At 67.6% G+C, this 57,393-nt stretch carries 46 protein-coding genes and 3 pseudogenes (1 of these 49 only partly in view); 33 read left to right on the forward strand and 16 right to left on the reverse strand.

What is annotated here, in order from left to right; all coding sequences use genetic code 11:
• Positions 1-100: 100 nt before the first annotated feature.
• Positions 101-1,408, reverse strand: a complete 1,308-nt coding sequence (lplT, locus tag PL79_RS18305; RefSeq protein ID WP_044847948.1) for a lysophospholipid transporter LplT — start codon at positions 1,406-1,408, stop codon at positions 101-103.
• Between the two features lie 218 nt (positions 1,409-1,626).
• Between lplT and alr the strand changes: the two genes are divergently transcribed.
• From alr to PL79_RS18320, 3 genes are all read left to right on the forward strand, one after another.
• The gene (alr, locus tag PL79_RS18310; RefSeq protein WP_044847947.1) at positions 1,627-2,697 is read left to right on the forward strand and encodes an alanine racemase; all 1,071 of its coding nucleotides are present in this window, start codon (positions 1,627-1,629) and stop codon (positions 2,695-2,697) included.
• A gap of 11 nt (positions 2,698-2,708) precedes the next feature.
• Positions 2,709-4,085, forward strand: coding sequence for a DNA repair protein RadA (gene radA, locus PL79_RS18315; RefSeq protein WP_044847946.1), 1,377 nt, complete (start codon positions 2,709-2,711; stop codon positions 4,083-4,085).
• 149 nt (positions 4,086-4,234) lie between these two features.
• Positions 4,235-4,501: a DUF2866 domain-containing protein gene (locus PL79_RS18320; RefSeq protein ID WP_044847945.1), complete on the forward strand. Its 267-nt coding sequence runs from the start codon at positions 4,235-4,237 to the stop codon at positions 4,499-4,501.
• A gap of 203 nt (positions 4,502-4,704) precedes the next feature.
• Here PL79_RS18320 and PL79_RS18325 read toward each other — a convergent pair.
• Positions 4,705-6,637 (reverse strand): annotated as a pseudogene (locus PL79_RS18325) (ATP-binding cassette domain-containing protein).
• 136 nt (positions 6,638-6,773) lie between these two features.
• Here PL79_RS18325 and PL79_RS18330 point away from each other — a divergent pair.
• Positions 6,774-7,253 (forward strand): glutathione peroxidase, encoded by a 480-nt coding sequence (locus tag PL79_RS18330; RefSeq protein WP_044847943.1) that lies wholly within the window; start codon positions 6,774-6,776, stop codon positions 7,251-7,253.
• A 106-nt stretch (positions 7,254-7,359) separates the two neighbouring features.
• Here PL79_RS18330 and cls read toward each other — a convergent pair whose 3' ends face one another.
• The 6 genes from cls to dapC form a co-directional block, all read right to left on the reverse strand.
• Positions 7,360-8,799 (reverse strand): cardiolipin synthase, encoded by a 1,440-nt coding sequence (gene cls, locus PL79_RS18335; RefSeq protein ID WP_044847942.1) that lies wholly within the window; start codon positions 8,797-8,799, stop codon positions 7,360-7,362.
• A gap of 113 nt (positions 8,800-8,912) precedes the next feature.
• On the reverse strand, positions 8,913-9,821 hold the full coding sequence (prmB, locus tag PL79_RS18340) for a 50S ribosomal protein L3 N(5)-glutamine methyltransferase (RefSeq protein WP_044847941.1): 909 nt from the start codon (positions 9,819-9,821) through the stop codon (positions 8,913-8,915).
• A gap of 11 nt (positions 9,822-9,832) precedes the next feature.
• On the reverse strand, positions 9,833-10,972 hold the full coding sequence (dapE, locus tag PL79_RS18345; protein WP_044847940.1) for a succinyl-diaminopimelate desuccinylase: 1,140 nt from the start codon (positions 10,970-10,972) through the stop codon (positions 9,833-9,835).
• Positions 10,973-11,060: 88 nt separating this feature from the next.
• Entirely contained in the window at positions 11,061-11,429 is a 369-nt protein-coding gene (locus tag PL79_RS18350; RefSeq protein WP_044847939.1) for an ArsC family reductase, read from the reverse strand.
• A complete protein-coding gene (gene dapD / locus PL79_RS18355; protein WP_006478479.1) occupies positions 11,429-12,256 on the reverse strand; it encodes a 2,3,4,5-tetrahydropyridine-2,6-dicarboxylate N-succinyltransferase in 828 nt (275 codons plus the stop codon). Before dapD ends, PL79_RS18350 begins: the two co-directional genes overlap by 1 nt.
• Before the next feature lie 45 nt (positions 12,257-12,301).
• Positions 12,302-13,534: a succinyldiaminopimelate transaminase gene (gene dapC, locus PL79_RS18360; protein ID WP_044847938.1), complete on the reverse strand. Its 1,233-nt coding sequence runs from the start codon at positions 13,532-13,534 to the stop codon at positions 12,302-12,304.
• 167 nt (positions 13,535-13,701) lie between these two features.
• Between dapC and PL79_RS18365 the strand changes: the two genes are divergently transcribed.
• From PL79_RS18365 to def, 5 genes and pseudogenes are all read left to right on the forward strand, one after another.
• Complete coding sequence (locus PL79_RS18365) at positions 13,702-14,643, forward strand: DMT family transporter (RefSeq protein WP_044847937.1); 942 nt, start codon at positions 13,702-13,704, stop codon at positions 14,641-14,643.
• A gap of 141 nt (positions 14,644-14,784) precedes the next feature.
• Complete coding sequence (gene smc, locus PL79_RS18370; protein WP_044847936.1) at positions 14,785-18,297, forward strand: chromosome segregation protein SMC; 3,513 nt, start codon at positions 14,785-14,787, stop codon at positions 18,295-18,297.
• Between the two features lie 85 nt (positions 18,298-18,382).
• A pseudogene (locus tag PL79_RS18375) lies at positions 18,383-19,677 on the forward strand (cell division protein ZipA C-terminal FtsZ-binding domain-containing protein).
• A 175-nt stretch (positions 19,678-19,852) separates the two neighbouring features.
• A complete protein-coding gene (gene ligA, locus PL79_RS18380) occupies positions 19,853-21,928 on the forward strand; it encodes an NAD-dependent DNA ligase LigA (protein WP_044847934.1) in 2,076 nt (691 codons plus the stop codon).
• Positions 21,925-22,458: a peptide deformylase gene (def, locus tag PL79_RS18385; protein WP_044847933.1), complete on the forward strand. Its 534-nt coding sequence runs from the start codon at positions 21,925-21,927 to the stop codon at positions 22,456-22,458. The genes ligA and def overlap by 4 nt, the downstream gene beginning before the upstream one ends.
• Before the next feature lie 111 nt (positions 22,459-22,569).
• Here the strand turns inward: def and PL79_RS18390 are convergent.
• From PL79_RS18390 to map, 3 genes and pseudogenes are all read right to left on the reverse strand, one after another.
• A pseudogene (locus PL79_RS18390) lies at positions 22,570-24,567 on the reverse strand (hypothetical protein); the annotation flags it as partial.
• A gap of 16 nt (positions 24,568-24,583) precedes the next feature.
• Positions 24,584-27,160: a [protein-PII] uridylyltransferase gene (locus PL79_RS18395; RefSeq protein WP_044843776.1), complete on the reverse strand. Its 2,577-nt coding sequence runs from the start codon at positions 27,158-27,160 to the stop codon at positions 24,584-24,586.
• A 54-nt stretch (positions 27,161-27,214) separates the two neighbouring features.
• Positions 27,215-28,030: a type I methionyl aminopeptidase gene (map, locus tag PL79_RS18400; protein ID WP_021159103.1), complete on the reverse strand. Its 816-nt coding sequence runs from the start codon at positions 28,028-28,030 to the stop codon at positions 27,215-27,217.
• Positions 28,031-28,398: 368 nt separating this feature from the next.
• On the opposite strand from map, the gene rpsB reads away from it, so the two are divergent.
• From rpsB to PL79_RS18485, 16 genes are all read left to right on the forward strand, one after another.
• Complete coding sequence (gene rpsB, locus PL79_RS18410) at positions 28,399-29,139, forward strand: 30S ribosomal protein S2 (protein WP_006483818.1); 741 nt, start codon at positions 28,399-28,401, stop codon at positions 29,137-29,139.
• Positions 29,140-29,301: 162 nt separating this feature from the next.
• Positions 29,302-30,183 carry a translation elongation factor Ts gene (tsf, locus tag PL79_RS18415; protein WP_044843775.1) on the forward strand — a complete coding sequence of 294 codons (882 nt, stop codon included), beginning with the start codon at positions 29,302-29,304 and terminating at the stop codon, positions 30,181-30,183.
• A gap of 154 nt (positions 30,184-30,337) precedes the next feature.
• Positions 30,338-31,051, forward strand: coding sequence for a UMP kinase (pyrH, locus tag PL79_RS18420; protein WP_011885142.1), 714 nt, complete (start codon positions 30,338-30,340; stop codon positions 31,049-31,051).
• Between the two features lie 102 nt (positions 31,052-31,153).
• A complete protein-coding gene (frr, locus tag PL79_RS18425; RefSeq protein ID WP_006752152.1) occupies positions 31,154-31,714 on the forward strand; it encodes a ribosome recycling factor in 561 nt (186 codons plus the stop codon).
• Positions 31,715-31,761: 47 nt separating this feature from the next.
• Positions 31,762-32,544: a polyprenyl diphosphate synthase gene (gene uppS, locus PL79_RS18430; protein ID WP_044843774.1), complete on the forward strand. Its 783-nt coding sequence runs from the start codon at positions 31,762-31,764 to the stop codon at positions 32,542-32,544.
• The gene (locus PL79_RS18435) at positions 32,538-33,359 is read left to right on the forward strand and encodes a phosphatidate cytidylyltransferase (protein WP_044843773.1); all 822 of its coding nucleotides are present in this window, start codon (positions 32,538-32,540) and stop codon (positions 33,357-33,359) included. Before uppS ends, PL79_RS18435 begins: the two co-directional genes overlap by 7 nt.
• 15 nt (positions 33,360-33,374) lie before the next feature.
• On the forward strand, positions 33,375-34,571 hold the full coding sequence (locus tag PL79_RS18440; protein WP_044843772.1) for a 1-deoxy-D-xylulose-5-phosphate reductoisomerase: 1,197 nt from the start codon (positions 33,375-33,377) through the stop codon (positions 34,569-34,571).
• An 11-nt stretch (positions 34,572-34,582) separates the two neighbouring features.
• Positions 34,583-35,956 (forward strand): RIP metalloprotease RseP, encoded by a 1,374-nt coding sequence (gene rseP, locus PL79_RS18445; protein ID WP_044843771.1) that lies wholly within the window; start codon positions 34,583-34,585, stop codon positions 35,954-35,956.
• A 64-nt stretch (positions 35,957-36,020) separates the two neighbouring features.
• Entirely contained in the window at positions 36,021-38,327 is a 2,307-nt protein-coding gene (bamA, locus tag PL79_RS18450) for an outer membrane protein assembly factor BamA (RefSeq protein ID WP_044843770.1), read from the forward strand.
• Between the two features lie 64 nt (positions 38,328-38,391).
• Positions 38,392-38,889, forward strand: coding sequence for an OmpH family outer membrane protein (locus PL79_RS18455; protein ID WP_040144479.1), 498 nt, complete (start codon positions 38,392-38,394; stop codon positions 38,887-38,889).
• Positions 38,890-38,905: 16 nt separating this feature from the next.
• Complete coding sequence (gene lpxD / locus PL79_RS18460; protein ID WP_044843769.1) at positions 38,906-39,985, forward strand: UDP-3-O-(3-hydroxymyristoyl)glucosamine N-acyltransferase; 1,080 nt, start codon at positions 38,906-38,908, stop codon at positions 39,983-39,985.
• 130 nt (positions 39,986-40,115) lie between these two features.
• Entirely contained in the window at positions 40,116-40,583 is a 468-nt protein-coding gene (gene fabZ, locus PL79_RS18465) for a 3-hydroxyacyl-ACP dehydratase FabZ (protein ID WP_006402657.1), read from the forward strand.
• Between the two features lie 67 nt (positions 40,584-40,650).
• Complete coding sequence (gene lpxA, locus PL79_RS18470; RefSeq protein ID WP_044843768.1) at positions 40,651-41,439, forward strand: acyl-ACP--UDP-N-acetylglucosamine O-acyltransferase; 789 nt, start codon at positions 40,651-40,653, stop codon at positions 41,437-41,439.
• 3 nt (positions 41,440-41,442) lie between these two features.
• The gene (lpxB, locus tag PL79_RS18475) at positions 41,443-42,612 is read left to right on the forward strand and encodes a lipid-A-disaccharide synthase (protein ID WP_044843767.1); all 1,170 of its coding nucleotides are present in this window, start codon (positions 41,443-41,445) and stop codon (positions 42,610-42,612) included.
• Positions 42,609-43,253: a ribonuclease HII gene (rnhB, locus tag PL79_RS18480; RefSeq protein ID WP_044843766.1), complete on the forward strand. Its 645-nt coding sequence runs from the start codon at positions 42,609-42,611 to the stop codon at positions 43,251-43,253. The genes lpxB and rnhB overlap by 4 nt, the downstream gene beginning before the upstream one ends.
• The gene (locus PL79_RS18485) at positions 43,250-44,032 is read left to right on the forward strand and encodes a TrmH family RNA methyltransferase (RefSeq protein WP_044843765.1); all 783 of its coding nucleotides are present in this window, start codon (positions 43,250-43,252) and stop codon (positions 44,030-44,032) included. The genes rnhB and PL79_RS18485 overlap by 4 nt, the downstream gene beginning before the upstream one ends.
• Before the next feature lie 121 nt (positions 44,033-44,153).
• Here the strand turns inward: PL79_RS18485 and ppsR are convergent, their stop codons facing one another.
• Positions 44,154-44,969 (reverse strand): posphoenolpyruvate synthetase regulatory kinase/phosphorylase PpsR, encoded by an 816-nt coding sequence (gene ppsR / locus PL79_RS18490; RefSeq protein WP_044843764.1) that lies wholly within the window; start codon positions 44,967-44,969, stop codon positions 44,154-44,156.
• 374 nt (positions 44,970-45,343) lie between these two features.
• On the opposite strand from ppsR, the gene ppsA reads away from it, so the two are divergent.
• The 3 genes from ppsA (at position 45,344) to PL79_RS18505 (ending at position 49,357) form a co-directional block, all read left to right on the forward strand.
• Positions 45,344-47,743, forward strand: coding sequence for a phosphoenolpyruvate synthase (ppsA, locus tag PL79_RS18495; protein ID WP_044843763.1), 2,400 nt, complete (start codon positions 45,344-45,346; stop codon positions 47,741-47,743).
• Between the two features lie 210 nt (positions 47,744-47,953).
• On the forward strand, positions 47,954-48,388 hold the full coding sequence (locus PL79_RS18500) for an NfeD family protein (RefSeq protein WP_044843762.1): 435 nt from the start codon (positions 47,954-47,956) through the stop codon (positions 48,386-48,388).
• A gap of 33 nt (positions 48,389-48,421) precedes the next feature.
• Entirely contained in the window at positions 48,422-49,357 is a 936-nt protein-coding gene (locus PL79_RS18505; protein ID WP_044843761.1) for an SPFH domain-containing protein, read from the forward strand.
• Between the two features lie 314 nt (positions 49,358-49,671).
• On the opposite strand, the gene smpB is transcribed toward PL79_RS18505, so the two are convergent.
• On the reverse strand, positions 49,672-50,118 hold the full coding sequence (gene smpB, locus PL79_RS18510; protein ID WP_044843760.1) for an SsrA-binding protein SmpB: 447 nt from the start codon (positions 50,116-50,118) through the stop codon (positions 49,672-49,674).
• A 98-nt stretch (positions 50,119-50,216) separates the two neighbouring features.
• On the opposite strand from smpB, the gene PL79_RS18515 reads away from it, so the two are divergent.
• On the forward strand, positions 50,217-50,654 hold the full coding sequence (locus tag PL79_RS18515) for a type II toxin-antitoxin system RatA family toxin (protein WP_044843759.1): 438 nt from the start codon (positions 50,217-50,219) through the stop codon (positions 50,652-50,654).
• A gap of 4 nt (positions 50,655-50,658) precedes the next feature.
• Positions 50,659-50,982 carry an RnfH family protein gene (locus PL79_RS18520; protein ID WP_044843758.1) on the forward strand — a complete coding sequence of 108 codons (324 nt, stop codon included), beginning with the start codon at positions 50,659-50,661 and terminating at the stop codon, positions 50,980-50,982.
• Between the two features lie 63 nt (positions 50,983-51,045).
• On the opposite strand, the gene PL79_RS18525 is transcribed toward PL79_RS18520, so the two are convergent.
• From PL79_RS18525 to PL79_RS18535, 3 genes are all read right to left on the reverse strand, one after another.
• Positions 51,046-52,029, reverse strand: a complete 984-nt coding sequence (locus PL79_RS18525) for a DMT family transporter (protein WP_044843757.1) — start codon at positions 52,027-52,029, stop codon at positions 51,046-51,048.
• 181 nt (positions 52,030-52,210) lie between these two features.
• Positions 52,211-52,894: a Vgb family protein gene (locus PL79_RS18530; RefSeq protein WP_044843756.1), complete on the reverse strand. Its 684-nt coding sequence runs from the start codon at positions 52,892-52,894 to the stop codon at positions 52,211-52,213.
• A 30-nt stretch (positions 52,895-52,924) separates the two neighbouring features.
• Positions 52,925-54,145 (reverse strand): DNA-binding protein, encoded by a 1,221-nt coding sequence (locus PL79_RS18535; RefSeq protein ID WP_044843755.1) that lies wholly within the window; start codon positions 54,143-54,145, stop codon positions 52,925-52,927.
• A gap of 113 nt (positions 54,146-54,258) precedes the next feature.
• Between PL79_RS18535 and PL79_RS18540 the strand changes: the two genes are divergently transcribed.
• From PL79_RS18540 to guaB, 3 genes are all read left to right on the forward strand, one after another.
• The gene (locus PL79_RS18540) at positions 54,259-55,023 is read left to right on the forward strand and encodes a DUF899 domain-containing protein (RefSeq protein ID WP_044843754.1); all 765 of its coding nucleotides are present in this window, start codon (positions 54,259-54,261) and stop codon (positions 55,021-55,023) included.
• A 30-nt stretch (positions 55,024-55,053) separates the two neighbouring features.
• Entirely contained in the window at positions 55,054-55,881 is an 828-nt protein-coding gene (locus PL79_RS18545) for a copper chaperone (protein ID WP_044843753.1), read from the forward strand.
• 276 nt (positions 55,882-56,157) lie between these two features.
• A protein-coding gene (gene guaB / locus PL79_RS18550) for an IMP dehydrogenase (protein ID WP_044843752.1) crosses the window boundary here: on the forward strand, positions 56,158-57,393 show its 5' portion. 225 nt of this gene lie beyond the right edge of the window; only the first 1,236 of its 1,461 coding nucleotides appear in the window; the start codon lies at positions 56,158-56,160; its stop codon lies beyond the right edge, outside the window.

A 57,393-nucleotide genomic window follows, 5' to 3' on the forward strand; every position in this document is an offset into this window, starting at 1 on the left:
GGAGCCGGCGATCGTCAGGACGTTGGGTATCGGGTGCGTCATGATGGCAAGGCGCCGGTTCGAAGACCGGCGCCGACGGACGGAAACAGGAAGTGTAGCGTCAGTGCCGCGATTCGCCGATCAGCGCGACCGAGTCGAACTGACGCTGGTTCGCCTGGTGGCGGCGCATCACGAGCCACATCGTCAGGCACACGAACGTGCCGAACAGCACGATCACGACGCCGACCGGCACGTCGAGCCAGACCAGCACCGCGTACAGGCACAGCATCACGAGCACCGACAGGTTCTCGTTGAAGTTCTGCACCGCGATCGAATGGCCGGCCGACAGCAGCACGTGGCCGCGATGCTGCAGCAGCGCGTTCATCGGAACCACGAAGTAGCCGGACAGCGCGCCGACGCAGATCAGGAAGATGTACGCGACGATCAGGTACACGGGCAGGCGCAGGTGGCCGAAATGCACGGCCCAGTGCGCCGGGAACAGGTCGCGCGTGTAGAACGCCATCAGCATGACCGCGATACCCATGATGATGCCGACCGGCAGCACGCTGAGCGACTTCTTCAGCGGGATCCGCGCGGCGGCGGCGATCGCACCGCCCGCGACGCCGACCGCGACCACCGCCTGCAGGATCGCGCCTTCGGACAGCGACATGTTGAGCGACACTTCGGCCCACTTCAGCACGATGAACTGCAGCGTCGCGCCCGCGCCCCAGAACAGCGTCGTGACCGCGAGCGAGATCTGGCCGAGCTTGTCGCGCCAGAGCACCATGAAGCAGTCGGCGAAGTCGGTGAGGAGCTTGACCGGGCCGCGCTCCTGCTTCGGGTAGCGCGCGCCGGTATCGGGGATCCGCAGATTGAAGATGGCGGCGATCACGTAGATCGCCATGATGATCACCATCGCCGCTTCGGCGGGCGTGGCGATCCAGGCTGGCGTGTGCGCGATCACGTGCGACGCGATGTGCGGGCTGATCAGCGCGCCGCCGAGCACGGTGCCGAGGATGATCGAGCTGACGGTCGTGCCTTCGATCCAGCCGTTCGCGGCGACGAGCCGGTCGGCCGGCAGCAGCTCGGTCAGAATGCCGTACTTCGCGGGCGAGTAGGCCGCGGCGCCGAACCCGACGATGCCGTATGCGATCAGCGGATGGGCGCCGAGCAGCATGATCAGGCAGCCGACCACCTTGATCGAATTGGTGATGAACATCACGCGCCCCTTCGGACGCGAATCGGCGAACGCACCGACATAGGCCGCCAGCACCACATACGACAACACGAAGAACAGCTTGAGCAGCGGTGTCATCCAGTTGGGGGCGTGGAGGTCTTTCAGCAGGGCGATGGCGGCGATGAGAAGCGCATTGTCGGCCAGCGACGAGAAAAACTGCGCGGCCATGATGGTGTAAAAACCTTTTTTCATCTGATGCGATGCTTTCGTCGCTGCGGCAGGGCCGCGTAGGCCGCCTGGTATGCGATCGGCTTATTCCGTTCGAAATGGGTTGTGCGCACGGCTTTATAACACGAAAATACGGCAATTCGGACTAGCAAGATTCCCCGATCGTTCCGCAAATTGTCGGCTTCGGTGCTCAAAAGGCGCGGTAAGCTGATGATTCGCAAGCGTCTTTACGTAAATTTCCCATGCCGCGCCCGATCTCCGCCACCATCCACACCGCCGCCCTCGCGAACAATCTCTCCGTCGTCCGCCGCTTTGCCGGCCCGTCCAAGGTCTGGGCGGTCGTCAAGGCCAACGCGTACGGCCACGGTCTCGCGCGCGTGTTTCCCGGCCTGCGCGGCACCGACGGCTTCGGCCTGCTCGACCTCGACGAGGCCGTGAAGCTGCGCGAGCTCGGCTGGGCCGGCCCCATCCTGCTGCTCGAAGGGTTCTTCCGGTCGACCGACATCGACGTGATCGACCGCTACAGCCTCACGACCACCGTCCACAACGACGAGCAGATGCGGATGCTCGAGACGGCGCGGCTGTCGAAGCCCGTCAACGTGCAGCTCAAGATGAACAGCGGGATGAACCGGCTCGGCTACGTGCCGGAGAAGTACCGCGCCGCGTGGGAGCGCGCCCGTGCGTGCCCCGGCATCGGCCAGATCACGTTGATGACCCATTTTTCGGACGCCGACAACGAGCGCGGCGTCGCCGAGCAGCTCGCGACGTTCGAGCGCGGCGCGGCAAGCATCGCGGGCGCGCGCAGCCTCGCGAATTCGGCGGCCGTGCTGTGGCATCCGGATACGCACTTCGACTGGGTGCGGCCGGGGATCGTGCTGTACGGCGCATCGCCGTCGGGGCTGTCGTCCGACATCGCCGACACGGGCCTGAAGCCCGCGATGACGCTCGCCTCCGAGCTGATCGCCGTGCAGACGATCGCGAAGGGGCAGGCGATCGGCTATGGCTCGACATTCTCCGCGCAAGCGCAGATGCGCATCGGCGTCGTCGCGTGCGGCTATGCGGACGGCTATCCGCGCGTCGCACCCGAAGGCACGCCCGTGATCGTCGACGGCATCCGCACGCGGATCGTCGGCCGCGTGTCGATGGACATGATCACCGTCGACCTGACGCCGTGCCCGCAGGCCGGCGTCGGCGCGCGGGTCGAGCTGTGGGGCAACGCGCTGCCGATCGACGACGTCGCGCGCCATTGCGGGACCATCGGCTATGAACTGATGTGCGCGGTCGCCGCCCGCGTACCGGTGCGCGCGGAATAAGGGCAGCACGCGTGGCCAAACAGAAAACCGTCTACGTCTGCAGCGAGTGCGGCGGACAAACCCCGAAGTGGCAGGGGCAATGCCCGTCGTGCCAGGCCTGGAACACGCTCGTCGAATCGGTCGCCGAGTCGCCGGCCGCCCATCGCTTCCAGTCGCTCGCGAAACGCGCGCCCGTGCAGCGCCTCGTCGACATCGAAGCGGCCGACGTGCCGCGCTTCTCCACCGGCATCGGCGAATTCGATCGCGTGCTGGGCGGCGGGCTGGTCCCGGGCGGCGTCGTGCTGATCGGCGGCGATCCCGGCATCGGCAAGTCGACGCTGTTGCTGCAGTCGCTCGCGGACATCGCGAGCGAGCGGCGCGCACTCTATATCAGCGGCGAGGAATCGGCCGCGCAGATCGCGTTGCGCGCGCAACGGCTCGCACTGCTCGACGGCGGCGCGCCGGCGGCCGAGCTGAAGCTGCTCGCCGAGATCCAGCTCGAGAAGATCCAGGCAGCGATCGACGCGGAACGGCCGGACGTCGCCGTCATCGACTCGATCCAGACCGTCTATTCCGAAGCGCTGACATCGGCGCCCGGCTCGGTCGCGCAGGTGCGCGAGTGCGCGGCGCAGCTCACGCGCATCGCGAAGCAGTCCGGCACCGCGATCATCATGGTCGGGCACGTGACGAAGGAGGGCAACCTCGCGGGCCCGCGCGTGCTCGAGCACATCGTCGACACGGTGCTGTACTTCGAGGGCGACACCCATTCGTCGTTCCGGCTCGTGCGCGCGTTCAAGAACCGCTTCGGCGCGGTCAACGAGCTCGGCGTGTTCGCGATGACCGAGCGCGGGCTGCGCGGCGTCGCGAACCCGTCCGCGCTGTTCCTGTCGCAGCACGAGCAGGTCGTGCCGGGTTCCTGCGTGCTCGTCACGCAGGAGGGCACGCGCCCGCTGCTCGTCGAGATCCAGGCGCTCGTCGATACGGCCCACGTGCCGAACCCGCGCCGGCTCGCGGTCGGCCTCGAGCAGAACCGGCTCGCGATGCTGCTCGCGGTGCTGCACCGGCACGCGGGCATCGCGTGTTTCGACCAGGACGTGTTCCTGAACGCGGTGGGCGGCGTGAAGATCACCGAGCCGGCCGCCGACCTCGCGGTGCTGCTCGCGATCCATTCGTCGATGCGCAACAAGGCGCTGCCGAAGGGCCTGATCGTGTTCGGCGAAGTGGGGCTGGCAGGCGAGATCCGGCCGTCCCCGCGCGGCCAGGAACGCCTGCGCGAGGCGGCGAAGCTCGGTTTCACCGCCGCGCTGATCCCGAAGGCGAATGCACCGAAACAGCCGATCGAAGGACTGAACGTGATGGCCGTCGAGCGGATCGAGCAGGCGATCGACCGTGTGCGCGATCTCGAATAGCCGTGGCGGGCCAGCGCCGGCGTGCGCTGGCCCGCGGTGATCTGTCGCGTAATTGACTGTAATGAATATGTAGGCTGATGTAACCCGCCGGACATCGCTTTTCCCTATCCTTTGCCGGATCGTCGAACCGCGCAATGCGAAGGGAACCTATGTTTAAACAGTATGGGGAAGCGCCGAGCGGACGCAGTTACAACCTGCGCGGCTGCCGTGTGTCGGAGCCGATCGTTCAGCCGTGGGGCGGCGGATGCCGCATCGTCGAATGGATCGACGACGAAGGGCGCCTGGCGCGCCGGGTCGTGTCCGAGGACGTGACGGAAGCGGAGGTCGCCGCGGCGATCCGCCGGCCGACCGAAGGGCGGCGTCACCTGATGGGCGATGACGAGCAGATGCCGCGCGATACGTTGCCGCGGCGTTGAGCGGTTGGCGCGGCCGGCACACGGCCGACGCGATCACGTCGAACGCGACAATGACAAAGAGGCCGGGCCCGGGCGCCCGGCCTTGTCGTTTCCGCGCCCGGTGCGGCCGGGCGGGTTCGCCGGTCGTCGATCGTAGACCGTGGATCGTGCCGAGGACGTCCGGCCGCCGCTGAAACGACCGGCCGACGGCGCCCGGCGCGCGTTCAGCCGATCTGCTCGAGTTCTTCCTGCACGGCGAGCCAGTCCGCCTCGACCGTTTCGAGCCGGGCATTGACCTCGCCCAGCTTGCGGATCGCTTCGGTCAGTTCCGTCTTGCGCGCGGCTTCGTAGCTCGCCGGATCGGCGACGAACGCGTCGAGGCGCGCCTTCTCCGCGTGCAGCGTTTCCATTTCCCTTTCGAGCTTCGTGATGCGGTTCTGCAGCGGTTTCTTCAGCTGCGACAGCCGCTGGCGCTCTTCGGCCGCCTGACGCTTCTGGTCCTTGCGGTTGACGCCCGGATCCGCGCCCGCTGCCGCCGCGCTGTCGGCCTTCGCGGCCGCGCGTTGCTCGGCCGCATGCTGCAGCAGCCAGTCGCGGTAATCGTCGAGGTCGCCGTCGAACGGCTGCAGCCGGTGCTTCGCGACGAGCATGAACTGGTCGGTGGTCGCGCGCAGCAGGTGGCGGTCGTGCGAGACGAGGATCAGCGTGCCTTCGAACTGCGCGAGCGCCATCGTCAGCGCGTGACGCGTCTCGAGGTCGAGGTGGTTGGTCGGTTCGTCGAGCAGCAGCAGGTTCGGTTTCTGCCAGATGATCAGCGCAAGCGCGAGCCGCGCCTTCTCGCCGCCCGAGAACGGGCCGACCGGGCTCGTCGCCATGTCGCCGGAGAAATTGAAGCCGCCGAGGAAGTCGCGCAGTTCCTGCTCGCGCGTATCGGGGGCGAGCCGTGCGAGATGCGCGAGCGGCGAATCGTCCTCGCGCAGGGTTTCGAGCTGGTGCTGCGCGAAATAGCCGATCGTCAGCCCCTTGCCGTCGCGCACGTGGCCCGACAGCGGCGCGAGCGTGCCGGCCAGCGTCTTGATCAGCGTCGACTTGCCCTGGCCGTTCGCGCCGAGCAGGCCGATGCGCTGGCCGTTCTGGATCGACAGCGCCACGCGTTCGACGATCGGGATGTCCGTGCCGTCCTCGGCGTGGTAGCCGCAGCGGACGTCTTCCATCACCATCATCGGGTTCGGCGCGGCGTCGGGCGTGCGGAACTCGAACGTGAACGGCGACGCGATGTGCGCGGGCGCGATCAGCTCCATCTTCTCGAGCGCCTTCATCCGGCTTTGCGCCTGCTTGGCCTTGGTTGCCTTGGCCTTGAAGCGGTCGACGAAGCTTTGCAGGTGCTCGATCGTCTTCTGCTGCTTTTCGTACGCGCTTTGCTGCAGCGCCAGCTGCTGCGCACGCAGCACTTCGAACTGCGAGTAATTGCCGCCGTAGCGCTTCACCTGGCGATTTTCCAGATGCAGCGTGACGTTGCAGATCGAGTCGAGGAATTCGCGGTCGTGCGAGATCACGACGAGCGTGCCGGCGTAGCGGTGCAGCCAGTCTTCGAGCCAGACGATCGCGTCGAGGTCGAGGTGGTTGGTCGGTTCGTCGAGCAGCAGCAGGTCGGAGCGGCACATCAGCGCCTGCGCGAGGTTCAGCCGCATGCGCCAGCCGCCGGAGAAGCTGGCGACCGATTCGCGCGTCTGCGCGAGCGTGAAGCCGAGGCCGAGCAGCAGCAGCGCTTCGGCGCGCGCGGGCCGTATAGCCGTCGGCGTCGGCGAACGCCGCGTGCGCGTCGGCTTCGGCCGCGCCGTCGTGCGCGGCCGAGGCGGCGGCGATACGCGCCTCGATCTCGCGCAGCGCGGTGTCGCCGTCGAGCGTGTAGTCGAGCGCGGAGCGGTCGACGGCGGGCGTTTCCTGCGACACGTGGGCGATCCGCCACGACGGCGGCATCGCGAAATCGCCGCCGTCGGAATGCAGCTCGCCGCGCAGGACCGAGAAGAGCGTCGATTTGCCGGCGCCGTTCGCGCCGATCAGGCCGGCTTTCTCGCCGGGATTGAGCACGAACGAGGCCGACTCGAACAGCGGCTTGGTGCCGCGCGCAAGGCTGAACTGATTGAAACGGATCACGGCGGGAATGACTGACCAAAACCGCTATTCTAGACTGCGCGCGCGTCGCCCCGGATATCGGCCGTTCGGCAGGTGCCGCAACGACGCGATTTCGCCTAGACTCCACGTCGATACGGTTTCGTAAAAGGAGTGCCCGATGTCCACCCTGTATTCGTTCAGCGCAGAGACGCTCGCGGGCGCACCCGCGTCGCTCGACGCGTATCGCGGCAAGGTGCTGCTGATCGTCAATACCGCGAGCGAGTGCGGTTTCACGCCGCAGTACGCGGGCCTGCAGAAGCTGTATGAGCAGTACGCGGCCCGCGGTTTCTTCGTGCTCGGCTTCCCGTGCAACCAGTTCGGCAAGCAGGAGCCGGGCGACGCCACGGAGATCGGCGCGTTCTGCGAGCGCAACTACGGCGTCACGTTCCCGATGTTCGCGAAGATCGACGTGAAGGGCGACCACGCGCATCCGCTGTACCGCTACCTGACCGACGAGGCGCCCGGCATCCTCGGCCTCAAGGCGATCAAGTGGAATTTCACGAAATTCCTGATCGACCGCGACGGGCGGATCGTCAAGCGCTACGCGCCGTCGACGAAGCCCGAGGAAATCGCCGCGGATATCGACAAGCTGCTTTGACGGTTCGATGCGGCGAGCGGGCGGTTCGGATCGAGCCTGCCTGGGTCGCGCCGTGCGAAAGCATGCGCCGCCGGGCGGCGGCGCGGGGCCGGCGCTCGCGCAACCGCTACAGGATCGGCGCGAACAGGCGCGCGACGTGCATGGCGATACGCCGCCACGCGGGCGAGTGCCGATACTCGTTCGCATCGACTTCGTAGGCCAGCGCGAAATCGGCGTCGAGCATCGCTTCGACTTCGGCGGCGAACGCGCGGTCGACGGTCAGCACCATGATTTCGAAGTTCAGCCGGAACGAGCGGTTGTCGAGATTCGCGCTGCCGACGGCGGCCGCGACGCGGTCGATCAGCAGCACTTTCTGATGCAGGAAGCCGGGCCGGTAGCGAAACACCTTGACGCCAGCGTCGACGAGATCGCGCGCATAGAGCTTCGACGCCTCGAACACCACGTAGTGATCGCGCCGGCTCGGAATCAGGATGCGCACGTCGACGCCGCGCATCACCGCGAGCTTCAGCGCGGCGATCACCGCTTCGTCGGGCACGAGATACGGCGTCGTGATCCAGACCCGTTCGCGCGCGGCGTTGATCGCCTCGACGAAGAACAGCGAGCCGGTTTCCTGCTTGTCGGCCGGCCCCATCGGCACGGCGAGGCAATGCATCGCGTCGTCGGGCAGCGCCTCCGGCGGCGCGGCGAGCGGCGGCAGCGTCTGCGTGGCCCAGTGCCAGTCTTCGGCGAACACGTACTGGATGCTGGCCACCACCGGGCCGCGAATCTCGATATGGGTGTCGCGCCACGGCGACAGGCGCCGGTTCCCACCGAGATATTCGACGCCGACGTTGAGACCGCCGACGAACGCGCGATTGCCGTCGACGACGACGATCTTGCGATGGTTGCGGAAGTTGAGCTGGAAGCGGTTGACGAACTTGCGGTGGGTCGCGAACGGATGGACCTCGACGCCGCCGCGGCGCAGCGTGTCGACGTAGCCGCGCGGCAGGTCGAAGCTGCCGATGCTGTCGTACAGCAGGTAGCAGCGCACGCCGGCCGCCGTGCGGGCGAGCAGCGCGTCGCGCAGCATCTGGCCGAGCGCGTCGTCGCGCACGATGAAGAACTGGACGATCACGTAGTCGCGCGCGGCGTCGATCGCCGACAGGATCGCCGAGAAGGTTGCGTCGCCGTTCACGAGCGTGCGCACCGCATTGCCGCCGACGAACGGCATTCCGCCCAGCCGCGTGAGCGCGAGCACGGCGGCCCGGCCGATCGCGTCGGCGGCCTGCCCGTCGGTTGCGTCCGCAGCGGGCCATGGCGCGCGCGGTGCGTGCGTGCGCAGCGCTTCCATCTCGTGGCGCCGCGCGTCGACATAGCCGGAGAACTTGCTGCGGCCGAGGAACAGGTACGGGATGAGCGTCAGGTACGGCATCGCGGCGAGCGACACGGCCCATGCGATCGCGCCTTGCGACGTGCGGGTATTCATGAGCGCATGACACGCCGCGATGATCCCGAGCACATGGATGGCCAGGACCAGGGTGCCGAGATGTAGCCAGTCGAGGGTCATGGGCGCGTGACGGACTCCTGAAGTCGTGCGGCGCGACGGCCGCTTACGCGCATCTTACCCAACCGTGCGGGACAGCGGTGTGCCGTACCGCACGGTTCGGTCGCGGCGCGCCGTCAGGCCTTGTGCGGCAGGTCCGACGCCTGGATCAGGAACACGGCGTCGTCGCCCGCGCTGGTGGGCAGCCACGTGAGCTCGAGGCCGCCGAACGCGCCTTCGACGTGCTCGCGCTCGTTGCCGATCTCGACGACGAGCACGCCGTCGTCGTGCAGCCAGTTGTGCGCTTGCCCGATGATGCGCCGCACGATGTCCATCCCGTCGTCGCCGCCCGCGAGCGCCATTTCCGGCTCGTGCCGGTACTCGGGCGGGAGGGCCGCCATCGACGTCGCGTTCACGTACGGCGGGTTCGTCAGGATCACGTCGTAGCGCGTGTCGGGTTCGGCGCGGAACGCGGGCAGCGGCGTGTAGAGGTCGCCGCGATGCAGCGTGATGCGATCGTCGAGGCCATAGTCGCGCACGTTGATCTCGGCGACTTCGAGTGCCTTCTCGGACAGGTCGACCGCGTCGATCTCGGCATTCGGGAACGCGCTGGCCGCGAGGATCGCGAGGCAGCCGGAGCCGGTGCACAGCTCGAGCACCGCGCCGACCTGCTCGGGATCGGCGACATACGGCTGCAGCCCGTCGTCGAGCAGTTCGCCGATGAACGAGCGCGGCACGATCACGCGCTCGTCGACGTAGAAGCGGTGGCCATGCATCCACGCTTCATGCGTGAGATACGCGGCCGGCACGCGGTCGGTCGCGCGCCGTTCGATCACCGCGAGCACGGCCGCGATTTCGTCGGGCAGCAGGCGGGCATCGAGGAACGGCTCGAGCGTGTCGAGCGGCAGGTCGAGCGTGTGGAGCACGAGGTAGGCGGCTTCGTCGTACGCGTTGTCCGAGCCGTGGCCGAACGCGAGCTTCGCCTTCGAGAAGCGCGTGACCGCATAGCGCAGCAGGTCGCGAACAGTTGCAAAAGGTGTCGTCATGCGAGGCTCCGTCAGGCGATCAGTTGTTCGAGCACGCGGCGGTACACGTTCTTCAGCGGGTCGACGAAGCGCACGTCGATGTGCTCGTCGATCTTGTGGATGCTGCCGTTCGGCGGACCGAACTCGATCACCTGCGGGCAGATGCGCGCGATGAAGCGCCCGTCGGACGTGCCGCCCGTCGTCGACAGCTCGGTCGTGAGGCCGGTCTCGGCGCGGATCGCGTTCTCCAGCGCGTTCGACAGGTCGCCGCGCGGCGTGAGGAACGGCAGGCCGCTCACCGACCACTTCAGCGTGTATTCGAGGCCGTGCTTGTCGAGGATCGCATGCACGCGCGCCTGCAGGCCCTCGACGGTGCTCGCCGTCGAAAAGCGGAAGTTGAACATCAGGTCCGCGTGGCCGGGGATCACGTTGGTCGCACCGGTGCCGGCATGCAGGTTCGACACCTGCCAGGTGGTCGGCGGGAAGTATTCGTTGCCTTCGTCCCACTGTTCGGCGGCGAGCTCGGCGAGCGCCGGCGCGAGCAGGTGGATCGGGTTCTTCGCGAGGTGCGGGTACGCGATGTGGCCCTGCACGCCCTTGACGATCAGTTCGCCCGACATCGAGCCGCGGCGGCCGTTCTTCACGACGTCGCCGAGTTCGGCGGTCGACGTCGGCTCGCCGACGATGCAGTAGTCGAGACGTTCGCCGCGCGCTTCGAGCAGTTCGACGACTTTCACGGTGCCGTCGGTGGCCGGGCCTTCCTCGTCGCTCGTGATCAGGAACGCGATCGCGCCGCGGTGGCCGGGGTGGGCCGCGACGAATTCCTCGGAGGCGACGACGAACGCCGCGAGCGACGTCTTCATGTCGGCCGCGCCGCGGCCGTACAGCTTGCCGTCACGATGCGCGGGAATGAACGGCGGCGAGGTCCACTGCTCGAGCGGGCCGGTCGGCACGACGTCGGTGTGGCCCGCGAACGCGAGCAGCTTGCCGTCGCGGCCGTCGGCGCCGCGCTTGACGGCCCACAGGTTGGTCACGCCATGCGACGCGATGGTTTCGCATTCGAAGCCGAGCGCGGCGAGGCGCTCGGTCATGATCTGCTGGCAATGCTGGTCGTCGGGCGTGACGGACGCGCGGGCGATCAGCTGTTCGGTAAGGGCTAGGGTGGCGGACATGGTTCGGACCACTTTCGATAAAAAATGCCGGCGCGGTGGCCGGCAGCGATGAGGCGTCGTGTGCAGCGCGGGCGCCGCGCGGGCCGCCCTAGGCGGCAAACAGCGCCGCGTACTGATCGGCCACGAAGCCGAGCGATTTCACGCGGCCGTTGACGACGAGCACGGGGCGCTTGATGACCGACGGCTTGTGGATCATCAGCGCAACCGCGCCGGACTTCGTTTCCGCGGCCGCCTTCATGGCGTCGTCCAGGCCGCGCCACGTCGTGCCGCGCTTGTTCACGAGCGCGTCGAGCGATACGTCCTTCAGCCAGTCTTCGACCAGCGGTGCGCTGACGCCGAGCTTCTTGAAGTCGTGGAACTCGAACTCGACGCCGTGATCGTCGAGCCACACGCGGGCCTTCTTCACGGTGTCGCAGTTCGGAATGCCGTAGACGACCACGGTGCGCGGCTTGGCCATCAGTCGCCTCGCAGCAGCTCGTTCAGGCCGACCTTCGCGCGGGTCTTCGCGTCGACCTTCTTCACGATCACCGCGCAGTACAGGCTGTGCGAGCCGTCCTTCGACGGCAGGTTGCCGGCGACGACGACCGAGCCGGCCGGGATGCGGCCGTAGCTGACTTCGCCCGTTTCGCGATCGTAGATCTTGGTGCTCTGGCCGAGGTACACGCCCATCGAGATCACCGAGTTCTCCTCGACGATCACGCCTTCGACGACTTCCGAGCGCGCGCCGATGAAGCAGTTGTCTTCGATGATGACCGGGTTGGCCTGCAGCGGCTCGAGCACGCCGCCGATGCCGACGCCGCCCGACAGGTGCACGTTCTTGCCGATCTGCGCGCACGAACCGACCGTCGCCCACGTGTCGACCATCGTGCCTTCGTCGACGTATGCGCCGATGTTGGTGTACGACGGCATCAGCACGACGTTCTTCGCGATGAACGAGCCGCGGCGCGCGATGGCCGGCGGCACGACGCGGAAGCCGCCCGCGGCGAAGTCTTCGGCCGTGTAGTTCGCGAACTTCGACGGCACCTTGTCGTAGAACTGCGAGTAGCCGCCCGCCGGCATCGGTGCGTTGTCCTCCAGGCGGAACGACAGCAGCACGGCCTTCTTCAGCCACTGATGGACGGTCCAGTTGCCGTCGATCTTCTCGGCGACGCGCAGTGCACCCTTGTCGAGCTGCTCGATCGCGTGAGCGACGGCTTCGCGGACGTCGGCGGGCGCGGCCTTCGGCGACAGCTCGGCGCGGTTTTCCCAGGCGGTATCGATGATTTGCTGAAGTTGTTGCGACATGTTCGTTTTCGCAGGAGATGAATGGAATTGATCGGGATGGACGTCTTACCGCGCGAGAGCCCGGCAGAAATCGACGATGCGTTGCGCGCCCTCGACGCATTCGGGGGTGCCCGCGACGAGCGCGATCCGGATGAAATCGCGGCCCGGATTCGTGCCGTGCGCATCGCGCGCGAGGTACGAGCCGGGCAGAACCGTCACATTATAGTCGGCGTACAGGCGGCGGGCGAACTCGGTGTCCGACAGGCCGGTGCGCGCGACGTTGGCCCACAGGTAGAACGCGGCGTCGGGCAGCTTCACGTCGATCACGTCGGCCAGCATCGGCGTGACCGTGCTGAACTTCTGCAGGTACAGCGCGCGGTTCTCGCGCACGTGCGCCTCGTCGTTCCACGCGGCGATGCTCGCGTGCTGCCAGACCGGCGACAGCGCGGCGCCGTGGTACGTGCGGTACAGCAGGAATTTTTTCAGCAGCGCGGCGTCGCCGGCGACGAAGCCCGAGCGCATGCCCGGCACGTTCGAGCGCTTCGACAGGCTCGACAGCATCACGAGCCGCTCGAAGCCGCGGCCGAGGCGGTGCGCGGCCTCGAGGCCGCCGAGCGGCGGCGCCGCTTCGTCGAAATAGATCTCCGAATAGCACTCGTCGGACGCGATCACGAAACCGTGGCGGTCGGACAGCGCGAACAGCTCGCGCCAGTCGTCGAGCGTCAGCACGGCGCCCGTCGGGTTGCCCGGCGAGCACACGTACAGCAGCTGGGTGCGCGCCCAGACTTCATCGGGCACGGCCGCGTAGTCGCACGCGAAGTTGCGGACCGGGTCGCTGTTCGCGAAATAGGGTTCGGCACCGGCCAGCAGCGCCGCGCCTTCGTAAATTTGATAGAACGGATTCGGACAGAGTACGATCGCCTTCTTGCCATCCGCGCGCGGGCGCGCGTCGATCACAGTCTGCGCGAGCGAGAACAGCGCCTCGCGGGAGCCCGATACGGGCAGCACCTGCGTCGCCGGGTCGATTGCCGGCAGCCCGTAGCGGCGCTCGAGCCAGTGTGCGATCGACGTGCGCAGCGCGTCCGAGCCGGCCGTGGCCGGGTACGACGCGAGACCGTCGAGCGCGGCCACCACGGCGTCGCGGATCAGCGCCGGCGTCGGGTGCTTGGGCTCGCCGATGCCGAAGCTGATCGGTTTCAGGTCGCCGGAAGGCGTCACGTCCTTGAACAGGGCGCGCAGCTTTTCGAAGGGATAGGGCTGGAGCGAGTCGAGTCGAGGGTTCACGGGCGAAGCGGCCATCGCGGCCGGTTGGAGCGAAAGGGCGAAAGGGGCGGCGCGGGTGCCGCACGGCTGCGGGCGGGCGCCGACGGCGCGCGGCTCGCAGCGGACGATTATAACGTGACGCAATGCGGTCGCGGCCCGCCGGAACGGCGGCCGGGCCGCTCGAATAAAGGGTAGCGAATCAAATGAATAACGCGGTACGCGGCAGCCTGCCGACGCTGGCCATCCTGATCGGCGCGTCGGTATGGGGCCTGATCTGGTATCCGCTGCGGATTCTCGCGTCGCTCGGGCTCACCGGCACGCTGGCGAGCGCGCTGACGAGCGTGGTCGCGTTCCTGTTCGTGGTCGTCGTGCGGCACCGCACGATCGCCACGCTGCGCTGGCACTGGGTGCTGCCGGGCATCGCGATCACGGCGGGCGTGACCAACCTCGGTTTCGTGTGGGGCACGATCCACGGCGAAGTGCTGCGCGTGATGCTGCTGTTCTACCTGACCCCGGCATGGACCGCGATCTACGCGCATTTCCTGCTGCGCGAGCGGTTGACCTGGGCCGGCGCGGCGCTCGCGGCGCTGTCGATCGGCGGCGCGATGCTGATGCTGTGGTCGCCGCAGCTCGGCGTGCCGCTGCCGGCCAACCCGGCCGAATGGGCGGGGCTCGCGGCCGGCCTGAGTTTCGCGATGAGCAACGTGCTCGTGATCAAGGCGAGCCGCGAGCTGCCGGAGATGCGCGCCGAGATGCGTACGGCGACGCTGTTCGGCGGCGCGGCGGTGTTCGGCGCGGTCGCGTCGCTGTTCGAGGGGCTGCCGGCCGCGCCGGCGGGAAGCCAGCTCGGCGTCGCGGCAGCGATCATCGCCGCGATCGGCGTGACGATGGCCGCCAACAACCTGCTCGTGCAATACGGGCTCGCGCGCGTGCCGGCGAACCGCGCGTCGATCATCATGCTGTTCGAGATCGTGATCACCGCGCTGTCGGCGTGGGTGTTCGCGAGCGAACTGCCGAGCGCGCGAGAGTGGGCGGGCGGCGCGTGCATCGTGCTGGCGACGCTGCTGTCGAGCCGGGTCCATCGTGCCGCGCCGGCATCGGGCAAACCCGGCGACGGGCGGGACGGCGCACGCGCGATGGTATGATGGAAGCCGTTTGCGGGGCCCAACGCTTGAGATGCGCGCGGCCCCGCTTTTGAATTCCGGGGCGCATCGCGCACACGGGCCGTCCGGCCCCGCGCGTCGCGGCCCCGTCCGTTTCACCTCTTCTTCACATCCGATACCGCCGTGCGTCTGAGCTCGATCAAACTCGCTGGCTTCAAATCCTTTGTCGATCCCACGCATTTCCAGGTTCCGGGCCAGCTTGTCGGCGTGGTGGGCCCGAACGGGTGCGGCAAGTCCAACATCATCGATGCCGTGCGCTGGGTGCTCGGCGAGTCGCGCGCGTCCGAGCTGCGCGGCGAGTCGATGCAGGACGTGATCTTCAACGGCTCGACCGCCCGCAAGCCCGGCAGCCGGGCCAGCGTCGAACTGATCTTCGACAACTCCGACGGCCGTGCGGCCGGGCAGTGGGGCCAGTACGGCGAGATCGCCGTGAAGCGCGTGCTGACGCGCGACGGCACGTCGAGCTACTACATCAACAACCTGCCGGCGCGCCGGCGCGACATCCAGGACATCTTCCTCGGCACGGGCCTCGGGCCCCGCGCGTACGCGATCATCGGGCAGGGCATGATCGCGCGGATCATCGAGGCGAAGCCGGAAGAGCTGCGCGTGTTCCTCGAGGAAGCCGCGGGCGTGTCGAAGTACAAGGAGCGCCGCCGCGAGACCGAGAACCGCCTGCACGACACGCGCGAGAACCTGACGCGCGTCGAGGACATCGTCCGCGAGCTCGGCGCGAACCTCGAGAAGCTCGAGGCGCAGGCCGTCGTCGCGACCAAGTACAAGGAACTCGTCGCCGACGGCGAGGAGAAGCAGCGCCTGTTGTGGCTGCTGCGCAAGAACGAGGCCGCGGGCGAGCAGCAGAAGCAGCAGCGCGCGATCGAACAGGCGCAGATCGACCTCGAGGCGCAGACGGCGAAACTGCGCGAGGTCGAATCGCAGCTCGAGACGCTGCGGGTCGCGCATTACTCGGCGAGCGACGCGATGCAGGGCGCGCAGGGCGCGCTCTACGAGGCCAACGCCGAAGTGAGCCGCCTCGAGGCCGAGATCAAGTTCATCGTCGAATCGCGCAACCGCGTGCAGGCGCAGATCGCCGCGCTGAACGCGCAGCGCGAGCAATGGCGCGCGCAGGCCGAGAAGGCGCAGGACGAGCTCGAGGAAGCCGAAGAGGCGCGCGCGATGGCCGACGAAAAGGCCGCGCTCGCCGAAGACAACGCGGCTGCGAAACACGACGCGCTGCCGGCGCTCGAGGCGAAATGGCGCGATGCGCAGGCGCAGCTCAACGACGAGCGCGCGCGGATCGCGCAGACCGAACAGTCGCTGAAGCTCGAGGCTGCGCACCAGCGCAATGCCGACCAGCAGCTCCAGCAGCTTCAGCAGCGCCACGAGCGCCTGAAGTCCGAGGCGGGCGGGCTCGACGCGCCCGACGAGGCGCAGCTCGAAGAACTGCGCATGCAGCTCGCCGAGCAGGAAGAGATCCTCGCCGAAGCGCAGGCGCGCCTCGCCGATGCGCAGGAAACGGTACCGCGCCTCGACGGCGAGCGCCGCGCGGCCCAGGAGCGCGTGCAGGCCGAAAGCGCGCAGATCCACCAGCTCGAGGCGCGGCTCGCCGCGCTCAAGCAGCTGCAGGAGAACGTGCAGACCGAAGGCAAGATCCAGCCGTGGCTGGACAAGCACGAGCTCGGCGCGCTGCCGCGTCTCTGGAAGAAGCTGCACGTCGAGGCTGGCTGGGAAGCGGCGCTCGAGGCCGTGCTGCGCGAGCGCCTCGCCGCGCTCGAAGTGTCGAATCTCGACTGGGTGAAGGCGTTCGCGACCGATGCGCCGCCCGCGAAGCTCGCGTTCTACGCGCCGCCCGTGGCCGGCGAGCCGCCGGCCGCCGCGGCCGGGCTGCGCCCGGTGCTGTCGCTCGTGCGCATCGACGATGCAGGCATCCGCGCGGTGCTGAACGACTGGCTCGGCAACGTGTACGTCGCCGACGACGTCGCGCAGGCACTCGCGACGCGCGCGCAACTGCCGGCCGGCGGCGCGTTCGTCGTGAAGGCCGGCCACATCGTCACGCGTGTCGGCGTGCAGCTGTACGCGGCCGATTCGGAGCAGGCCGGGATGCTGGCCCGCCAGCAGGAGATCGAGAACCTGACGCGCCAGGTGCGCGCGCAGGCGCTGCTCGCCGACGAGGCCCGCACGGCGGCGGTGCGCGCGGAAGCCGCGCACACGCAGGCCACGCAGGCGCTCGGCGACGTGCGCGCGCAGGCCGAACGCGCGACCCAGCGCGTGCATGCATTGCAGATGGACGTGCTGAAGCTCGCCCAGGCGCATGAACGCTACACGCAGCGCAGCACGCAGATCCGCGAGGAACTCGAGGAGATCGGCGCGCAGATCGACGAGCAGCGCGCATTGCGCGCGGAATCGGAAGCGAACTTCGAGCGCTTCGACGGCGAACTCGCGGAACTGCAGGCGCGCTTCGAGGACAACCAGCTCGCGTTCGAGGCGCTCGACGAATCGCTGACGCAGGCGCGCCAGGAAGCGCGCGACCTCGAGCGCGGCGCGAACGACGCGCGTTTCGCCGCGCGCAACGCGGTCACGCGCATCGACGAACTGAAGCGCAGCATCCAGGTCGCGCACGAGCAGAGCGAGCGCGTCGCCGCGTCGCTGGAAGACGCGCGCGCCGAACTCGAAACGATCAACGAGCAGACCGCGCACACGGGCCTGCAGGACGCGCTCGAAATTCGCGCGGTGAAGGAAGAGGCGCTGCAGGCCGCGCGGATCGAACTCGACGACCTGACCGCGAAGCTGCGCGCGTCGGACGAGCAGCGTCTCGTCGCCGAGCGTTCGCTGCAGCCGCTGCGCGACCGCATCACCGAGCTGCAGCTGAAGGAGCAGGCCGCGCGCCTGTCCGTCGAGCAGTTTGCCGAGCAGCTCGCGGCGGCCGAGGTCGACGAGGAAGCGCTGCGCGAGAAGCTGACGCCGGACCTGAAACCGTCGTACCTGCAGGGCGAGGTCACGCGCCTGAACAACGCGATCAACGCGCTGGGTCCGGTCAACATGGCCGCGCTCGACGAGTTGAAGGCCGCGAGCGAGCGCAAGGTGTTCCTCGATGCGCAGTCGGCCGACCTGACCGACGCGATCACGACGCTCGAGGATGCGATCCACAAGATCGACCAGGAAACCCGCACGCTGCTGCAGGGTACCTTCGACGAGGTCAACCGTCACTTCAGCGACCTGTTCCCGCGCCTGTTCGGCGGCGGCCAGGCGAAGCTGATCATGACGGGCGACGAAATCCTCGATGCGGGCGTGCAGGTAATGGCGCAGCCGCCGGGCAAGAAGAACGCGACCATCCACCTGCTGTCGGGCGGCGAAAAGGCGCTGACCGCCACCGCACTGGTGTTCGCGATGTTCCAGTTGAACCCGGCGCCGTTCTGTCTGCTCGACGAGGTCGACGCGCCGCTCGACGACGCGAACACCGAGCGTTTCGCGAATCTCGTGCGCGCGATGTCCGACAAGACGCAGTTCCTCTTCATCTCGCACAACAAGATCGCGATGGAGATGGCGCAGCAGCTGATCGGCGTGACGATGCAGGAGCAGGGCGTGTCGCGGATCGTCGCGGTGGACATGGAAACCGCCGCGGGTTTTGCCCAGAATTGACGTTTGAAGAAACCGGACCGCGTTCGCGCGGCGCATGGGCGCCCGTTCGCGGTTCCGACGAACAAGAATTGCTGATGGAGCGTGCATGGACGAGTTGACACTCGGTTTGATCGGCGCGGGCGCCGTCGTGGTGGGCGGCGTCGTGGTCTACAACGCGTGGCAGGGCGCGAAGGTGCGGCGCAGGATGCCGCGCCCGATGCCGGAAGAGGCGGTCGAGGCGATGAATCGCCCCGAGCGCGACGAAGAGCTGCCGTTCATCGAGCCGGTGCGCCAGCCCGCACGCCGCGAGCCCGCGGCGCCGGCACCGGCCGCCGCCGCGCCGCGAGCGCGCAGGTCGAAGCCGCGCGCGTCGAGCCGACCTTCGGCGGCGTGGCGCCTGCCGACACGCCGGCCGACCTGCAGGCCGAAGCCACCGGGGCGACGCGCCGTCGGGGTCGGACCGAGTCGGCCGAGCAGGCCGTCGACGATGCCGCCGCCGCCACGCAGGAAGCGCCGGCCGCCGCCGCATCGCACGAACCGGCCGAACCCGTGCTGCCGGCCGCCACGACGATTTCGTCGGCGCCGCCCGCGATCGTCGACCGCCGGATCGACTGCATCGTGCCGATTCGCCTCGGCGCGCCGCTGCCGGGCGACAAGATCCTGCCGGCCGCGCAGCGGCTGCGCCGCGCGGGCAGCAAGCCCGTGCATATCGAAGGCAAGCCGGAAGGCGGCCAATGGGAGCTGCTGCAGAACGGCGTGCGCTATGAAGAGCTGCGCGCGGCCGCGCAGCTCGCGAACCGCAGCGGCGCGCTGAACGAGCTCGAATTCTCCGAGTTCGTGACGGGCGTCCAGCAGTTCGCCGACACGATCGACGGCGCACCGGAATTCCCCGACATGATGGAGACGGTCGCGATGGCGCGCGAGCTCGACGGCTTTGCCGCGCAGTGCGACGCTCAGTTGTCGATCAACGTGATGTCGGACGGCGCGCCGTGGTCGGCGAACTACGTGCAGGCCGTCGCGTCCCAGGACGGGTTGCTGCTGTCGCGCGACGGCACGCGGTTCGTGAAGCTCGACGCGAAGCAGAACCCTGTGTTCATGCTGCAGTTCGGCGACACGAACTTCCTGCGCGACGACCTGACCTACAAGGGCGGCAACATGATCACGCTGGTGCTCGACGTGCCGGTCGCCGAAGAGGACATCCTGCCGTTCCGGCTGATGTGCGATTACGCGAAGTCGCTGTCCGAGCGGATCGGCGCGCGGGTCGTCGACGATTCGCGCCGGCCGCTGCCGGAATCGACGCTCGTCGCGATCGACCAGCAACTGATGAAGCTGTACGCGAAGCTCGAGGAAGCGGGCATCCCGGCCGGTTCGCCGGTCACGCGCCGTCTCTTCAGCCAGTAACGCGTTGCACGGGCGGCGGCCTGACGTGCCGTCGCCCGTCGGTCGCTGCTGCAGTGCACACACCCCGCCTGGATGTGCTGCAGCGGGCCTGCGCGGCACGCATCGCGCGCCCCCGTCGCGGCGTCAAACTGAGATAATCGAACATCCGATTTTTCAGAACGAATCTGCCGCCAGCATGGCCCGAACCCAAGCCGAACCGCCAGCCAGCCAGCCCGACGCGCGTGCCGCGTGGCTGCGCGACCAACTCGAGCGGGCGAATTACGCCTATTACGTGCTCGACCAGCCGGACCTGCCCGACGCCGAATACGATCGGCTGTTCGGCGAGCTGCAGCAACTCGAAACCGATCATCCCGAACTCGTGACGCCCGATTCGCCGACGCAGCGCGTCGGCGGCGAAGTGGCGGGCGGATTCACGCCGGTCGTCCATGACGCGCCGATGCTGTCGCTGAACAACGGCTTCGCCGACGAGGACATCGTCGCATTCGACAAGCGCGTCGCCGATGCGCTCGACAAGACGACCGATCTCGCCGGCTCGGTGACGGACCCGGTCGAATACGCGTGCGAGCTGAAGTTCGACGGGCTCGCGATCTCGCTGCGCTACGAGCAGGGCGTGTTCGTGCAGGCGTCGACGCGCGGCGACGGCACGACCGGCGAGGACGTGACCGAGAACGTCCGCACGATCCGCTCGATCCCGCTGAAGCTGAAGGGCAAGCATGTGCCGGCCGTGCTCGACGTGCGCGGCGAGGTGCTGATGTTCAAGCGTGATTTCGCACGCCTGAACGAACGCCAGCGCGCGGCCGAGCAGCGCGAATTCGCGAACCCGCGCAATGCGGCGGCCGGCAGCCTGCGCCAGCTCGACCCGAAGATCACCGCGCAGCGTCCGCTGTCGTTCTTCGCGTACGGGGTCGGCAGGCTCGACGGGATGCCGATGCCGGACACGCACAGCGCGCTGCTCGACTGGTACGAAACGCTCGGCCTGCCGGTGAACCGCGAACGCGCGGTCGTGCGGGGCGCCGATGGCCTGCTCGGCTTCTTCCGCAAGGTCGGCGAGAAGCGCGAGTCGCTGCCGTACGACATCGACGGCGTCGTCTACAAGGTGAACCGGCGCGACGAGCAGGACCGCCTCGGCTTCGTGTCGCGCGCGCCGCGCTTCGCGCTCGCGCACAAGTTCCCGGCGCAGGAAGCGCTGACGAAGCTGGTCGCGATCGACGTGCAGGTTGGCCGCACGGGCGCGATCACGCCGGTCGCGCGGCTCGAGCCCGTGTTCGTCGGCGGCGCGACGGTGACCAACGCGACGCTGCACAACGAGGACGAAGTGCGCCGCAAGGACATCCGGATCGGCGATACCGTGATCGTGCGGCGCGCGGGCGACGTGATCCCCGAGGTCGTCGGTGCGCTGCTCGATCGGCGGCCGGCGGACGCTGCCGAGTTCGTGATGCCGACCGAGTGCCCGGTGTGCGGTTCGAAGATCGAGCGCCTGCCGGACGAGGCGATCGCGCGCTGCACGGGCGGGCTATTCTGCCCGGCGCAGCGCAAGCAGGCGCTGTGGCACTTCGCGCAGCGCCGCGCGCTCGACATCGACGGGCTCGGCGAGAAGATCATCGATCAGCTCGTCGAACTGAATCTCGTGCGCACGCCGGCCGACCTGTTCAATCTCGGTTTCGCGACGCTCGCTGAACTCGACCGGTTCGCCGAGAAGTCCGCGCAGAATCTGCTCGACTCGCTCGAGAAGGCGAAGCACACGACGCTCGCGCGCTTCATCTACGGGCTCGGGATCCGCCATGTCGGCGAATCGACCGCGAAGGATCTCGCGAAGCACTTCGGGTCGCTGACGCCGATCATGGACGCGTCGATCGAGGAACTGCTCGAAGTGAACGACGTCGGGCCGATCGTGGCCGAGTCGATTCACCAGTTCTTCGCGGAAGAGCACAACCGCACGGTGATCGAGCAATTGCGCGCGCCCGGCAAGGTCACGTGGCCCGAAGGCCCGCCCGCGCCGAAGGCGCCACAGGGCGTGCTCGCCGGCAAGACGGTCGTGCTGACGGGCACGCTGCCGAACCTCACGCGCGACGCGGCGAAGGAGATGCTCGAAGCGGCCGGCGCGAAAGTCGCGGGCTCGGTATCGAAGAAGACGGATTATGTGGTCGCGGGCGCCGACGCCGGAAGCAAGCTCGCGAAGGCCGAGGAACTCGGCATCCCCGTGCTGGACGAAGACGGACTGCACCAACTCCTGGAGGGCAATACGCCATGATTCGCGAGATCCTGAAGATGGGCGATCCGCGCCTGCTCGAAGTCGCCAAGCCGGTCGAGCGGTTCGACACCCCCGAGCTGCACGAGATCGTCGCGGACATGTTCGAGACGATGCATCACGCGAACGGCGCGGGGCTCGCCGCGCCGCAGATCGGCGTCGGGCTGCAGATCATCATCTTCGGCTTCGGCAGCAACAACCGTTATCCGGATGCACCGCCGGTGCCCGAGACTGTGCTGATCAACCCGAAGCTCGAGTACATGCCGCCGGACATGGAAGAGGGCTGGGAAGGCTGCCTGTCGGTGCCGGGCATGCGCGGCGTCGTCAGCCGCTACGCGAAGGTGCGTTACAGCGGCTTCGACCAGTTCGGCGCGAAGCTCGACCGTGTCGCCGAAGGCTTCCATGCGCGGGTCGTCCAGCACGAATACGATCACCTGATCGGCAAGCTGTATCCGATGCGGATCACCGACTTCACGCGCTTCGGCTTCACCGAGGTGCTGTTCCCGGGGCTCGATCCGGCCGCCGACGACTGACCTTGATGCGGCTGCGCGCGCCGCGTTGCGTGTGGTTTCGTACCGGATATGAAAAAGCCCGCTTGCGCGGGCTTGTTTCATGGTGCGGCACGCAGCGCGTGCCCGCTGTCAGAACGACTCGTCGGCCGACAGGTAGCGCCATTGCCCCTGCGGCAGCGCGCCGAGCATCACGCGGCCCATCCGCACGCGCTTCAGGCCGATCACTTCGAGACCGACCAGTTCGCACATGCGGCGGATCTGGCGCTTCTTGCCTTCACGCAGCACGAAACGCAGCTGTTCGCCGTTCTGCCAGCTGACCATCGCCGGCTTCAGCGGGACGCCGTCGAGTTCGAGGCCGTGGCGCAGCTTCGCGAGCGATTCCGCGGGGAAGTGCTGGTCGATGTCGATCAGCCGTTCGCCGAAGCGCACGCGCACCAGATACTCCTTGTCGATGTCCGACTGCTCGCCGATCAGCTGCTTGGCGATCACGCCATTCTGCGTCAGTACGAGCAGGCCGGTGGAGTCGATGTCGAGCCGGCCGGCCGGCGCGAGCGCGTGCAGGTGCTGCGGCGAGAAGCGCAGCGGCGAGCGGTCGCCGCTCCACTGGTTGGCGCGCGTGATCAGCACCGATGCCGGTTCATAGCCGTCTTCCGCCTGACCCGACACGTAGCCGACCGGCTTGTGCAGCAGGATCGTCACCTGCGCGGCCTGCGCGGCGCTCGCGCGCTCGTCGATCTCGATCTTCTGGTCCGGGCGGACCTTGGTGCCGAGCGTGTCGATGCGTTCGCCGTCGACGAGCACCCAGCCCTTTTCGATCCACTCGTCGGCTTCGCGGCGCGAGCACAGGCCGAGTTCGGACATGCGCTTCGACAGGCGCATCAGGCCGGTTTCGTCGCCGTGGTCGACTTCGGCCGCCGCGCGCTTGACCGGTTGCGCAGTCTTGACCGCACCGAACGAGCGGCGTTCGCCGTCGCGTGCGGGGCGTGCCGGGCGGTCGCCGAAGCTGCGCTTCGCGCCTTCGCCGGATGCCTTGTCGCGATAGGACGGGCGTTTGCCTTCATCGGCGCCTGCGCGGCGCGGGCGGGCGTCTTCATCACGACGCGGCGGGCGATCGGACGACGTGCGACGGTCGCCGAAGCTGCGTTTTGCGCCTTCGCCGGATGCGTTGTCGCGATAGGGCGCACGTGCGCCGCCTTCGCCACCCGCGCGACGCGGACGTGCATCGTCGTCGCGACGCGGCGGGCGATCGGACGACGTGCGACGGTCGCCGAAACTGCGTTTTGCGCCTTCGCCGAATGCGTTGTCGCGATAGGGCGCACGCGGGCCGCCTTCGCCACCCGCGCGACGCGGACGTGCATCGTCGTCACGACGGGGCGGACGATCTGAAGACGTGCGACGGTCGCCGAAACTGCGCTTCGCCCCTTCGCCGGATGCGTTGTCGCGATAGGGCGCACGCGGGCCGCCTTCGCCACCCGCGCGACGCGGACGTGCATCGTCATCACGGCGCGGCGGACGATCCGACGACGTGCGACGGTCGCCGAAGCTGCGTTTTGCGCCTTCGCCGGACGCGTTGTCGCGATACGGCGCACGTGCGCCGCCTTCGCCACCCGCGCGACGCGGACGTGCATCGTCGTCACGACGCGGCGGGCGATCCGACGTCGTGCGACGGTCGCTGAAGCTGCGTTTTGCGCCTTCGCCGGATGCGTTGTCGCGATACGGCGCACGTGCGCCGCCTTCGCCACCCGCGCGACGCGGACGTGCATCATCATCGCGACGCGGCGGGCGATCCGACGACGTGCGACGGTCGCCGAAGCTGCGCTTCGCCCCTTCGCCGGCTGCGTTGTCGCGATACGCCGCGCGCGCGTGCCGCGTTCGGCACCGCCTCACGCGGCGCACGCTTGGCCGGTGCGCGATCCGCCCCGGGCGCTCGGCGCCTGCCGCGCCGCCGCGGCCTTGAACGAGCGTTCGCCGGCGGCGGCCGGCGCGGCCTTCTTCGGGCGCGCCGGCTTGTCGCCTGCGGGTAGCGCGGCGGGGCGCACCGCCTTGCGGGCGACGAGGCTGCCGGAGCGGACAGGGGCGCGGGTCGGCGACGCCCGGCTTCGGATTCTTGACGGTTAATTTGGTGCGCATAAACGCTGGGATTCATTCAGACTGCGATCGCGCGCAGCAATTCGGTTTCGAGCTGGATCTGCAGGCGGTTGTCGGACAGGCCGGCACCGTCGAGCAGGAAGATGTCCTCGACGCGTTCGCCGAGCGTATTGATCCGCGCCGCGTGGACGCCGACCTGATGCTCGGCCAGGACGCGCGCGATCGAATAGAGAAGGCCCGGCCGGTCGTTGGCGGACACGGACAGGATGTAGTACTGGCCGCGCTCGTCGGCCCGGAGGTCGACGCGCGGCGTGATCGGAAATGTCCGCGACAACCGCGACAGGCGGCCCTTGGACGGCTCCGGCAGCGACGCGGTTTCGGCAAGGCGCGCCGCGAGTTGCTGTTCGACGAGATTCGCGATGTCGCGGTAGCGCACGTCGCGTTCGGTCTGCGTGACGATGAAGTTGTCGAGCGCATAGCCGTGCCGCGTCGTGCTGACACGCGCATCGAGCACCGACAGCCCGTTGCGGTCGAAGTACGCGCAGATGCCCGCGAACAGGTCGGGGCGGTCCTTCACGTACACGAGCACCTGCAGCGCGTCGCCGATCGGCGACGGCCGCGCGCGCACGATCGCGGTCTCGGCGTTCACGTGCCGGTACAGCACGCGCGTCTGCCATGCGATGTCGGCCGCGTCGTGACGCAGGAAGAAGCCGACGTCGAGCTGGTCCCACAGCGCGCGGTGCGCGTCGTCGGGCACGGTCTCGAGGCGCAGCAGCGCGAGCGCCTGCTCCTGCCGCGACTTCAGTTCCGAATGCGCGTCGGGGTTCGCTCCGCCGAGCACCGCGAGCGTGATGCGGTACAGGTCCTCGAGCAGCTTGCCCTTCCACGTGTTCCACACCTTCGGGCTCGTGCCGCGGATATCGGCGACGGTCAGCAGGTAGAGCGCGGTGAGGTAGCGCTCGTTGCCGACGACTTCGGCGAAGCGCTTGATGACTTCCGGGTCGCTCGTGTCCTGCTTCTGCGCGACCTGGCTCATCGTCAGGTGATGCTGGACGAGCCACACGATCAGCGACGCGTCGTCGCCGGTGATCCCGTGCTCGCGGCAGAAGCGCCGCGCGTCGGCCATCCCGAGCGTCGAGTGGTCGCCGCCGCGGCCTTTCGCGATGTCGTGGAACAGCGCCGCGACGTACAGCACCCACGGGCGCTCGAAGTTGCCGATCAGCTGGCTGCAGAACGGGTACTCGTGCGCATGCTCGGCCACCGCGAAGCGGCGGATGTTGCGCAACACCATCAGGATGTGCTGGTCGACCGTGTACACGTGGTACAGGTCGTGCTGCATCTGGCCGACGATGCGGCGGAAATTCAGCAGGTAGCGGCCGAGCACGCTCGTCTGGTTCATCAGCCGGAACGCATGCGTGATGCCTTCGGGCTGCTGCAGGATCTGCATGAACGTGCGGCGGTTCTGCGGATCGCGCCGCCACGTGTGGTTCATGATCTCGCGCGAGTTGTAGAGCGCGCGCAGCGTGCGGGCGGACAGGCCCTTCACGCCGCGGGTCGCCTCGTACAGCAGGAACGCCTCGAGGATCGCGTCGGGATGGCGTTCGAACACGCCGTCGTCGACGATCTCGAGCATGCCCTGCTTCTCGACGAATCGATCGGGCGACAGCACACGCGTGATGCCGCTCGTCGCGGGGAACAGCTGCGCCTCGATGTTCTGGATCAGGATCGTCGCCAGCTGCGTGACCGCTTTCGCGGCCCAGTAGTAGCGGCGCATCAGCTGCTCGCTCGCGCGCTTGGCCTGCGTCGGCCGGTAGCCGAAGCTCTCGGCGGCCTGCGTCTGCAGGTCGAACACGAGCATGTCCTGGCGGCGCCCGGCGATCACGTGCAGCCGCGCGCGCAGGGTCTTCAGGAATCCTTCGTTGCGGCGCAGCTCGCGCGCTTCGCGATCGGTGATGAGGCCGCGCGTGTCGAGCTCGCGCCAGCTGCTGCCGAAGCCGGCCGCGCGCGCGATCCACAGGATCGTCTGCAGGTCGCGCAGCCCGCCGGGGCTCTCCTTCACGTTCGGCTCGAGGCTGTACGGCGTGTCCTGGAACTTCGCGTGGCGCTGGCGCATCTCGAGCACCTTCGCGGTGAAGAAGGCGCGCGCGTCGAGCGCCTCGTGATACCGCACGGTGAAGCGTTCGAACAGCGCGGTGCTGCCGACGATGCGGCGCGCTTCGAGCAGCGAGGTCTGCACGGTGACGTCCTGCGACGCCTCCTCGATGCATTGCTCGACCGTGCGCACGCTGCTGCCGATCTCGAGGCCGAGATCCCACGCCATCCCGATGAAGCGCTCGATCCGCGCGTCGAGCGCCGGGTCGTGCGCATCGGGCAGCAGCACCAGGATGTCGACGTCGGAGTGGGGCGCGAGCTCGCCGCGCCCGTAGCCGCCGACGGCGACGAGCGCGAGCGTCGCGGGCAGCCCGCAGTCGTCCCACACGCGCTTGAGCGCATCGTCGGTGAGTCTCGACAGCGCGTGCATCAGCGATGTGACGTTCGTCGCGCTGCGAAAGCGCTCGAGCAGGTCGGCCTTGGCGGCCTTGAATTCGGCGCGCCGCGACAGCGCTGCGGGCGAGGGGGCGGCGTGAGCGCTCATGGGCGGCCGTTCAGGTCAGCAGGTGAGGGGTGGGCGGGGCGGGCGCGACGGCGCTCAGACCGCGGCGGCCGGTTGCGCGAACACCGGGCGTGCCGGCGTGCCGGCGGACACGGTCAGCACCTCGTAGCCGGTTTCGGTGACGAGCACGGTGTGCTCCCATTGCGCGGACAGGCTGCGATCGCGCGTCTTGACCGTCCACTGGTCGGGCATCGTGCGGATGTCGCGCTTGCCGGCGTTGATCATCGGCTCGATCGTGAAGATCATCCCGGCCTTCAGCTCGATGCCGGTGCCCGGGCGCCCGTAGTGGACGACCTGCGGATCCTCGTGGAACACCGTGCCGATGCCGTGGCCGCAGTATTCGCGCACGACGCTGTAGCCCTGCGCTTCGGCGTGCTTCTGGATCGCGTAGCCGATGTCGCCGAGGTGCGCGCCGGGCTTGACCTGGTCGATGCCGAGCCACATGCACTCGTAGGTGGTCTGCACGAGGCGCTTCGCGAGGATCGAGCCTTCGCCGACGATGAACATCCGGCTGGTGTCGCCGAAGTAGCCGTTCTTGATCACGGTGATGTCGATGTTCAGCGCGTCGCCGTTCTTGATCACCTTCTCGCCGGGAATGCCGTGGCAGATCACGTCGTTGACCGAGATGCAGGTGGCCTTCGGGTACGGCGGATAGCCGGGCGGCTGGTAGTTCAGCGGCGCGGGGATCGTGCCCTGCTCGTTGAGCATGAATTCGTGACAGAGCCGGTCGAGTTCGGCGGTCGTGATGCCCGCGACGACGTGCGGCGTGATGAAGTCGAGCACTTCGCTCGCGAGACGGCAGGCGACGCGCATCTCGGCGATGTCGTGTTCGTTTTTGAGCGTAATAGCCATCGAGGTATGCCTGGAATGCGGTGAATTGACGGATTATCGCACCTTATGGCGGGCCTCGCAGCCCCTGCCGGCGGTGCCGGTGCGGGTTTTCGCGGATTGTCCGGCCGGCTGCCGCGCGGCAAGCGAAAGTGGCGGGCGACTTGAGAGCCGACAAATCGGCGTGCTATACTCTTTGGCTAAGTCGACATCCAAATGCCGAACATGCCCCGATGTAGGGCGGTATCGCGACGGCATCAGGATGAAAGGCTTGCGGCACGGGCAGTTTCGCACGTGCCGAATCGCAAGCCGGCGCAACCAGGGTGCCGGCCGCGCGGAACGCGCGGCGGTACGGCAGCCGGCTTAAGACCCAACCCTCGTGGAGAATTTACATGGCAGTCACGATGCGCCAAATGCTGGAAGCGGGTGTCCACTTCGGTCACCAGACGCGCTTCTGGAACCCGAAGATGGCTCCGTTCATTTTCGGTCACCGTAACAAGATTCACATCATCAACCTCGAAAAGACGCTGCCGATGTTCACGGACGCACAGAAGTACGTGCGCCAGCTGGCAGCGAACCGCGGCACGATCCTGTTCGTCGGCACGAAGCGCCAGTCGCGTGACACGATCGCCCAGGAAGCGCAACGTGCGGGCATGCCGTACGTCAACGCACGCTGGCTCGGCGGCATGATGACCAACTTCAAGACGCTGAAGGTATCGATCAAGCGCCTGAAGGACATGGAAGCGGCAGTCGAGGCGGGCGAGCTCGAGAAGATGAGCAAGAAGGAAGCGCTGCTGTTCGAACGCGAAATCGCCAAGCTGCAGAAGTCGATCGGCGGCGTGAAGGACATGGGCGGCATTCCGGACGCGATCTTCGTCGTCGACGTCGGCTACCACAAGATCGCCGTCACGGAAGCGAACAAGCTGGGCGTGCCGGTCATCGCCGTGGTCGACACGAACCACTCGCCGGAAGGTGTGGACTACGTGATCCCGGGCAACGACGACTCGAGCAAGGCAGTCGCGCTGTACGCTGAAGGCGTGGCCGACGCGATCCTGGAAGGCCGTGCGAACGCGGTCAACGAAGTGGTCCAGGCAGCGCGTGGCGACGACGAGTACGTCGAGGAAAACGCGTAACTGGCCCCGAGCCGGCGCAAAAAGGGGGCTCTCAACAGGCCCCCTTTTTTTAAGCTTGTGCGCCGGACCTGATCGCGCCGAATCGGCGCGGGTCCGGAAACGATTTTCGGCCGTTCGCGTCCAAGCGGGCGGCGTTGTGAATACAGACTCAAGGAGCGAATGATGGCGGCAATTACCGCAAGCATGGTGGCAGAACTGCGCGCAAAGACCGACGCACCGATGATGGAGTGCAAGAAGGCGCTGACGGAAGCCGACGGCGACCTGGCCAAGGCTGAAGAGCTGCTGCGCGTCAAGCTCGGCAACAAGGCGAGCAAGGCGGCATCGCGCGTGACGGCAGAAGGCGTCGTCGCATCGTTCGTCGGCGGCAACGCGGGCGCGCTGGTCGAGCTGAACTGCGAAACCGACTTCGTCGCGAAGAACGACGACTTCCTCGCATTCTCGAAGACCGTCGCAGAACTCGTCGCGACGCAAAACCCGGCAGACGTGGCAGCGCTGTCGGCACTGCCGCTCGACGGTTCGACGGTCGACGCAGTCCGCCTGGCCCTGATCGGCAAGATCGGCGAGAACGTCTCGATCCGCCGTTTCGTCCGTTTCGAAACCGCGAACAAGATCGCAACGTACCTGCACGGCGCGCGTATCGGCGTGATCGTCGAGTACACGGGTGCGGAAGAGCAGGTCGGCAAGGACGTCGCGATGCACATCGCCGCGATGAAGCCGGTCGCCCTGTCGTCGGCCGACGTGCCGGCGGAACTGATCGAGACGGAACGCCGCGTCGCCGAGCAGAAGGCTGCCGAATCGGGCAAGCCGGCTGAAATCGTCGCGAAGATGGTCGACGGCAGCGTCCAGAAGTACCTGAAGGAAGTGTCGCTGCTGAACCAGACGTTCGTGAAGAACGACAAGCAGACGATCGAGCAGATGCTGAAGGCAGCGAACGCGACCGTGCAGAAGTTCGCGCTGTTCGTCGTCGGCGAAGGCATCGAGAAGCGCCAGGACGACTTCGCCGCAGAAGTGGCCGCGCAAGTCGCAGCAGCAAAGCAGCAGTAAGCAGTCAGGCAGTATCCGCGGCGGGCGTTCCGCTCGCCGCGGCCGGCGGCGCCGCCGGCCGGCCGGGAAACCCGGTCCGGTCCCGGCGCTTGCCCGAATCAGTATTTCGCCCTACAGTTCGTGGTTGTCATCCTCTCGTCGCTCGGAAGCCCCTATGTCCAATGCCTATAAACGCGTCCTCCTCAAACTCTCCGGCGAAGCGCTGATGGGCGACGATGCCTTCGGCATCAATCGCGCGACGATCGAACGGATGGTGGCGGATATCGCCGAAGTCGTGGGTCTCGGTACGCAACTCGCGGTCGTGATCGGCGGCGGTAACATTTTCCGCGGTGTCGCGGGCGGTGCGGCCGGCATGGACCGCGCGACGGCCGACTACATGGGGATGCTGGCGACGATGATGAACGCGCTGGCGCTGCAGGACGCGATGCGCCACGCCGGCATCGTCGCGCGCGTGCAGTCCGCGCTGCGCATGGATCAGGTCGTCGAGCCGTACATCCGGCCGCGCGCGATCCGCCAGCTCGAGGAAGGCAAGGTCGTGATCTTCGCGGCCGGCACGGGCAACCCGTTCTTCACGACGGACACGGCCGCCGCGCTGCGCGGTTCGGAAGTGGGCGCCGAGGTCGTTTTGAAGGCGACCAAGGTCGATGGCGTATATTCTGCCGATCCGAAGAAGGATCCGTCGGCCACGCGCTACACGACGATCAGCTTCGACGAGGCGATCAGCCGCAATCTGCAGGTGATGGACGCGACGGCCTTCGCGCTGTGCCGCGACCAGAAGCTGCCGATCCGCGTGTTTTCGATCAACAAGCCGGGCGCGCTCAAGCGCATCGTGCTGGGCGAGGACGAAGGTACGCTCGTCCACGTGTAAACTCCCGCGGATGCGGGCAAGCGGCGCGGGTCGCCGGCCGTGGTGCGTGGCGCACCGGGCGCGGCCCGCGTTCATTGAAGGTTGGAAGGTTCGGAGGTTGAAATGAGTGTCGCTGATGTCAAGAAGGGCGTAGAGCAGAAGATGCAGCGCTCGATCGAAGCGTTCAAGAACGATCTGGCGAAGATCCGTACGGGCCGTGCGCATACCGGTCTGCTCGATCACGTGCAGGTCGACTACTACGGTTCGATGGTGCCGATCTCGCAGGTTGCGAACCTGACGCTCGTCGACGCACGCACGATCGGCGTGCAGCCGTGGGAAAAGAACATGGTCGCGAAGGTCGAGAAGGCCATCCGCGAAGCCGATCTGGGCCTGAACCCGGCCACGGCCGGCGACCTGATCCGCGTGCCGATGCCCGCGCTGACGGAAGAGCGCCGCCGCGAGCTCACCAAGGTGGTCAAGAGCGAAGGCGAAACGGCCAAGGTCGCGATCCGCAACCTGCGCCGCGACGCGAACGAAGCGCTCAAGAAGCTCGTGAAGGACAAGGAAATCTCGGAAGACGACGAGCGCCGTGCGAGCGACGACGTGCAGAAGCTGACCGACAAGCACGTCGCCGAAGTCGACAAGCTCGTGCAGAGCAAGGAAGCCGAGATCATGACGGTCTGACGACCGTCCTCGCGCGCCGCCTTCTTCCCGCAACTGTCTCAACGGCCATGACCTATACCAGCTCTACCGTTCGCGTGCCTGACGTCGGCGCCGTGCCGCGTCATATCGCGATCATCATGGACGGCAACGGCCGTTGGGCGACCGAACGCCGCTTGCCGCGCGTCGCGGGGCACACCCGCGGCGTCGACGCCGTGCGGTCGGTGGTCGAAGGCTGCGCGCGCGCCGGCGTCGAATACCTGACGCTGTTCGCGTTCAGTTCGGAAAACTGGCGCCGGCCGAACGACGAAGTGTCGTTCCTGATGCGGCTGTTCATCACCGCGCTCGAGCGCGAGATCGGCAAGCTGCATGCGAACGGGATCCGCCTGCGCGTCGTGGGCGATCTCGAGCGTTTCGAGCCGCGCATCCGCGAACTGATCCGCCGCGCCGAAACCAAGACGGCGCGCAACACCCGCCTGACCCTGACGATCGCCGCGAACTACGGCGGCCGCTGGGACATCCTGCAGGCGACGAAGAAACTCGTCGAGCAGGCCGTGCGCGAGGGCCGCGAGGTCGAGGTGACCGAAGACGCGTTCGCGCCGCACCTGGCGATGGCCTATGCGCCGGAGCCCGATCTCTTCATCCGCACCGGCGGCGAGCAGCGCGTCAGCAATTTCCTGCTGTGGCAGCTCGCGTACGCCGAATTCTATTTCACCGACAAATACTGGCCGGATTTCGACGGCGCGGCCCTGGCCGACGCGATCGCGTCGTATACCGAGCGCGAGCGCCGTTTCGGGCGCACCAGCGCGCAGCTCGAGCCGCAATCGCAGAACGCCGATTCCCTTTCATGCTGAAGACCCGTGTGATCACGGCGGTCGTGATGCTGGCCGTGTTGCTGCCGGTGACGCTGTTCGCGCCGCTCGCAGCCTTCGGCGCGCTGATCGGCGTCGTGCTCGTGTTCGCCGCGTGGGAATGGGCGCGCCTGCTGAAGCTCGGCGCGGCCGGTTCGGTCGTTTATGCGATCGTCGCGGCGCTGGCGCTCGCGGCGACCGTGCCGCTCGGCGTCGAGGCCGCTTCGTCCCGTCCCCTTTTCATGGCGGCCGGCGTGTTCTGGCTGCTGGTCGGCCCGTTCTCGCTGCGGCGCAAGCCGGAACTCGCGGGCGGCGTTTGGCGGCCGTTCCTGCTCGCGGCCGGGCTCGTGGTGTTCGCGGCCTGCTGGCACGCGGTCGTCGCGGCGCGTGCGCAGGGCGTTCCGTTCGTGCTCTCGCTGCTGCTGGTCGTGTGGCTGGCCGATATTGGTGCATATTTCGCGGGCAAGGCCTTCGGAAAGCGTAAACTGGCCGTGACGATCAGTCCCGGGAAGAGCTGGGAAGGCGCGATCGGCGGCTGGCTCGCCGTGATGGTCGTCGCGGGAGCCGCGATGGCCGCGCACTGGTTCGAGCCGACCCTGTTTTCCGCATTCGCGACGCGCTACGGGATGCCCGGCGCGTGGGCCGCGCTGACGCTGCTGGTTGCGTACAGCGTGATCGGCGACCTGTTCGAGTCGCTGCTCAAGCGTCAGGCGGGCGTGAAAGATTCGAGCGGCCTGCTGCCCGGTCACGGCGGCGTGCTCGACCGCGTCGACGCGCTGCTGCCGGTGCTGCCGCTCGCAATGCTGCTGCTTGGTTAAACCACTATTTCTGTTATGCAAAAACGTCTGACACTGCTCGGTTCCACGGGCTCGATCGGAGACAGCACGCTCGACGTGGTCGCCCGCCATCCCGAGCGTTTCTCGGTCTATGCGTTGACCGCGCACCGCAATGGCGACAAGCTCGTCGAGCAGTGCCTGCGCTTCGCACCCGAAGTCGCGGTGGTCGGCGATGCGAACACGGCGGCGCACGTCGAGGCGAAGCTGCGCGCGGCGGGCAACAAGACCACGGTGCTGTACGGGCCGCAGGCGCTCGTCGACGTGTCGAACAGCGACGGCTGCGACACCGTCGTCGCGGCGATCGTCGGCGCGGCCGGCCTCGCGCCGAGTCTGGCGGCCGCGCGCGCCGGCAAGCGCATCCTGCTCGCGAACAAGGAATCGCTCGTGATGTCGGGCGCGATCTTCATGGATGCCGTGCGCGACCATGGCGCGATCCTGCTGCCGGTCGACAGCGAACACAACGCGATCTTCCAGTGCATGCCGCGCGACGCGAACGAGCACGGCGGGATCTCGAAGATCATCCTGACCGCGTCGGGCGGCCCGTTCCGTACGCGCGAGCCGGCCACGCTCGTCGACGTGACGCCGGACGAGGCCTGCAAGCATCCGAACTGGGTGATGGGTCGCAAGATTTCCGTCGATTCCGCGACGATGATGAACAAGGGCCTCGAAGTGATCGAGGCGCACTGGATCTTCGGCCTGCCGGGCGACCGGATCGACGTGCTGATCCACCCGCAGAGCGTGATCCATTCGCTCGTGTCGTACCGCGACGGCTCGGTGCTCGCGCAGCTCGGCAACCCCGACATGCGTACGCCGATCGCGCACGCGCTGGCGTTCCCGGAGCGCGTCGACGCCGGTGTCGAGCAGCTCGACCTCGCGCAGATCGCCCAGCTGTCGTTCGAGAAGCCCGACTACACGCGCTTCCCGTGCCTCGCGCTCGCGCTGAAGGCGCTCGAGGAGGGCGGCATCGCGAGCGCCGCGTTGAACGCGGCGAACGAAATCGCGGTCGAAGCGTTTCTCGAGCGCCGGATCGGCTTCATGGCGATCGCGGCGACGGTCGACGCGGTGCTCAACGCACTGCCGAACCGCAACCCGAACGGGCTCGACGACGTCCTTGCGGCGGATGCCGAGGCACGCCGCCTCGCCGCCGAGATCATTGCGAAAGCGCCTGCGCCACGCGTGGAGCGCACTGTCTGAATGAGGTGCTCATGAACGTGCTGGTCGAACTGATCGCGTTTGCGGTGGCGATCGGGGTGCTGGTCGTCGTGCATGAGTACGGACATTATCGCGTCGCGCGCTGGTGCGGCGTGAAGGTGCTGCGTTTCTCGATCGGCTTCGGCCAGCCCGTCGCGCGCTGGGTCAGCCGCAAGACGGGCACCGAATGGACGCTCTCCGCGCTGCCGCTTGGCGGCTACGTGAAGATGCTCGACGAGCGCGAGCCGGGGGCGGGCGTCAAACCCGAGGAGCTCGGCCAGGCGTTCAACCGGCAATCGGTGTTCAAGCGCATCGCGATCGTCGCCGCCGGCCCGATCGCGAACTTCCTGTTGGCAATCGTCCTGTTTTCCGCCGTATTCGCAACCGGCGTGACCGAGCCGGCCGCGGTGCTCGCGCCGCCGGCCGCCGGCACGGCGGCGGCCCGCGCGGGCTTCGACGGCAGCGAGACGATCGTGTCCATTCGCGACGCACAGGGCGGCGACGCCGTGCCGGTGCGCTCGTGGTCGGACCTGCGCTGGAAGCTGCTGGCCGCCGCGTTCGATCATCGCGAGGTCGTGCTCGGCGCGCGCGACGGCGGCGCGGCGACGTTCGACTTCCGCGTCGACCTGCGCAATGTTCCCGAAAGCGCGCTCGACGACGATTTCATGCTGCACCTGGGCTTCGAGACCGGCGGCGGCGCGCTGTCGGTGGCGTCGGTGCAGCCCGGCAGCGCGGCCGAGCAGGCGGGCCTGAAGGCCGGCGACAAGCTGCTCGCGCTCGACGGCAAGCCCATCGGCGGCGCCACGCGCTTCATCGACGCGGTGAAGCACCATGCGGGCCAGGCGGTCGAACTGCAGATCGAGCGCGGCGGTGCCTTGCGGACGGTGTCGATCGTGCCGCAGGCGCAGCGCGACGACGAAACGGGGCAGCAGGTCGGCCGCATCGGCGCGGCGCTGTCGATGCACACGCCGTCGGTCGACGTGCGCTACGGGCCGATCGAGAGTCTGCGCCTCGGCGCGCACCGCACGTGGGACATCGCCGTTTACTCGCTGAGGATGTTCGGGCGGATGATCACGGGCGATGCGTCGCTGAAGAACCTGTCCGGCCCGGTGACGATCGCGGACTACGCGGGCAAGAGCGCGCGGCTCGGTCCGTCGGCCTTCCTGTCGTTCCTCGCCCTTGTCAGCATTAGCCTCGGGGTGCTGAACTTGCTGCCGATTCCCGTTTTGGACGGGGGGCATCTGTTATATTATCTGGTTGAAGCCGCGACCGGGAAAGCCGTATCGGAGCGCTGGCAGCTGATTCTGCAAAGAGCCGGGTTGATCTGCATCGTCGCGTTGTCGGCGATCGCGCTGTTCAACGACCTGGCTCGGTTAATCCATTTCTGAAGCGTCAGGCGGCGGCCAGTCGGCCGCCGCCTGATTTGATGCAGCTAAATATTGGGGATGCACGTTGTTCAAACCTCATCGCTTTGTACCTAAGACAGTTGCAGCGGCCGCGCTCGCCGCGCACGGCCTCGCGGCGCATGCAGCGGCACCGTTCGTGGTGCAAGACATCAAGATCGAGGGGTTGCAGCGCGTCGAAGCCGGTTCGGTGTTCGCCTACCTGCCGATCAAGCAGGGCGATACCTTCACCGACGACAAGGCATCCGAAGCAATCCGCGCGCTGTACGCGACGGGCTTCTTCAACGACGTGCGCATCGCCACCCAGGGCAACGTCGTGATCGTGCAGGTGCAGGAGCGTCCGGCCATCGCGTCGATCGACTTCACCGGCACGAAGGAATTCGACAAGGACAACCTGACGAAGGCGCTGCGCGCGGTGGGTCTGGCCGACGGCCGCTACTACGACAAGGCGCTCGTCGACAAGGCGGAGCAGGAGCTCAAGCGTCAGTACCTGACGCGCGGCTTCTATGCGGCCGAGGTCAAGACGACGATCACGCCGGTCGACGCGAACCGCGTGTCGATCCTGTTCGCGGTCGCCGAAGGCCCGAGCGCGAAGATCCGCCAGATCAACTTCATCGGCAACAAGGCGTTCAGCACCAGCACGCTGCGCGACGAGATGCAGCTGTCGACGCCGAACTGGTTCTCCTGGTACACGAAGAACGACCTGTACTCGAAGGAAAAGCTCACGGGCGACCTCGAGGCCGTGCGCTCGTACTACCTGAACCGCGGCTACCTCGAGTTCAACATCGAATCGACCCAGGTGTCGATCTCGCCCGACAAGAAGGACATGTACCTGACGGTCACGCTGCACGAAGGCGAGCCGTACACGGTGTCGGGCATCAAGCTGTCGGGCAACCTGCTCGATCGCGAAGCCGAACTGAACAAGCTGATCAAGATCAAGCCGGGCGATCGCTTCTCGGCCGAAAAGCTGCAGCAAACGACGAAGTCGATCGTCGACAAGCTCGGTGAATACGGCTACGCATTCGCGACCGTCAACGCGCAGCCGGACATCGACCAGGCGAACCACAAGGTGAACCTGAACCTCGTCGTCGATCCGAGCCGCCGCGTGTACGTGCGCCGCATCAACGTGGTCGGCAACACGCGCACGCGCGACGAAGTCGTGCGCCGCGAAATGCGCCAGCTCGAAAGCTCGTGGTTCGATTCGAACCGCCTCGCGCTGTCGAAGGACCGCGTGAACCGTCTCGGCTATTTCACCAACGTCGACGTGACGACGGTGCCGGTCGAAGGCACGAACGACCAGGTCGACGTGAACGTGAAGGTCGACGAAAAGCCGACCGGCGCGATCACGCTGGGCGCGGGCTTCTCGTCGACGGACAAGGTGGTGCTGTCGGCCGGCGTGTCGCAGGACAACGTGTTCGGCTCGGGCACGAGCCTGTCGGTGAACGTCAACACCGCGAAGAGCTACCGCACGCTGACCGTCACGCAGGTCGACCCGTACTTCACGGTCGACGGCATCAAGCGGATCACCGACGTCTACTACCGCACGTACCAGCCGCTTTACTACTCGACGAGTTCGAGCTTCCGGATCATCAGCGCGGGCGGCAACCTGAAGTTCGGCATCCCGTTCTCGGAAGTCGACACCGTCTACTTCGGCGCGGGCTTCGAGCAGAACCGTCTCGACGTCGACTCGAACACGCCGCAGAGCTACCAGGATTACGTGAACGAGTTCGGCCGCGTGTCGAACACGGTGCCGCTGACGGTGGCATGGTCGCGCGACGCGCGTGACAGCGCGCTGATCCCGAGCCGCGGCTACTTCACGCAGGCGAACGTCGAATACGGCGTGCCGGTCGGCAAGATCCAGTACTACAAGGCCGACCTGCAGGCGCAGTACTACTATTCGTTCTCGCGCGGCTTCATCCTGGGTCTGAACCTGCAAGGCGGCTACGGTAACGGCATCGGCAACCCGTACCCGATCTTCAAGAACTACTACGCGGGCGGTATCGGCTCCGTGCGTGGCTACGAGCCGAGCTCGCTGGGCCCGCGCGACACGAAGACGAACGACCCGATCGGCGGTTCGAAGATGGTGGTCGGCAACATCGAGCTGACGTTCCCGCTGCCGGGCACCGGCTACGACCGCACGCTGCGCGTGTTCACGTTCCTCGACGGCGGTAACGTGTGGGGCAACGCGCCGGGCGGCACGAGTACCGGCGCGAACGGCCTGCGTTACGGCTACGGTGTGGGTCTCGCGTGGATCTCGCCGATCGGCCCGCTGAAGCTGAGCCTCGGCTTCCCGCTGCAGAAGCACGAAGGCGACCAGTACCAGAAATTCCAGTTCCAGATCGGGACGGCGTTCTGATCGAACGCATGACAACAGTAACGAGAGGGTAATTTTGCTAACCGGTAAGTTTTCGAAACGAGTGATGTGTGCGCTGACCGTTGCGCTGGCCTTGGGCGCGGCGACGGCGCATGCTCAGGACGTCGCCCGCATCGCGGCGGTCAATTCGGATCGGATCCTGCGCGAGTCGGCGCCCGCCAAGGCGGCGCAGACGAAGCTCGAAGCCGAGTTCGCGAAGCGCGACAAGGATCTGCAGGACCTCGCGGCGCGCCTGAAGTCGATGTCCGACTCGCTGGACAAGAACGGTGCGTCGCTGTCGGCGGCCGATCGCGCGCAGAAGCAGCGCGATCTCGCGCAGCTCGACACCGACTTCCAGCGCAAGCAGCGCGAGTTTCGCGAAGACCTGAACCAGCGCCGCAACGAGGAGCTCGCGGCCGTGCTGGAGCGTGCGAACAAGGTCATCAAGCAGATCGCCGAGCAGCAGAATTACGACCTGATCGTGCAGGAAGCCGTGTACGTCAGTCCGCGCATCGACATCACCGACAAGGTGCTCAAGGCGCTCGCGTCCGGCTCGACGAACTGAACGGAGCAGACGACGAATGGCATTGACGCTTGAGGCACTCGTAACGCGGTTCGGCGGCGAGATCGCCGGCGACGCCCAGTGCAAGGTGGGCGGCCTCGCGCCGCTCGACCAGGCAGGCCCTCAGCAACTCGCGTTTCTCGCGAACCCGAAGTACCTGTCGCAGGTCGAGACGACCCGCGCCGGCGCGGTGCTGATCGCGCCGAAGGATCTCGAAAAGCTGGGTGCGGCCGCTCATGGCCGCAATTTCATCGTGACGCCGAATCCGTACGCGTACTTCGCGCGCGTCGCGCAGATGTTCATCGATCTCGCCACGCCGCCGCGCGCGGCCGGCGTGCATCCGAGCGCGACGATCGATCCGGCCGCGCAGGTCGCCGCGAGCGCGGTGATCGGCCCGCACGTGACGGTCGAGGCCGGCGCGGTGATCGAAGACGACGTGCAGCTGGACGCGAACGTGTTCGTCGGCCGCGGCACGACGATCGGCGCAGGCTCGCACCTGTATCCGAACGCGTCGGTGTACCACGGCTGCAAGATCGGCCCGCGCGCGATCATCCACGCGGGTGCCGTGATCGGTTCCGACGGCTTCGGCTTCGCGCCGGATTTCGTCGGCGACGGCGACGCGCGCACCGGCAGCTGGGTCAAGATTCCGCAGGTCGGCGGCGTGTCGATCGGCCCGGACGTCGAGATCGGCGCGAACACGACGATCGACCGCGGCGCGATGGCGGACACCGTCATCGAAGAATGCGTGAAGATCGACAACCAGGTCCAGATCGCGCACAACTGCCGGATCGGCGCCTACACGGTGATCGCCGGCAAGGCGGGCATCGCGGGCAGCACGACGATCGGCCGCCACTGCATGATCGGCGGCGCGGCGGGGATCGCCGGCCACGTGACGCTTGGCGACTATGTCATCATCACGGCGAATTCGGGCGTGTCGAAGTCGCTGCCGAAGGCCGGCATCTATACGAGCGCGTTCCCGGCCGTCGACCACGGCGAATGGAACCGGAGCGCCGCGCTCGTGCGCAACCTCGACAAGCTGCGCGACCGCATCAAGGCGCTCGAAACCGCGCTGGCCGCCCAGGGCGGCACGCACGCCTGACCGACACCATGCGAGACCACGAACCGGGCACGGCCAGCGCATCCGGCCCGGTTTGCCAGACTGGGCCGCACGGCGGCCCGCTTCAGCCTTTGCATCACCACCGCGCAGCCTCTGCGTGAGACGAACCATCATGAGCACTGAAAAAATCAATCTCGACATCCACAAGATCCTCACGCTGCTGCCGCATCGCTATCCGATTCTGCTCGTCGATCGCGTGCTCGAACTCGAGCCGCACAAGGGGATCAAAGCGCTGAAGAACGTGTCGATCAACGAGCCGTTCTTCCAGGGGCACTTCCCGAAGCGGCCGGTGATGCCGGGTGTGCTGATCCTCGAGGCGCTCGCTCAGGCGGCCGCGCTGCTGACGTTCTCGGAAGAGCAGCCGAAGGATCCGGAAAACACGCTGTACTACTTCGTCGGGATCGACGGCGCGCGCTTCAAGCGCGTGGTCGAACCGGGCGACCAGCTGATTCTGAACGTGACGTTCGAACGTTACATCCGCGGCATCTGGAAGTTCAAGGCAGTGGCGGAAGTGGACGGCAAGGTGGCGGCGGAAGCCGAACTGATGTGCACGGTCAAGACGGCCGACGCGGCGCCCTGAGCGACGCGGCACGCATGGGTAACGTAACGCGGGCAACGCGACACATCACATCGAGAGGCAACGGCGCATGACCAGGATTCATCCTACCGCGATCGTCGAACCGGGCGCACAGATCGACGAGTCCGTCGAGATCGGGCCGTACGCGATCGTCGGGCCGCACGTCACGATCGGCGCGCGTACGACGATCGGCTCGCACAGCGTGATCGAAGGTCACACGACGCTCGGCGAGGACAACCGCATCGGCCATTACGCGTCGGTGGGCGGTCGTCCGCAGGACATGAAGTACAAGGACGAGCCGACGAAGCTCGTGATCGGCAACCGCAACACGATCCGCGAATTCACGACGATCCACACCGGCACCGTGCAGGACGTCGGCGTGACGACGCTCGGCGACGACAACTGGATCATGGCCTATGTGCACATTGGCCATGACTGCCGCGTCGGCAACAACGTGATCCTGTCGAGCAACGCGCAGATGGCCGGTCACGTCGAGATCGGCGACTTCGCGATCGTCGGCGGGATGTCGGGCGTGCACCAGTTCGTGCGCATCGGCGCGCACTCGATGCTGGGCGGCGCCTCGGCGCTCGTGCAGGACGTGCCGCCGTTCGTGATCGCGGCCGGCAACAAGGCCGAGCCGCACGGCATCAACGTCGAAGGCCTGCGCCGGCGCGGTTTCTCGCCCGACGCGATCTCGGCGCTGCGCAGCGCGTACCGCCTGCTGTACAAGAACGGCCTGTCGCTCGAGGAAGCGAAGGTGCAGTTGCGCGAGCTGGCGGCCGCGGGCGGCGAAGGCGACGCAGCGGTCACCGCGCTCGTCGAGTTCATCGACGCGTCCCAACGCGGCATCATCCGCTAAGCGATGTCGCTCCCGACCAATCAGCTCCGGCTCGCGATGGTGGCCGGCGAGCCGTCGGGCGACCTGCTCGCGGCGTCGCTGCTCGGCGGGCTTCAGGCGCGGCTGCCCGCATCGACCCGCTACTACGGGATCGGCGGGCAGCGGATGCTCGCGCACGGCTTCGACTCGCACTGGCAGATGGACAAGCTGACGGTGCGCGGCTACGTCGAGGCGCTGGGCCAGATTCCCGAGATCCTGCGGATTCGCGGCGAGCTGAAGCGCCAGCTGCTCGCGGAGCGGCCCGACGCCTTCATCGGCGTCGACGCGCCCGATTTCAACTTCAGCGTGGAGCAGGCCGCGCGCGACGCGGGCATCCCGTCGATCCACTTCGTGTGCCCGTCGATCTGGGCGTGGCGCGGCGGCCGGATCAAGAAGATCGCGAAGTCCGTCGACCACATGCTGTGCCTGTTCCCGTTCGAACCGGCGATCCTCGACAAGGCGGGCGTCGCGTCGACGTATGTCGGCCACCCGCTGGCCGACGAGATTCCGCTCGAGCCCGACACGCACGGCGCGCGCATCGCGCTCGGCTTGCCGGCCGAGGGCCCCGTGATCGCGGTGCTGCCGGGCAGCCGGCGCTCGGAGATCGGGCTGATCGGCCCGACGTTCTTCGCCGCGATGGCGCTGATGCAGCAGCGCGAGCCCGGCGTGCGGTTCGTGATGCCGGCGGCGACGCCCGCGCTGCGCGAACTGCTGCAGCCGCTCGTCGACGCCCATCCGCAACTCGCGCTGACGATCACCGACGGCCGCTCGCAGGTTGCGATGACGGCCGCCGACGCGATCCTCGTGAAGAGCGGCACCGTCACGCTGGAAGCCGCGCTGCTGAAGAAGCCGATGGTGATCTCGTACAAGGTGCCCTGGCTGACCGGACAGATCATGCGCCGGCAGGGCTATCTGCCGTACGTCGGCTTGCCGAACATCCTGGCGGGGCGCTTCGTCGTGCCCGAGCTGCTGCAGCATTTCGCGACGCCCGAGGCGCTCGCCGATGCGACGCTCACGCAGCTGCGCGACGACGCGAACCGCCGCACGCTGACCGAAGTGTTTACCGAAATGCATCTCTCGCTGCGGCAGAACACGGCCGCGAAGGCGGCCGAAGCGGTCGTGCGCGTACTCGAGCAACGCAAGGGGCGCGTATGACGGCAGCCCGTGCACCACGCCGCCGCGCGTCGACCGACGTGCAGGGCGGCTTCGACTTCAGCCGGCCCGACGAGATCGTCTGCGGCGTCGACGAAGCGGGCCGCGGCCCGCTCGCGGGGCCGGTGGTCGCCGCCGCGGTGATCCTCGATCCCGCGCAGCCGATCGACGGGCTCGACGATTCGAAGGCGCTGTCCGCGAAAAAGCGCGACGCGCTGTACGACCTGATCGTCGCGCGCTCGCGCGCGTATTGCGTCGCGTCGGCCAGCGTCGACGAGATCGACACGCTCAACATCCTGCACGCGACGATGCTCGCGATGAAGCGGGCCGTCGAAGGCCTGTCGGTGCTGCCGACGCTCGCGCAGATCGACGGCAACCGCTGCCCGACGCTGATGGTGCGTGCCGAGGCGATCGTCAGCGGCGACGCGCTCGTGCCGAGCATCTCGGCCGCGTCGATCCTCGCGAAGGTCGCGCGTGACCGCATGCTCGTCGAGCTGCACGAACGCTTCCCGGTGTACGGGTTCAACGTGCATGCGGGCTACGGCACCGAGAAACATCTCGCCGCGCTGCGCGAGCACGGCCCGTGCGAAGCGCATCGGCGCTCGTTCGCACCCGTGCGCGCGGCACTCGACCTGATTCGATGAAAAGCATTACTTCCCGCGACAACCCGCTGTACAAGCGCCTGAAGGCGCTTGCGGGTTCGACGTCCCAGCAGCGCCGCGGCGGCCAGGCGCTGCTCGAAGGTTTTCACCTCGCCAGCGCGTATCTCGATACGGGCGCGATACCCGAGCTGTGCGTCGCCACCGAAGGCGCGCTCGCGCACGACGAAGCGCAGGCGATCATCGCGCGCGTCGATGCGCAGCGGGTCGTCACGCTGCCCGATGCGCTGTTCGGACAACTGTCGAACGTGGTGAGCGGCGTCGGTTTCCTGCTGCTCGTCGAGCGTCCCGCGCAGCCGCTGCCGGAGCGTGTCACGCACACGTCGGTCGTGCTCGACGGCGTGCAGGACGCCGGCAACGTCGGCTCGATCCTGCGCAGCGCGGCCGCGGCCGGTGTGCGGCACGTGTTCTGCGCGCCGGGCACCGCCTATGCGTGGTCGTCGAAGGTGCTGCGCTCGGGAATGGGCGCGCACTTCCTGCTGTCGATCCACGAGGATGTCGAGGCCGGCGCGCTCGCCGAACGCCTCGACGTGCCGGTCGCGCTGACCGATTCGCACGGCGCGCAGGCGATCTACGACTGCGACCTGGCCGGGCCCGTCGCATGGGTATTCGGCAACGAGGGCGCCGGCGTGTCGGCGTTCTGGCGCGACGTGGCCACGCATCGCGTGACGATCCCGCAGCCGGGCGGCATGGAGTCGCTGAATGTGGCGGCAGCGGCGGCGGTGTGCCTGTTCGAGCAGGTGCGGCAGCAGCGGCTCGCATGACATGATGACGTGACGCGCGGCGTTGCCCGCGCGGTATCCCGCACCACGAAAAAAGGCCGCGTTCGACGCGGCCTTGTTGCTTCTGGCGACGGCGGCCCGGCGGCCGCCCGTGCGCCGGTCGTCAGTACGACTGCCGGTCGAGGCGGATTTCCTGCAGGATCGTCGTCGCGATCTCCTCGATCGACTTGTGCGTCGACGACAGCCACTTGATCCCTTCGCGGCGCATCATCGCCTCGGCCTCGTTGATCTCGTAGCGGCAATTCTCGGGCGCCGCGTACTTGCTGCCGGGGCGGCGCTCGTTGCGGATCTCCGACAGGCGCTGCGGATCGATCGACAGCCCGAACAGCTTGTCGCGATGCGGCGACAGCGCCGACGGCAGCTTGCCGCGCTCGAAGTCCTCCGGAATCAGCGGATAGTTGGCGGCCTTCACGCCGTACTGCATCGCGAGATACAGGCTCGTCGGCGTCTTGCCGCTGCGCGACACGCCGACCAGGATCACGTCGGCTTCCGACAGGTTGCGGTTCGACTGGCCGTCGTCGTGCGCGAGCGAGAAGTTGATCGCCTCGATCCGCGTCTTGTATTCCTCGGTGTCGGCGTTCTGGTGGCCGCGGCCCATCGCGTGGCTCGACTTCAGCTCCAGTTCCTGCTCGAGCGGCTCGACGAAGCGCTGGAACATGTCCAGCACGAGCGCGTTCGAGCGCTTGACGATGTCGTTCGACTCGCTGTCGACGAGCGTCGTGAACACGATCGCGCGTCGGCCGTCGTGCACCGCGGCTTCGTTGATCTTCTCGACGGTCGAAAAGGCCTTGTCGAGCGAGTCGACGAACGGCACGCGCACGAGGCGGAATTTCTGGTCGAACTGGGAGAGGATCGAGTGCGCGAAGGTTTCGGCAGTGATCCCGGTGCCGTCGGAGACGATGAAAACGGTAGGCAGCATGAATCTGGGCGTCGAGCGTGAAGGGCGGTTGCGCGGGCCGCTGGAGGTCCGCCTCCAGGCACAGTGACAAGGTCGCGCCACATCCGGCAGCCGGCACGGTAGAATAGCGGCAACCTGTTGGATAAGCAATTGCGGGGGCGGGGTGCGAACGGCACGCCAGGCTTGCCGCGAGCGTTCCAGAACTCCCGGCAAGTTCGGCGATTCGTCTGAATATATCGCCCTTCTGCCGGGATTTTTGCAAATCGGGTCGGAAGATTTCCCGCCTGCGATTGTTTCTCCAACAGGTTGCGCAAGACGCGCCGCGCCTTTTTGCAAGCGCCCGCGTCCGAGCCCACTTGCGCAATCGAGCATTTTTTTCACACTTAGGGGCTTGTATGACTAACGCAGCAAACGTCGCAAAGGACCAGGCGTATGTAATCCCGTTCGAGCAGTTGCGGATGACCGATGTGGAGATCGTGGGCGGCAAGAATGCGTCGCTCGGCGAGATGATCAGCCAGCTTTCCGAAGCAGGCGTTCGCGTACCCACCGGTTTCGCCACGACCGCGCTCGCATTCCGCGATTTCCTCAAGCACAACGATCTGACCGATCGCATCGCCAAGCGTCTCGAGTCGCTCGACATCGACGACGTGAAGGCGCTCGCCGAAGCCGGTGCCGAAATCCGCAAGTGGATCGTCGACGCGCCGCTGCAGGCACGTCTCGAGGAGGAAATCCGCGCACAGTTCGAAATCCTGAAGAACGGCTCGCCGGGCGAGCTGTCGTTCGCCGTGCGTTCGTCCGCGACCGCGGAAGACCTGCCCGACGCGTCGTTCGCCGGCCAGCAGGAGTCGTACCTGAACGTCGTCGGCATCGACGACGTGCTCGACCGCATGAAGCACGTGTTCGCGTCGCTGTACAACGACCGCGCGATCTCGTACCGCGTCCACAAGGGCTTCACGCACGCTGAAGTCGCGCTGTCGGCCGGTGTGCAGCGCATGGTCCGCTCGGACGTCGGCGCGGCCGGCGTGATGTTCACGATCGACACCGAATCGGGCTTCAAGGACGCCGTGTTCATCACGTCGAGCTACGGCCTGGGCGAAACCGTCGTGCAGGGCGCCGTGAACCCGGACGAGTTCTACGTGTTCAAGACGACGCTCGCACAGGACAAGTACCCGATCATCCGCCGCTCGATCGGCTCGAAGCTGATCAAGATGGAATTCACGCAGCCGGGCGAGCCGGGCCGCGTGAAGACGGTCGACGTGCCGCACGAGCAGCGCAACCGCTACTCGATCACCGACGAAGACGTGATCGAGCTCGCGAAGTACGCGGTCATCATCGAGAAGCACTACCAGCGTCCGATGGACATCGAGTGGGGCAAGGACGGCCGCGACGGCAAGATCTTCATCCTGCAGGCGCGTCCGGAAACGGTGAAGAGCCAGGCGAGCGGCAAGGCCGAGCAGCGCTTCAAGCTGAAGGGCCAGTCGCAGGTGCTGGCAACGGGCCGCGCGATCGGCCAGAAGATCGGCGCGGGCCCCGTGCGCGTGATCCAGGACCCGTCGGAAATGGAACGCGTGCAGCCGGGCGACGTGCTGGTGGCGGACATGACCGACCCGAACTGGGAGCCGGTGATGAAGCGTGCGGCGGCGATCGTCACGAACCGTGGCGGCCGCACCTGCCACGCGGCAATCATCGCGCGTGAGCTCGGCGTGCCGGCAGTCGTCGGCTGCGGCGACGCAACCGACATCCTGAAGGACGGCGCGCTCGTCACGGTGTCGTGCGCGGAAGGCGACGAAGGCAAGATCTACGACGGGCTGCTCGAGACGGAAGTCACGGAAGTGCAGCGCGGCGAACTGCCGGAAATCCCGGTCAAGATCATGATGAACGTCGGCAACCCGCAGCTCGCGTTCGACTTCTCGCAACTGCCGAACGGTGGTGTTGGCCTCGCGCGTCTCGAGTTCATCATCAACAACAACATCGGCGTGCACCCGAAGGCGATCCTCGAGTACCCGAACATCGACCAGGACCTGAAGAAGGCGGTCGAGAGCGTCGCGCGCGGTCACGCGTCGCCGCGCCAGTTCTACGTCGACAAGCTGACGGAAGGCGTCGCGACGATCGCCGCGGCGTTCTATCCGAAGCCCGTGATCGTGCGTCTGTCCGACTTCAAGTCGAACGAGTACAAGAAGCTGATCGGCGGTTCGCGCTACGAGCCGGACGAGGAAAACCCGATGCTGGGCTTCCGCGGCGCGTCGCGTTACATCGCCGAGGACTTCGCGCAGGCGTTCGAGATGGAATGCCGTGCACTGAAGCGCGTGCGCGACGAGATGGGCCTGACCAACGTCGAGATCATGGTGCCGTTCGTGCGTACCGTGAAGCAGGCGGAGCGTGTCGTCGGCCTGCTCGAGAAGTTCGGCCTGAAGCGCGGTGAAAACGGCCTGCGCCTCGTGATGATGTGCGAAGTCCCGACCAACGCGATCCTCGCCGAAGAGTTCCTCGAGCACTTCGACGGTTTCTCGATCGGTTCGAACGACCTCACGCAGCTCACGCTCGGCCTCGACCGTGACTCGGGCATGGAACTGCTGGCCGTCGACTTCGACGAACGCGACCCGGCCGTCAAGTTCCTGCTCAAGCGCGCGATCGATACCTGCCGCAAGATGGGCAAGTACGTCGGTATCTGCGGCCAGGGCCCGTCCGATCACCCGGACTTCGCGCAATGGCTGACCGACGAAGGCATCGTGTCGATCTCGCTGAACCCGGACACGATCATCGATACGTGGCAGGCACTCGCCAACCGGAAGTAACGGTCGGTAACGCTTATTCGGCGCAAGCGCGGTACGCCGCGCTTGTGTTGAAGGCAAAATGCAAGGTTCGTGTTATAAACACCCCGGTAAGCGCCGGGGTGTTTTTTTTCGTCGGTACGCGCCGCGTTGCGTCATGCGTGTCGACCGCGACCCACGGGCGGGCGCGCAGCGAATATAGTGAGCAGCGGGGACGTTTTTCGGGAGACCACAATGATGTCGGGGCATCTGTTCTGGTGGGTCGGAGTCGGCGTGCTGGTCGTCGCCGAATTGCTGACCGGCACGTTCTACCTGCTGATGATCGCGCTCGGCTTTCTCGCGGGCGCGCTGCTGCAGCTCGCCGGTTTCGCGCCGCACGTGCAGTTCGGTGCGGCCGCCGTGGTCGCGATCGTCGCGATGATCGTGCTGCGCCGCTCGGGGCTCGGGCGCAAGCAGAAGCGCGACACGTCGACGAATCCGGACGTCAATCTCGATATCGGCGCGACCGTCACGGTCGACGCGTGGCACGACCGCCGCGCGCGCGTGCAGTATCGCGGCGCCGACTGGGACGTCGAACTCGCGGCCGGCGAGCGCGACGATGCACGCGTGTACCAGGTGCGTGCCGTGCGCGGCAACAGTCTCGTCGTCATCGCGAAACCCGCGGGCTGATCGTCCACTGATACAACAAGGAGGGAATATTTCATGGATTCGCTGATCATCTGGGTCGTCCTGCTCGTCATCGCCATCGTGATCGTGTCGAAGACGGTGAAGATCGTGCCGCAGCAGCATGCGTGGGTGCTCGAACGCTTCGGGCGCTATCACGCGACGCTGTCGCCCGGTCTCAATATCGTGCTGCCGTTCGTCGACCGGATCGCCTACCGGCACGTGCTGAAGGAAATTCCGCTCGACGTGCCGAGCCAGGTCTGCATCACGCGCGACAACACGCAGCTGCAGGTCGACGGCGTGCTGTACTTCCAGGTGACCGATCCGATGAAGGCGTCGTATGGGTCGAGCAACTTCGTGCTCGCGATCACGCAGCTCGCGCAGACGACGCTGCGCTCGGTGGTCGGCAAGCTCGAACTCGACAAGACCTTCGAGGAACGCGACTTCATCAACCACAACATCGTGTCGGCGCTCGACCAGGCGGCCGCGAACTGGGGCGTGAAAGTGCTGCGCTACGAGATCAAGGACCTGACGCCGCCGAAGGAGATCCTGCACGCGATGCAGGCGCAGATCACCGCCGAGCGGGAAAAGCGCGCGCTGATCGCTGCTTCCGAAGGCCGCAAGCAGGAGCAGATCAACCTCGCGTCGGGCGCGCGCGAAGCGGCGATCCAGAAGTCGGAAGGCGAGCGGCAGGCCGCGATCAACCAGGCGCAGGGTGAGGCGGCCGCGATTCTCGCGGTGGCCGAGGCGAACGCGCAGGCCATCCAGAAGATCGCGAACGCGATCCAGTCGCAGGGCGGGATGGATGCGGTGAACCTGAAGGTCGCCGAGCAGTACGTCGGCGCGTTCTCGAACCTCGCGAAACAGGGCAATACGCTGATCGTGCCGGCGAACCTGTCGGATCTCGGCACCGCGATCGCGTCGGCGCTGACGATCGTCAAGAACGCGGCACCGGCGGCGAGCGGGCGGGGCTGAGCGGCACGCGCGGGTTACGCGTGCCGGCGATCGCCGCGAGCGTTGCCGGGTGCGCGCCGCTCGTGCGCCCGGCATGCGCCCGGTATGTGCCGGTCATGTGCTCGTTATGTGCTCGTTATGTGCCCGGCATGCGGCGAATCGTCGCGTGACCTCGGGCGCGATCGCGCCCGCATGTCAGCAGCGCAGGCTGCGCAGCGGTTCGTCCCGGAACGCGAGCGGCGGTCCGGCCGGCGCTCATGCGCTTCGCATCGCACACAGCAACACGGCCCGCTTCGAGCGGGCCGTGTCGTTTGCGAGGCTGGCTTTCCCGAGCGTCAGGTGCCGGCGCGCATGATGCGCGCCTTTTCGCGTTCCCAGTCGCGCTTCTTCTCGGTTTCGCGCTTGTCGTGCAGCTTCTTGCCCTTCGCGAGCGCGATGTCGCATTTCACGCGACCGCCCTTGTAGTGGAAGTTCAGCGGCACGAGCGTGTAGCCACGCTGCTCGACCTTGCCGATCAGTTTCTTGATTTCGTCACGGTGTAGCAGCAGCTTGCGCGTGCGGACCGGATCGGGCTTGATGTGCGTCGAGGCTTCGGGCAGCGGGCTGATGTGGGTACCGATCAGGAAGATCTCGGCGTTCTTCACCACGACGTAGCCTTCCTTGATCTGGCCGCGCCCGGCGCGCAGCGCCTTGACTTCCCAGCCCTCGAGCACGAGCCCCGTCTCGTAGCGTTCCTCGATGTGATAATCGAAGTGCGCTTTCCTGTTGTCGATGATGCTCATGAAAGGATCGGGCCAACTCGTTTAAAATCACAATTTTAGCAAAGCAGGGCGGGAATCGCCCGGCTTGCGTTCTCACCTCGAGCGATGCCGCGCGATTTATGGCAGATGTCCAGAAAACCGTATTGATCCGTCATTCGGCGGAACAGATGTTCGACCTCGTCACCGACGTGGCCGATTACCCTAATTTCCTGCCCTGGTGCGGCGGCGTCGAGATCCGCCGTCAGGACGACAGCGGGATGGAAGCGCGCATCGACATCAACTTCAAGGGCATCAAGCAGCATTTCGCGACGCGCAACACGCAGCAGCGCCCGACGCGGATCGACATGGAGTTCGCGGACGGCCCGTTCCGGAAGTTCACGGGCTCGTGGCGCTTCATCCCGCTGCGCGCCGATGCATGCAAGATCGAATTCGCGCTGCACTACGAGTTCTCGAGCATCCTGCTCGAGAAGATCATCGGGCCGGTGTTCAGCCATATCGCGAACACGTTCGTCGATTCGTTCGTCAAGCGCGCCGACCAGCGCTACGGGAAGGGGTGACGCGATGCTGTCGATCGAAGTCTGCTACGCGCTGCCGGATCGCCAGACGCTGATTCCGGTGTCGCTGCCCGAAGGCGCGACCGTGCGCGCGGCGATCGACGCGAGCGGCGTGCTCGCGCTGCACCCGGAAATCGACCTCGCGCACGCGAAAACCGGCATATTCGGCAAGCTCGCGCCGCTCGACGCACCGCTCGCCGACCACGACCGCGTCGAGATCTACCGCCCGTTGATCGTCGATCCGAAGCTCGCGCGTCAGCGGCGCGTCGACAAGACCCGCCGCGAGGGCTCCGTCGAGGGCCGCAAGTGGATGCACAAGGACGCGCGCTGACGCGTCGCGTCGGCGTCGCTGCATCTTCTCCGTTCCGATTCGTCAGACCAGGCGCGGCGGCGCTCAGTGCGCCGTGACGTTCGCGTTCACGGCCGCGTTGCCGGGCGTGTTGCCGCCCGCATGCGTGTCGTTGTGCCGGCGCACCGACCCGTAGACGCCCGCCAGCAGCAGGGCGAGCGCCACGATCTCGAGTACGCGCGGCATCCGCTGATCGTAGACGAACGCATAGAGCATCGCGAACACGGTTTCGAAGACGATCAGCTGGCCGGACAGCGTGAGCGGCAGCCGCTTCGACGCCGCGTTCCACAGTCCGTTGCCGAGCCACGACGCGCCGATCGCAAGCACGAGGTTCAGCAGCCAGAACAGTTGCCAGCGCGATGCCGGAACGGCGGCCTGCACCGTGCCGGCCGGCAGCGCGAGGATCGCGAGCCAGCAGAGGCCGCCGATCAGGCCCGTCACCACACCCCACAGCACCGACCACTCGTTGCCGCCGAAATGAGGGTTGCGCTGCAGGTAGCGCGTGTTCGCGACCGCGTACCAGGTCCAGCTCGCGAGTGCGCCGCTTGCGCACGCGATGCCCGCGAGCTTCTGGCCGAGCGTCGTCGCCTGCGCGGCTTCCGACGTGAAGAGGTCGACGTTGATGCAGACGATGCCGGCGATCACCAGCGCGAGCGGGGCGGCGAGGCGCCGCAGCGGCATCGCGCCGTGGTCGCCGAGGCCCGCGAGCGTGACGGTCACGGGCAGCACGCCGACGATCAGGGAGCTGGGTGCGATGCCGATCAGGTGCACGGCACCGGACAGCAGCATGTAGTACGCAACGTTGCCGATCAGCGCGAGCTTCGCGAGCGCGACGAGATCCTCGCGGGTCAGCCGGGCGAGCAGCGAGCGGGCGGCCGGCAGGGCCGCCGCCAGCGACACGAGGCCGTACATCGCATAGCGGCCCGCGCTCAGCAGCAGCGGCGAGAAGTCGGTCATCAGCCGCGGCACGAGAAAGACCATGCCCCACAACGCGCCCGCGAGGACGCCATACACCACACCGCGCTGCATCGACTGCTCCGAACGAAAGACTGACGAGCGCGCATCTTAACGACGGCGGCGCGACCGCGTCTTGTTCATTCCTGCACTCGGGAGCGGGGTGTGGCAGGGACCGGCTGCAAGCGCCGCCGCGCCCCGGTCCTGTTTAACCGGGGGCTGCGGCGGGTCGCGTTGCCCTTCGACGCTCAACCGATCAGCGCTCGACCGGTTCGGCCGCCGCCGCACTGTCGCCCGCCGCGGCTGCTCGCGCGGGGCGGCGCACGGTGCGCAGCTTGCCGCTGTTGCCGCCGCCGCAGTAGAAGAGGTCGCGGCCGTCGGACTCCAGCCCCGACACGCCGACGCCGGGCGGCATGTCGACCTGTTCGAGCACTTGCCCGTTGCGCGGGTCGATCCGCCGCAACGCGCTCTCGTCCGCTTCCCAGGTGCCGTGCCACAGCTCGCCGTCGACCCACGTCACGCCGGTGACGAAGCGGTTCGATTCGATCGTGCGCAGCACGGCGCCCGATTGCGGATCCACCTGGTGAATCTTGCGTTCGCGGTACTGGCCGACCCACAGCGTGCCTTCCGCCCAGGCCAGCCCCGAATCGGCGCCGCCGCCGGGCGCGGGGATCGTCGCGAGCACGCGGCCGGAGTCGGGATCGATCTTCTCGATACGGTCCTCGACGATCTGGAACAGGTGGCGCCCGTCGAACGCGGTGCCTGCGTGCGCGGCGACGTCGAGTGCGCGCACGGTCGTGCCGCGTTCCGGGTCGAGCGCGTTCAGCTTGTCGCCGGACGCGAACCACACGTGCCGCCCGTCGAACGTGACGCCGTGTACGCCGTCGACGCCCGGAAACGGGCCGTATTCGCGGAGGATGTCTGCGGGGGAGCGTTTCATGTTTGTCACCTCGTCGTTGGTATCCCCATCCTAGTCGCCCGGCAGCGGCGCGGGGAGTAACAAGGTCGTCGCGAATCCGGGCAGCGGCGGCGTCATCCAGCGGCGCGCGCGACCGCGGCCGACCGCCTGCACCTTGTCCGCTTCGGCGAGCGCATCGAGCGCGCGCTGCACGGTGCGCTGGTTCACGCCGAGTGCGAGCGCCAGCGCGGAGCTCGACCACGCCTCGCCGTCCGCGAGCAGCGCGAGCACGGCCGCATGGCGGTCGTCGACTGGACGCGCGAGCACGACGGCCTCGTGCGGGCCGAGCGGTTCGAGCGCGAAGCCGCTCGGCGTCGCAGTGATGTTCGCGAGCGGCCGCAGCACCGCGCGCAAGCGGCCGATCTCGACGCGCAGGCGGGCGCGATGCGATTCGTCCGCGTGTCTCGCGCGAAACGCCGCGGCGACGAGCGCGTTTCTCGACACGTCGCCGGGCCACGCCTCGCCCAGTGCGCGGGCGAGCACGAACAGCACCGGGCGGCGTGCGAGCGACACGGTCGTGCGCGCGTCGCGCACCGCGTGGCGGCATGCATCGACGACGAGCGCGTTCGATGCCAGCAGCGCCTCGACCTCGTCGAGCAGCACGAGCCGCGACGTACCGCGCGCGATGAGTCGCGCGGCCGGCGTATCGAGCATGCGGGCAGCCGTGTCGACTTCGGCCGTCAGCGCGGCGATGCCGGCGTCCTGTGCGGCCGCGCGCGCACGGGCGAGCGCCAGGCGCGCCGCGTGCGGGCGGATGCGGCGCATCGCGATGCCGGCCGCGATCAGTTCGTGAGCCGCGCGCGATGCGGCGGGCAGCGGTGCGGGATCTAGGCTCGCGAGCCGCTGTTCGGCATCCCCGACGTGCCCGATCAGCAGCAGCCGGCGCACGCCGAGATAGCGCGCATGCGCGGCGTTCGTGCGGTCGCCGTGTGCGTCGAGCGTCGCGCAGGCGGCGTCGAGGGCGCGCGACGGCCAGCCGAGGTCGCGCGACGCCAGCGCGATCTCGGCCTCCGCGACGACACAGCGCGCCCGCGCGACGGCTTCCTTCGCGCCGAACGCGCGCGCCGCGCTGCGCACGAGCGCGCGTGCGCGCTCGAAATCGCCGAGCTGGGCCATCGCGATGCCGCGCAACGCGAGCGCCGGCGCGTCGTCGCGCAACGCGACGCGGTTCAGCGCGCCGAGCGGGTCGCCCGCCGCGAGCGCCCGCGCGGCGGCCGTGATCAGCGAATCCATCCGAATCCCGACACAGTTGTCACTCCCTCCGGTCCGACGCCCGGTCCTAATCTAGCACCACGCACACGGCAGATGCGCCGTGCCCGGATATCCATCGAAAGGAGGAACCCGTAATGACGAACCATCTCACCGGAACGCGCGACGAATGGCTGGCTGCGCGCCGCGCGCTGCTCGATGCGGAAAAGGCGCTGACCCGGCAGGGCGACGCGCTCGCGCGGCGGCGCCAGGCGCTGCCGTGGGTGCGCGTCGACAAGGCCTACCGGTTCGACACCGAGGACGGCCCGGCGACGCTCGACGATCTGTTCGGCGGCCGTTCGCAACTGCTCGTCTATCACTTCATGTTCGGCCCCGACTACAAGGCCGGCTGCCCGTCGTGCTCGGCGCTCGCCGACGGCTTCGACGGTTTCGGGGTCCACCTCGCGAACCACGACGTGACGCTCGCGGCGGTGTCGCGCGCGCCGCTTGCGAAGCTGCTGGGATACCGGCAGCGGATGGGCTGGCACTTTCCGTGGGCGTCGTCGGACGACGGTGAGTTCAATTTCGACTTCAACGTGTCGTTCACCGAAGCGCAGCAGCGCGCCGGCGACGTCGAATACAACTATGCGCGCGCCGGCCACGCGATGGACATGGACCCGCCGCCCGCCGCGCTCGCCCAGTTCGCGGCGACGTGCGGCACCGACGCCGCCACATACGCGCGCGACCGGCCGGGGATGAGCGCGTTCGTGCGCGAGGACGGCATCGTCTATCACACGTATTCGACGTACGCGCGCGGGCTCGACGGGCTGTGGGGAATGTACCAGTGGCTCGATCGCGCGCCGCTCGGGCGCAACGAGACGGGCGTGTGGTGGCGCCGTCATGACGAGTATGCACGCGGTTGAGCACGGCCCGGCGAGCCGCGGGAGCGGGCGATGAGCACGGCGACGAAACGGACTGCGGCCGCTGCCGCGGGCGGCGGCCGGCGGGTGTTCGGCGCCGCGCTCGTCGCGGTATGGGCCGCCGCGATCTGGGCGATGCTCGCGCAGCACGCATCGATGGACGCGATGGGCGGCATGCCGATGGCCGGCGGCTGGACGCTGTCGGCCGGGTGGCTCAGGCCGTGCGGATGGCAGGCAGGGCGCGCGTTCGCCGCATTCGCCGGGATGTGGGGCGCGATGACGGTGACGATGATGCTGCCGGTGCTGGCGCCGGTGCTCTGGCGATATCGGCAAGGTCTGGGCGCGGTGGGCGACGCGCGTGCGGCATGGTTCGTCGCGGTCGCGGGCGCCGCGTATTTCTCCGTGTGGATGGCGCTCGGCGCGCTGGTGTTTCCGGTCGGCACTGCCTGGGCGGCGGCCGCCGCGCGGCTGCCCGCGCTCGCCGCCACGGTGCCGTTCGCGGCTGGCGCGATCGTGCTCGGCGCGGGCGTGCTGCAGTTTTCCGGCTGGAAGGCGCGCCGGCTCGCTTGCTCCCGACATGCACCGGACGACGCATGCGCGCCGCGGGCGGCAGCCCGCGCCGCAGTCGCGTGGCGGTACGGCGTGCGTACCGCGCTACGGTGCGGCGCCTGCTGCGGGAACCTGATGGCCGTGGCACTGGCGGCCGGCATGATGGACCTGCGCGTGATGGCCGTCGTGACCGTGGCGGTCGCCGCCGAGCGGCTGGCGCCGGCTGGCGTTCGCGTCGCGCGGATCGTCGGCGGTGTCGCGATCGGCGCCGGCGCGGCGATGATCGCGTGGGCGGCGGCCGCGCTGGCCTAGCGGCGCCCGGGGCTGCCGGCGCGCGTCGAACGGGGCCGGCGCAGGCACCGTCGGCAGGTCCGGCGTCGTACGGCAACGGCGGGCGATCGGCCCGATTCCGGCCGGCTGCGCGAATGGGCCGATGCGGGGGTGAAACGAAAGGCGATCGAAAACGAACCGAACGGCGATCCGAACGATTCGGCCCCCGAGTGCCGGGAAACGGCTAACCCGTTGTTCGTGTTGTGAAAATTCGCAGCGCTTCGCGTATAATTCGCTTTTGCGCCCATAGGATTTGCCATGCGTCTGATCCAAAAAGCACTCACTTTCGATGATGTGCTCCTCGTTCCCGCCTTTTCCGACGTTCTCCCGCGCGACACCAGCCTGAAGACCAAGCTGACCCGCAACATCTCCCTGAACATGCCGCTCGTGTCCGCCGCGATGGACACGGTCACCGAAGGTCGCCTCGCGATCGCGATGGCGCAGCAGGGTGGTGTGGGCATCGTCCACAAGAACCTCACGCCGGCCGAGCAGGCTCGCGAAGTCGCGAAGGTCAAGCGTTTCGAATCGGGCGTCGTGCGCGACCCGATCACGGTCCCGCCGCAGATGAAGGTGCGCGACGTGATCGCGCTGTCGCGTCAGCATGGCATCTCGGGCTTCCCGGTCGTCGAAGGCCCGCAGCTCGTCGGCATCGTCACGAACCGCGACCTGCGTTTCGAATCGCGCCTCGACGAACCGGTCAAGTCGATCATGACGCCGCGCGAGCGTCTCGTCACCGTCAAGGAAGGCACGCCGCTCGCCGAAGCGAAGGCGCTGATGCACAGCCACCGCCTCGAGCGCGTGCTGGTCGTCAACGACGCGTTCGAACTGCGCGGCCTGATGACCGTGAAGGACATCACGAAGCAGACCGAACACCCGGATGCGTGCAAGGACGAACACGGCAAGCTGCGCGCAGGCGCGGCGGTCGGCGTCGGCCCGGACAACGAAGAGCGCGTCGAGCTGCTGGTGCAGGCCGGCGTCGACGTGATCGTCGTCGATACCGCGCACGGCCACAGCAAGGGCGTGCTCGAGCGCGTGCGCTGGGTCAAGCAGAACTTCCCGCACGTCGAGGTGATCGGCGGCAACATCGCGACGGCCGCCGCCGCGAAGGCGCTCGTCGAATACGGCGCGGACGCGGTCAAGGTCGGTATCGGCCCGGGCTCGATCTGCACGACGCGGATCGTCGCGGGCGTCGGCGTGCCGCAGATCAGCGCGATCGCGAACGTCGCGGAAGCGCTGAAGGGCACCGGCGTGCCGTGCATCGCCGACGGCGGCGTGCGCTTCTCGGGCGACGTGTCGAAGGCCCTCGCGGCCGGCGCGAACGCGGTGATGATGGGCAGCATGTTCGCGGGTACCGAAGAGGCGCCGGGCGACGTGTTCCTGTACCAGGGCCGCCAGTACAAGTCGTACCGCGGCATGGGTTCGGTCGGCGCGATGAAGGACGGCGCGGCGGACCGCTACTTCCAGGACAACTCGGCGAACATCGACAAGCTCGTG

Origin of the sequence: Burkholderia sp. USMB20, from assembly GCF_000949135.2 — a bacterium.
Classification (GTDB): domain Bacteria; phylum Pseudomonadota; class Gammaproteobacteria; order Burkholderiales; family Burkholderiaceae; genus Burkholderia.

Excerpts from the sequence above, each read along its gene's own strand:
- lplT (WP_044847948.1), bottom strand. The coding sequence starts at position 1,408 with ATGAAAAAAGGTTTTTACACCATCATGGCCGCGCAGTTTTTCTCGTCG.
- alr (WP_044847947.1), top strand. The coding sequence starts at position 1,627 with ATGCCGCGCCCGATCTCCGCCACCATCCACACCGCCGCCCTCGCGAAC.
- PL79_RS18320 (WP_044847945.1), top strand. The coding sequence starts at position 4,235 with ATGTTTAAACAGTATGGGGAAGCGCCGAGCGGACGCAGTTACAACCTG.
- PL79_RS18330 (WP_044847943.1), top strand. The coding sequence starts at position 6,774 with ATGTCCACCCTGTATTCGTTCAGCGCAGAGACGCTCGCGGGCGCACCC.
- cls (WP_044847942.1), bottom strand. The coding sequence starts at position 8,799 with ATGACCCTCGACTGGCTACATCTCGGCACCCTGGTCCTGGCCATCCAT.
- prmB (WP_044847941.1), bottom strand. The coding sequence starts at position 9,821 with ATGACGACACCTTTTGCAACTGTTCGCGACCTGCTGCGCTATGCGGTC.
- dapE (WP_044847940.1), bottom strand. The coding sequence starts at position 10,972 with ATGTCCGCCACCCTAGCCCTTACCGAACAGCTGATCGCCCGCGCGTCC.
- PL79_RS18350 (WP_044847939.1), bottom strand. The coding sequence starts at position 11,429 with ATGGCCAAGCCGCGCACCGTGGTCGTCTACGGCATTCCGAACTGCGAC.
- dapD (WP_006478479.1), bottom strand. The coding sequence starts at position 12,256 with ATGTCGCAACAACTTCAGCAAATCATCGATACCGCCTGGGAAAACCGC.
- dapC (WP_044847938.1), bottom strand. The coding sequence starts at position 13,534 with ATGGCCGCTTCGCCCGTGAACCCTCGACTCGACTCGCTCCAGCCCTAT.
- PL79_RS18365 (WP_044847937.1), top strand. The coding sequence starts at position 13,702 with ATGAATAACGCGGTACGCGGCAGCCTGCCGACGCTGGCCATCCTGATC.
- ligA (WP_044847934.1), top strand. The coding sequence starts at position 19,853 with ATGGCCCGAACCCAAGCCGAACCGCCAGCCAGCCAGCCCGACGCGCGT.
- def (WP_044847933.1), top strand. The coding sequence starts at position 21,925 with ATGATTCGCGAGATCCTGAAGATGGGCGATCCGCGCCTGCTCGAAGTC.
- PL79_RS18395 (WP_044843776.1), bottom strand. The coding sequence starts at position 27,160 with ATGAGCGCTCACGCCGCCCCCTCGCCCGCAGCGCTGTCGCGGCGCGCC.
- map (WP_021159103.1), bottom strand. The coding sequence starts at position 28,030 with ATGGCTATTACGCTCAAAAACGAACACGACATCGCCGAGATGCGCGTC.
- rpsB (WP_006483818.1), top strand. The coding sequence starts at position 28,399 with ATGGCAGTCACGATGCGCCAAATGCTGGAAGCGGGTGTCCACTTCGGT.
- tsf (WP_044843775.1), top strand. The coding sequence starts at position 29,302 with ATGGCGGCAATTACCGCAAGCATGGTGGCAGAACTGCGCGCAAAGACC.
- pyrH (WP_011885142.1), top strand. The coding sequence starts at position 30,338 with ATGTCCAATGCCTATAAACGCGTCCTCCTCAAACTCTCCGGCGAAGCG.
- frr (WP_006752152.1), top strand. The coding sequence starts at position 31,154 with ATGAGTGTCGCTGATGTCAAGAAGGGCGTAGAGCAGAAGATGCAGCGC.
- uppS (WP_044843774.1), top strand. The coding sequence starts at position 31,762 with ATGACCTATACCAGCTCTACCGTTCGCGTGCCTGACGTCGGCGCCGTG.
- PL79_RS18435 (WP_044843773.1), top strand. The coding sequence starts at position 32,538 with ATGCTGAAGACCCGTGTGATCACGGCGGTCGTGATGCTGGCCGTGTTG.
- PL79_RS18440 (WP_044843772.1), top strand. The coding sequence starts at position 33,375 with ATGCAAAAACGTCTGACACTGCTCGGTTCCACGGGCTCGATCGGAGAC.
- rseP (WP_044843771.1), top strand. The coding sequence starts at position 34,583 with ATGAACGTGCTGGTCGAACTGATCGCGTTTGCGGTGGCGATCGGGGTG.
- PL79_RS18455 (WP_040144479.1), top strand. The coding sequence starts at position 38,392 with ATGTGTGCGCTGACCGTTGCGCTGGCCTTGGGCGCGGCGACGGCGCAT.
- lpxD (WP_044843769.1), top strand. The coding sequence starts at position 38,906 with ATGGCATTGACGCTTGAGGCACTCGTAACGCGGTTCGGCGGCGAGATC.
- fabZ (WP_006402657.1), top strand. The coding sequence starts at position 40,116 with ATGAGCACTGAAAAAATCAATCTCGACATCCACAAGATCCTCACGCTG.
- lpxA (WP_044843768.1), top strand. The coding sequence starts at position 40,651 with ATGACCAGGATTCATCCTACCGCGATCGTCGAACCGGGCGCACAGATC.
- lpxB (WP_044843767.1), top strand. The coding sequence starts at position 41,443 with ATGTCGCTCCCGACCAATCAGCTCCGGCTCGCGATGGTGGCCGGCGAG.
- rnhB (WP_044843766.1), top strand. The coding sequence starts at position 42,609 with ATGACGGCAGCCCGTGCACCACGCCGCCGCGCGTCGACCGACGTGCAG.
- PL79_RS18485 (WP_044843765.1), top strand. The coding sequence starts at position 43,250 with ATGAAAAGCATTACTTCCCGCGACAACCCGCTGTACAAGCGCCTGAAG.
- ppsR (WP_044843764.1), bottom strand. The coding sequence starts at position 44,969 with ATGCTGCCTACCGTTTTCATCGTCTCCGACGGCACCGGGATCACTGCC.
- ppsA (WP_044843763.1), top strand. The coding sequence starts at position 45,344 with ATGACTAACGCAGCAAACGTCGCAAAGGACCAGGCGTATGTAATCCCG.
- PL79_RS18500 (WP_044843762.1), top strand. The coding sequence starts at position 47,954 with ATGATGTCGGGGCATCTGTTCTGGTGGGTCGGAGTCGGCGTGCTGGTC.
- PL79_RS18505 (WP_044843761.1), top strand. The coding sequence starts at position 48,422 with ATGGATTCGCTGATCATCTGGGTCGTCCTGCTCGTCATCGCCATCGTG.
- smpB (WP_044843760.1), bottom strand. The coding sequence starts at position 50,118 with ATGAGCATCATCGACAACAGGAAAGCGCACTTCGATTATCACATCGAG.
- PL79_RS18515 (WP_044843759.1), top strand. The coding sequence starts at position 50,217 with ATGGCAGATGTCCAGAAAACCGTATTGATCCGTCATTCGGCGGAACAG.
- PL79_RS18520 (WP_044843758.1), top strand. The coding sequence starts at position 50,659 with ATGCTGTCGATCGAAGTCTGCTACGCGCTGCCGGATCGCCAGACGCTG.
- PL79_RS18525 (WP_044843757.1), bottom strand. The coding sequence starts at position 52,029 with ATGCAGCGCGGTGTGGTGTATGGCGTCCTCGCGGGCGCGTTGTGGGGC.
- PL79_RS18530 (WP_044843756.1), bottom strand. The coding sequence starts at position 52,894 with ATGAAACGCTCCCCCGCAGACATCCTCCGCGAATACGGCCCGTTTCCG.
- PL79_RS18535 (WP_044843755.1), bottom strand. The coding sequence starts at position 54,145 with ATGGATTCGCTGATCACGGCCGCCGCGCGGGCGCTCGCGGCGGGCGAC.
- PL79_RS18540 (WP_044843754.1), top strand. The coding sequence starts at position 54,259 with ATGACGAACCATCTCACCGGAACGCGCGACGAATGGCTGGCTGCGCGC.
- PL79_RS18545 (WP_044843753.1), top strand. The coding sequence starts at position 55,054 with ATGAGCACGGCGACGAAACGGACTGCGGCCGCTGCCGCGGGCGGCGGC.